This is a genomic window from Pseudoalteromonas sp. SCQQ13 (assembly GCF_015864415.1).
Lineage (GTDB): Bacteria > Pseudomonadota > Gammaproteobacteria > Enterobacterales > Alteromonadaceae > Pseudoalteromonas > Pseudoalteromonas nigrifaciens.
Window position 1 is genome coordinate 1 of record NZ_JADYXG010000018.1, and the last position, 57,671, is coordinate 57,671.

Annotated in this window: 58 protein-coding genes and 1 rRNA gene (1 of these 59 running past the window's edge); 42 read left to right on the plus strand and 17 right to left on the minus strand. The window is 39.3% G+C overall.

The genetic code is table 11. The features are described from left to right. Positions 1-135: 135 nt before the first annotated feature. Both rrf and glsB read left to right on the plus strand, forming a co-directional pair. Positions 136-250: ribosomal RNA gene (gene rrf, locus I6F41_RS13880) — 5S ribosomal RNA — on the plus strand. A gap of 151 nt (positions 251-401) precedes the next feature. Beyond that, positions 402-1,325 carry a glutaminase B gene (glsB, locus tag I6F41_RS13885; RefSeq protein ID WP_011328992.1) on the plus strand — a complete coding sequence of 308 codons (924 nt, stop codon included), beginning with the start codon at positions 402-404 and terminating at the stop codon, positions 1,323-1,325. Positions 1,326-1,347: 22 nt separating this feature from the next. Here glsB and I6F41_RS13890 read toward each other — a convergent pair whose 3' ends face one another. Next, on the minus strand, positions 1,348-2,652 hold the full coding sequence (locus I6F41_RS13890) for an inosine/guanosine kinase (RefSeq protein ID WP_011328991.1): 1,305 nt from the start codon (positions 2,650-2,652) through the stop codon (positions 1,348-1,350). Between the two features lie 178 nt (positions 2,653-2,830). On the opposite strand from I6F41_RS13890, the gene tadA reads away from it, so the two are divergent. After that, the gene (tadA, locus tag I6F41_RS13895) at positions 2,831-3,337 is read left to right on the plus strand and encodes a tRNA adenosine(34) deaminase TadA (RefSeq protein WP_089368672.1); all 507 of its coding nucleotides are present in this window, start codon (positions 2,831-2,833) and stop codon (positions 3,335-3,337) included. Here the strand turns inward: tadA and I6F41_RS13900 are convergent. Continuing rightward, complete coding sequence (locus I6F41_RS13900; RefSeq protein WP_167376939.1) at positions 3,334-3,501, minus strand: hypothetical protein; 168 nt, start codon at positions 3,499-3,501, stop codon at positions 3,334-3,336. The two genes, tadA and I6F41_RS13900, sit on opposite strands and share 4 nt — an antisense overlap. 195 nt (positions 3,502-3,696) lie before the next feature. Continuing rightward, positions 3,697-5,109: a membrane-bound lytic murein transglycosylase MltF gene (mltF, locus tag I6F41_RS13905; RefSeq protein WP_011328988.1), complete on the minus strand. Its 1,413-nt coding sequence runs from the start codon at positions 5,107-5,109 to the stop codon at positions 3,697-3,699. Positions 5,110-5,320: 211 nt separating this feature from the next. On the opposite strand from mltF, the gene purL reads away from it, so the two are divergent. From purL to I6F41_RS13925, 4 genes are all read left to right on the plus strand, one after another. Beyond that, entirely contained in the window at positions 5,321-9,211 is a 3,891-nt protein-coding gene (purL, locus tag I6F41_RS13910; RefSeq protein WP_089368671.1) for a phosphoribosylformylglycinamidine synthase, read from the plus strand. Between the two features lie 155 nt (positions 9,212-9,366). Then, a complete protein-coding gene (locus tag I6F41_RS13915) occupies positions 9,367-11,835 on the plus strand; it encodes a YdbH domain-containing protein (protein WP_182684356.1) in 2,469 nt (822 codons plus the stop codon). A gap of 2 nt (positions 11,836-11,837) precedes the next feature. Then, positions 11,838-12,035, plus strand: a complete 198-nt coding sequence (locus I6F41_RS13920; RefSeq protein ID WP_011328985.1) for a YnbE family lipoprotein — start codon at positions 11,838-11,840, stop codon at positions 12,033-12,035. 11 nt (positions 12,036-12,046) lie between these two features. Further along, positions 12,047-12,376, plus strand: coding sequence for a YdbL family protein (locus I6F41_RS13925; RefSeq protein WP_182684355.1), 330 nt, complete (start codon positions 12,047-12,049; stop codon positions 12,374-12,376). Between the two features lie 50 nt (positions 12,377-12,426). Here the strand turns inward: I6F41_RS13925 and I6F41_RS13930 are convergent, their stop codons facing one another. Both I6F41_RS13930 and waaA read right to left on the minus strand, forming a co-directional pair. Then, entirely contained in the window at positions 12,427-12,975 is a 549-nt protein-coding gene (locus tag I6F41_RS13930; protein WP_182684354.1) for a DUF1415 domain-containing protein, read from the minus strand. Next, the gene (gene waaA, locus I6F41_RS13935) at positions 12,972-14,255 is read right to left on the minus strand and encodes a lipid IV(A) 3-deoxy-D-manno-octulosonic acid transferase (protein WP_089368668.1); all 1,284 of its coding nucleotides are present in this window, start codon (positions 14,253-14,255) and stop codon (positions 12,972-12,974) included. Before waaA ends, I6F41_RS13930 begins: the two co-directional genes overlap by 4 nt. A gap of 238 nt (positions 14,256-14,493) precedes the next feature. Between waaA and I6F41_RS13940 the strand changes: the two genes are divergently transcribed. Beyond that, positions 14,494-15,084: an SIS domain-containing protein gene (locus tag I6F41_RS13940; RefSeq protein ID WP_011328981.1), complete on the plus strand. Its 591-nt coding sequence runs from the start codon at positions 14,494-14,496 to the stop codon at positions 15,082-15,084. Beyond that, positions 15,084-16,523, plus strand: coding sequence for a bifunctional D-glycero-beta-D-manno-heptose-7-phosphate kinase/D-glycero-beta-D-manno-heptose 1-phosphate adenylyltransferase HldE (gene hldE / locus I6F41_RS13945; RefSeq protein WP_011328980.1), 1,440 nt, complete (start codon positions 15,084-15,086; stop codon positions 16,521-16,523). The genes I6F41_RS13940 and hldE overlap by 1 nt, the downstream gene beginning before the upstream one ends. 103 nt (positions 16,524-16,626) lie before the next feature. Here hldE and I6F41_RS13950 read toward each other — a convergent pair whose 3' ends face one another. After that, positions 16,627-18,132: a capsule assembly Wzi family protein gene (locus tag I6F41_RS13950; RefSeq protein ID WP_089368980.1), complete on the minus strand. Its 1,506-nt coding sequence runs from the start codon at positions 18,130-18,132 to the stop codon at positions 16,627-16,629. A 210-nt stretch (positions 18,133-18,342) separates the two neighbouring features. On the opposite strand from I6F41_RS13950, the gene I6F41_RS13955 reads away from it, so the two are divergent. Together I6F41_RS13955 and I6F41_RS13960 are read left to right on the plus strand one after the other, a co-directional pair. Next, positions 18,343-19,413: a glycosyltransferase family 1 protein gene (locus tag I6F41_RS13955; protein WP_182684353.1), complete on the plus strand. Its 1,071-nt coding sequence runs from the start codon at positions 18,343-18,345 to the stop codon at positions 19,411-19,413. Beyond that, positions 19,413-20,498, plus strand: a complete 1,086-nt coding sequence (locus I6F41_RS13960) for a glycosyltransferase (RefSeq protein ID WP_182684352.1) — start codon at positions 19,413-19,415, stop codon at positions 20,496-20,498. The genes I6F41_RS13955 and I6F41_RS13960 overlap by 1 nt, the downstream gene beginning before the upstream one ends. 13 nt (positions 20,499-20,511) lie before the next feature. Here the strand turns inward: I6F41_RS13960 and I6F41_RS13965 are convergent, their stop codons facing one another. Further along, a complete protein-coding gene (locus I6F41_RS13965; protein ID WP_197108654.1) occupies positions 20,512-21,231 on the minus strand; it encodes a 3-deoxy-D-manno-octulosonic acid kinase in 720 nt (239 codons plus the stop codon). Positions 21,232-21,354: 123 nt separating this feature from the next. Here I6F41_RS13965 and I6F41_RS13970 point away from each other — a divergent pair, with 123 nt between their 5' ends. From I6F41_RS13970 to glpG, 6 genes are all read left to right on the plus strand, one after another. Continuing rightward, positions 21,355-22,413, plus strand: coding sequence for a glycosyltransferase family 9 protein (locus I6F41_RS13970; protein WP_011328975.1), 1,059 nt, complete (start codon positions 21,355-21,357; stop codon positions 22,411-22,413). After that, positions 22,413-22,970 carry a D-glycero-beta-D-manno-heptose 1,7-bisphosphate 7-phosphatase gene (gene gmhB, locus I6F41_RS13975; protein ID WP_011328974.1) on the plus strand — a complete coding sequence of 186 codons (558 nt, stop codon included), beginning with the start codon at positions 22,413-22,415 and terminating at the stop codon, positions 22,968-22,970. Before I6F41_RS13970 ends, gmhB begins: the two co-directional genes overlap by 1 nt. 176 nt (positions 22,971-23,146) lie before the next feature. Beyond that, positions 23,147-24,340, plus strand: coding sequence for a glycine C-acetyltransferase (locus I6F41_RS13980; protein ID WP_011328973.1), 1,194 nt, complete (start codon positions 23,147-23,149; stop codon positions 24,338-24,340). Between the two features lie 50 nt (positions 24,341-24,390). Next, a complete protein-coding gene (gene tdh / locus I6F41_RS13985) occupies positions 24,391-25,416 on the plus strand; it encodes an L-threonine 3-dehydrogenase (protein WP_011328972.1) in 1,026 nt (341 codons plus the stop codon). Positions 25,417-25,505: 89 nt separating this feature from the next. Beyond that, positions 25,506-25,823 (plus strand): thiosulfate sulfurtransferase GlpE, encoded by a 318-nt coding sequence (gene glpE, locus I6F41_RS13990; RefSeq protein ID WP_011328971.1) that lies wholly within the window; start codon positions 25,506-25,508, stop codon positions 25,821-25,823. Next, on the plus strand, positions 25,820-26,644 hold the full coding sequence (gene glpG, locus I6F41_RS13995) for a rhomboid family intramembrane serine protease GlpG (RefSeq protein WP_089368665.1): 825 nt from the start codon (positions 25,820-25,822) through the stop codon (positions 26,642-26,644). The genes glpE and glpG overlap by 4 nt, the downstream gene beginning before the upstream one ends. Here glpG and I6F41_RS14000 read toward each other — a convergent pair. Next, complete coding sequence (locus I6F41_RS14000) at positions 26,641-27,039, minus strand: flagellar basal body-associated protein FliL (protein ID WP_011328969.1); 399 nt, start codon at positions 27,037-27,039, stop codon at positions 26,641-26,643. The genes glpG and I6F41_RS14000 overlap by 4 nt on opposite strands. 155 nt (positions 27,040-27,194) lie before the next feature. Between I6F41_RS14000 and I6F41_RS14005 the strand changes: the two genes are divergently transcribed. Then, a complete protein-coding gene (locus tag I6F41_RS14005; RefSeq protein WP_011328968.1) occupies positions 27,195-27,740 on the plus strand; it encodes a chorismate--pyruvate lyase family protein in 546 nt (181 codons plus the stop codon). Next, the gene (gene ubiA / locus I6F41_RS14010; RefSeq protein ID WP_086994012.1) at positions 27,737-28,615 is read left to right on the plus strand and encodes a 4-hydroxybenzoate octaprenyltransferase; all 879 of its coding nucleotides are present in this window, start codon (positions 27,737-27,739) and stop codon (positions 28,613-28,615) included. The genes I6F41_RS14005 and ubiA overlap by 4 nt, the downstream gene beginning before the upstream one ends. 18 nt (positions 28,616-28,633) lie before the next feature. On the opposite strand, the gene I6F41_RS14015 is transcribed toward ubiA, so the two are convergent. From I6F41_RS14015 to I6F41_RS14025, 3 genes are all read right to left on the minus strand, one after another. Then, a complete protein-coding gene (locus I6F41_RS14015; protein WP_041454529.1) occupies positions 28,634-29,254 on the minus strand; it encodes a 2OG-Fe(II) oxygenase in 621 nt (206 codons plus the stop codon). Between the two features lie 92 nt (positions 29,255-29,346). Beyond that, positions 29,347-30,231, minus strand: coding sequence for a LysR family transcriptional regulator (locus tag I6F41_RS14020; protein WP_041454528.1), 885 nt, complete (start codon positions 30,229-30,231; stop codon positions 29,347-29,349). A gap of 304 nt (positions 30,232-30,535) precedes the next feature. After that, on the minus strand, positions 30,536-30,958 hold the full coding sequence (locus I6F41_RS14025) for a DUF2721 domain-containing protein (RefSeq protein ID WP_011328964.1): 423 nt from the start codon (positions 30,956-30,958) through the stop codon (positions 30,536-30,538). Between the two features lie 80 nt (positions 30,959-31,038). On the opposite strand from I6F41_RS14025, the gene I6F41_RS14030 reads away from it, so the two are divergent. From I6F41_RS14030 to tsaD, 3 genes are read left to right on the plus strand one after another with little or no spacing between them, the layout of a single operon-like run. Next, a complete protein-coding gene (locus I6F41_RS14030) occupies positions 31,039-31,401 on the plus strand; it encodes a putative signal transducing protein (protein ID WP_011328963.1) in 363 nt (120 codons plus the stop codon). Next, positions 31,385-31,975 (plus strand): YjaG family protein, encoded by a 591-nt coding sequence (locus I6F41_RS14035; protein ID WP_011328962.1) that lies wholly within the window; start codon positions 31,385-31,387, stop codon positions 31,973-31,975. Before I6F41_RS14030 ends, I6F41_RS14035 begins: the two co-directional genes overlap by 17 nt. 53 nt (positions 31,976-32,028) lie before the next feature. Beyond that, positions 32,029-33,042 (plus strand): tRNA (adenosine(37)-N6)-threonylcarbamoyltransferase complex transferase subunit TsaD, encoded by a 1,014-nt coding sequence (gene tsaD, locus I6F41_RS14040; protein WP_011328961.1) that lies wholly within the window; start codon positions 32,029-32,031, stop codon positions 33,040-33,042. Positions 33,043-33,048: 6 nt separating this feature from the next. Here the strand turns inward: tsaD and plsY are convergent, their stop codons facing one another. After that, positions 33,049-33,660, minus strand: a complete 612-nt coding sequence (gene plsY, locus I6F41_RS14045; RefSeq protein ID WP_182684350.1) for a glycerol-3-phosphate 1-O-acyltransferase PlsY — start codon at positions 33,658-33,660, stop codon at positions 33,049-33,051. Between the two features lie 208 nt (positions 33,661-33,868). Here plsY and folB point away from each other — a divergent pair, with 208 nt between their 5' ends. The 8 genes from folB (at position 33,869) to trmB (ending at position 40,091) form a co-directional block, all read left to right on the plus strand. Beyond that, positions 33,869-34,228: a dihydroneopterin aldolase gene (gene folB, locus I6F41_RS14050; RefSeq protein WP_011328959.1), complete on the plus strand. Its 360-nt coding sequence runs from the start codon at positions 33,869-33,871 to the stop codon at positions 34,226-34,228. Next, positions 34,229-34,717 carry a 2-amino-4-hydroxy-6-hydroxymethyldihydropteridine diphosphokinase gene (gene folK / locus I6F41_RS14055; protein ID WP_041454526.1) on the plus strand — a complete coding sequence of 163 codons (489 nt, stop codon included), beginning with the start codon at positions 34,229-34,231 and terminating at the stop codon, positions 34,715-34,717. It begins immediately after the preceding gene. After that, a complete protein-coding gene (locus tag I6F41_RS14060; RefSeq protein ID WP_011328957.1) occupies positions 34,714-35,514 on the plus strand; it encodes an undecaprenyl-diphosphate phosphatase in 801 nt (266 codons plus the stop codon). The genes folK and I6F41_RS14060 overlap by 4 nt, the downstream gene beginning before the upstream one ends. 228 nt (positions 35,515-35,742) lie before the next feature. Beyond that, positions 35,743-37,098 carry a UDP-N-acetylmuramate:L-alanyl-gamma-D-glutamyl-meso-diaminopimelate ligase gene (gene mpl / locus I6F41_RS14065; protein WP_182684349.1) on the plus strand — a complete coding sequence of 452 codons (1,356 nt, stop codon included), beginning with the start codon at positions 35,743-35,745 and terminating at the stop codon, positions 37,096-37,098. 1 nt (position 37,099) lies between these two features. Beyond that, positions 37,100-37,723, plus strand: coding sequence for a flavin prenyltransferase UbiX (locus I6F41_RS14070; RefSeq protein ID WP_041454762.1), 624 nt, complete (start codon positions 37,100-37,102; stop codon positions 37,721-37,723). After that, a complete protein-coding gene (locus I6F41_RS14075; RefSeq protein ID WP_011328954.1) occupies positions 37,720-38,649 on the plus strand; it encodes an ABC transporter ATP-binding protein in 930 nt (309 codons plus the stop codon). The genes I6F41_RS14070 and I6F41_RS14075 overlap by 4 nt, the downstream gene beginning before the upstream one ends. Next, a complete protein-coding gene (locus I6F41_RS14080; protein WP_011328953.1) occupies positions 38,650-39,417 on the plus strand; it encodes an ABC transporter permease in 768 nt (255 codons plus the stop codon). After that, positions 39,417-40,091, plus strand: coding sequence for a tRNA (guanine(46)-N(7))-methyltransferase TrmB (trmB, locus tag I6F41_RS14085; RefSeq protein ID WP_086993984.1), 675 nt, complete (start codon positions 39,417-39,419; stop codon positions 40,089-40,091). The genes I6F41_RS14080 and trmB overlap by 1 nt, the downstream gene beginning before the upstream one ends. Positions 40,092-40,100: 9 nt before the next feature. Here the strand turns inward: trmB and I6F41_RS14090 are convergent, their stop codons facing one another. After that, positions 40,101-41,966 carry a GGDEF domain-containing protein gene (locus I6F41_RS14090; protein WP_182684348.1) on the minus strand — a complete coding sequence of 622 codons (1,866 nt, stop codon included), beginning with the start codon at positions 41,964-41,966 and terminating at the stop codon, positions 40,101-40,103. 268 nt (positions 41,967-42,234) lie between these two features. Between I6F41_RS14090 and panP the strand changes: the two genes are divergently transcribed. Then, a complete protein-coding gene (gene panP, locus I6F41_RS14095) occupies positions 42,235-43,860 on the plus strand; it encodes a pyridoxal-dependent aspartate 1-decarboxylase PanP (protein ID WP_086993978.1) in 1,626 nt (541 codons plus the stop codon). A 63-nt stretch (positions 43,861-43,923) separates the two neighbouring features. On the opposite strand, the gene argE is transcribed toward panP, so the two are convergent. Next, positions 43,924-45,078, minus strand: coding sequence for an acetylornithine deacetylase (argE, locus tag I6F41_RS14100; RefSeq protein WP_086993975.1), 1,155 nt, complete (start codon positions 45,076-45,078; stop codon positions 43,924-43,926). A 224-nt stretch (positions 45,079-45,302) separates the two neighbouring features. Here argE and argC point away from each other — a divergent pair, with 224 nt between their 5' ends. From argC to I6F41_RS14140, 8 genes are all read left to right on the plus strand, one after another. Further along, on the plus strand, positions 45,303-46,313 hold the full coding sequence (argC, locus tag I6F41_RS14105) for an N-acetyl-gamma-glutamyl-phosphate reductase (protein ID WP_011328948.1): 1,011 nt from the start codon (positions 45,303-45,305) through the stop codon (positions 46,311-46,313). Beyond that, complete coding sequence (gene argB / locus I6F41_RS14110) at positions 46,314-47,081, plus strand: acetylglutamate kinase (protein WP_011328947.1); 768 nt, start codon at positions 46,314-46,316, stop codon at positions 47,079-47,081. Between the two features lie 7 nt (positions 47,082-47,088). After that, complete coding sequence (locus I6F41_RS14115) at positions 47,089-48,021, plus strand: ornithine carbamoyltransferase (RefSeq protein WP_011328946.1); 933 nt, start codon at positions 47,089-47,091, stop codon at positions 48,019-48,021. Further along, positions 48,018-49,220: an argininosuccinate synthase gene (locus tag I6F41_RS14120; protein WP_011328945.1), complete on the plus strand. Its 1,203-nt coding sequence runs from the start codon at positions 48,018-48,020 to the stop codon at positions 49,218-49,220. Before I6F41_RS14115 ends, I6F41_RS14120 begins: the two co-directional genes overlap by 4 nt. A gap of 49 nt (positions 49,221-49,269) precedes the next feature. Then, positions 49,270-51,135: an argininosuccinate lyase gene (gene argH, locus I6F41_RS14125; protein ID WP_182684347.1), complete on the plus strand. Its 1,866-nt coding sequence runs from the start codon at positions 49,270-49,272 to the stop codon at positions 51,133-51,135. 273 nt (positions 51,136-51,408) lie between these two features. Continuing rightward, on the plus strand, positions 51,409-51,612 hold the full coding sequence (locus I6F41_RS14130; RefSeq protein ID WP_182684346.1) for a hypothetical protein: 204 nt from the start codon (positions 51,409-51,411) through the stop codon (positions 51,610-51,612). A gap of 614 nt (positions 51,613-52,226) precedes the next feature. Beyond that, positions 52,227-52,685 carry a hypothetical protein gene (locus I6F41_RS14135; protein WP_089368979.1) on the plus strand — a complete coding sequence of 153 codons (459 nt, stop codon included), beginning with the start codon at positions 52,227-52,229 and terminating at the stop codon, positions 52,683-52,685. Next, positions 52,675-53,187 (plus strand): hypothetical protein, encoded by a 513-nt coding sequence (locus tag I6F41_RS14140; protein WP_231613567.1) that lies wholly within the window; start codon positions 52,675-52,677, stop codon positions 53,185-53,187. Before I6F41_RS14135 ends, I6F41_RS14140 begins: the two co-directional genes overlap by 11 nt. 13 nt (positions 53,188-53,200) lie before the next feature. Here the strand turns inward: I6F41_RS14140 and coaD are convergent, their stop codons facing one another. Then, entirely contained in the window at positions 53,201-53,695 is a 495-nt protein-coding gene (coaD, locus tag I6F41_RS14145) for a pantetheine-phosphate adenylyltransferase (protein WP_011328939.1), read from the minus strand. 186 nt (positions 53,696-53,881) lie between these two features. Between coaD and I6F41_RS14150 the strand changes: the two genes are divergently transcribed. Continuing rightward, positions 53,882-54,550: a TetR/AcrR family transcriptional regulator gene (locus I6F41_RS14150; protein WP_058373949.1), complete on the plus strand. Its 669-nt coding sequence runs from the start codon at positions 53,882-53,884 to the stop codon at positions 54,548-54,550. Positions 54,551-54,622: 72 nt separating this feature from the next. After that, positions 54,623-56,080 (plus strand): tRNA uracil 4-sulfurtransferase ThiI, encoded by a 1,458-nt coding sequence (thiI, locus tag I6F41_RS14155; protein WP_182684345.1) that lies wholly within the window; start codon positions 54,623-54,625, stop codon positions 56,078-56,080. Between the two features lie 25 nt (positions 56,081-56,105). On the opposite strand, the gene I6F41_RS14160 is transcribed toward thiI, so the two are convergent. Beyond that, complete coding sequence (locus I6F41_RS14160; protein WP_086993957.1) at positions 56,106-57,008, minus strand: ketopantoate reductase family protein; 903 nt, start codon at positions 57,006-57,008, stop codon at positions 56,106-56,108. Next, complete coding sequence (locus I6F41_RS14165; RefSeq protein ID WP_011328935.1) at positions 57,001-57,351, minus strand: VanZ family protein; 351 nt, start codon at positions 57,349-57,351, stop codon at positions 57,001-57,003. Before I6F41_RS14165 ends, I6F41_RS14160 begins: the two co-directional genes overlap by 8 nt. Positions 57,352-57,514: 163 nt before the next feature. Here I6F41_RS14165 and I6F41_RS14170 point away from each other — a divergent pair, with 163 nt between their 5' ends. After that, on the plus strand, positions 57,515-57,671 hold the start of the coding sequence (locus tag I6F41_RS14170) for a YajQ family cyclic di-GMP-binding protein (RefSeq protein ID WP_011328934.1). Its footprint extends 326 nt past the window's final position; 157 of the gene's 483 nt are visible here — the first part of the coding sequence; it begins with the start codon at positions 57,515-57,517; its stop codon lies beyond the right edge, outside the window.

Sequence of the window (57,671 nt, forward strand, 5' to 3'; positions counted from 1 at the left end):
CAGTAGTGAAACGAAACAGCGCCGATGATAGTGTAGCATTTGCTATGTGAAAGTAGGACATTGCCAGGCTCCAAATTTAGTCGAGAGACTTTAAATTGAATAAATTATAAAAATAAGAAAATTGAAACGAATTTTCTTGGTAACAATAGCGTTTTGGACCCACCTGACCCCATGCCGAACTCAGTAGTGAAACGAAACAGCGCCGATGATAGTGTAGCATTTGCTATGTGAAAGTAGGACATTGCCAGGATTTAAATTAAAGAAACCCGTTACAGTAATGTAACGGGTTTTTTGCTTTTTAGAATTTATAAAGTAAGCACAAGCTATTTAAAAAGTGAAAGCGTACTTACTGCTTGCATGCTAAAATTCTGCTTTATATAACCGTGTAATTGAGGTTTCTATTGCCTACTACTGATTATCAACAAGTATTGAATGACATAACCCAAGAGGTAGCTCCCTTATTATCACAAGGTAAAGTGGCCGATTATATTCCGGCGTTGGCAGAGGTTGATCCCGAACAATTTTCTATTGCTATTTACACTACCTCAGGCGAAACATTTTGTGCGGGTGATTGTACGCAACAATTTACTATTCAATCTGTATCAAAAGTAATGACATTAACGTTAGCATTACAACGTTATGGTGATGAGCTGTGGCATCGCGTGGGGAAAGAGCCATCAGGAACTGCATTTAATTCGCTTACTCAGTTGGAATTTGAAAAAGGCATACCTCGTAACCCATTTATTAATGCAGGTGCGATTGTAACCTGCGATGCTTTATACAGTCGCTTATCGGCTCCTATGCATACTATGCTTGAAACATTTCGGGCTTTATCGGGGAATAGGTGTATAGCAATAGATAAAAAGGTAGCAAACTCAGAATATGAGTTTAGGCATAGAAATGCGGCTATGGGGCATTTAATGAAGTCATTTGGTAACTTTGAAAATGAAGTGGATGATGTGCTTTGGGCTTACTTTAACTTTTGTGCTATTGAACTAAATTGTATTGAACTGGCAAAAGCGTATAATTTTTTAGCTAATAATGGGATTGATAACACTTCAGGTAAACGGGTGTTACCGAGCCGTCAAACTAAGCAGCTTAACTCTTTACTCTTTACCAGTGGTTTATATGATGCAGCAGGTGACTTTGGTTATAGGGTAGGTATGCCGGGGAAATCTGGGGTGTCTGGTACGGTTTTAGCGGTATTACCTAATAAATTTACTGTTGCGGTATGGTCACCAGGGTTAAACTCTTTTGGCAACTCGGTGGCGGGAATAGCAGCATTAGAGCTGCTATCAAAAAAACTCGACATTTCAATATTTTAAGGAGCTATTGCTCCTTAAAATCTTATTTATCCCAGTAGACTAGTTCGAGGCAATCTTCGCGCTCTGGTAAACCACGAGATAAGCGAGGAGAGTGCTGCACTAATACTTCAAAGCTTGCTCTGTTAGCGTATTTACTTATTTGTGATAATGACGAGTAGGTAATTGCTTTTTGCTGGTGTTTTGCTGAGTTACTGACGTTTATTTTATGATAAACATTGGCAGATAAATCATGTAAAACCGCCGCAAGCGCACAATCACCAGCACCATTGGTGTTTTTGATTGAATCAGGGCCACCCATAAATGGGGCTGTGTGGCTATAGGCTCTAATTGGATCATCACAGTCAGCTTTGCGCATAGCACGTGAGAACTCATAACGATTAAAATCTGGAATTGCACCAGGTAATAATGTGTACTCGGTTTCGCGTTTTAATTGCTCGTCAACGTAACCTGCCATGAATAAGCCTTTTTCACCGGCAGTACAAATTACTAAGTCGACCCAATCAAGCGCTTTATCAGCTGCTAAAAGGGGATCTTCAAAACCAGTAATTGCCAAGCCTTCCTCTTCGTTCATTGCAAGAATATCGACATGCTTTTCAACAAAGTTAGCCCACCAGGTTGGATCTTGTTCAATTAAGAATTTAGTTCCAAGTGTAAGTACCACAGGTACACCAGCATCATTAGCGTATTTAACCGCTTGTATGGTGGCTTCTGTCATGGTTTCTGCGCCTTGAGTGCGCATTAAATAAGCACTGATCACCAACGCGGAAGAATTTTCAATAAGGCTTTTATCGATAGATTCAGGGCGTAAGTGGTTCATTAACCCTGCACTTATAGCAAAGGTTCGCTCACCAGTTTCATCAATTAGTGTAAAGCAGCGACCAATTGGCCCATCTACTGGTTGTAAATAATCTAAATCTACGCGGCTTGAGGTATTACATAAAAAACGATAAGCATAACTGCCTATATTTATGTTTTCACTCATTACGCCCAATAGCACAGATCTGTCATCGGCAAGTACTGAATAGTTGTGCATAGTATTACCAACGGTTCCGCCAGCATACTCGTAGTCAACCATTTCATGTAGCTTTAAACGCTCATATAAGGCGTTAGTGACGTCACTATCTATAACTTGTGACATGCCTCGTTGCAGCTTAAATTCATCAAGGAAAGCTTGATCGACCTTGGCTTCGATATCGACAACAATCTGATCGATTCCGGTAATATAGCTACTGTGTAATCTTTCTGTGGCGTTAAGTTGATTAGTTAGTGGATCTTTGGCTTCCACTGGAAAATAATGTTTATGCCTGCGACGTCCAGGAAATTTCATTTGCTACCCGTATTGTGAGCTAAATAAAAAAAGCGTGAGATTATAGCGCGAATCCCCCCTTAGGAGCCACGATAAACCGTTTTAATTTGTTTTATTTTTGCAATAAATGCCGTAATTACGCACTTTAATTAGCTAACTTGATATAATTCATGCATAAAAAATAATTAAAGTAGCTTCAATGAACGAACGATTTGATGACAACTATTGGATGCAACAAGCGTTAACGTACGCAAAGCAAGCAGAACAACTAGATGAGATCCCTGTTGGTGCCATTCTTGTTAAAGACAATCAGCTTGTTGCTGCAGGGTATAACCGTTCTATTACTGATAATGACCCATCAGCTCATGCTGAAATGATGGCTGTACGTAAAGGCGGTAAAGCACTTAATAATTATCGTTTAATTGATTGCACGCTTTATGTGACCTTAGAGCCATGCTCTATGTGCGCGGGGTTATTAGTGCACAGTAGAATTAAGCGTTTAGTGTTTGGTGCTGCCGATGCTAAAACAGGATCTGCTGGCTCGATTATGAATTTGTTGCAAGAGCCTAAGCTAAATCATCAGGTGGAGGTATTAGGTGGTGTACTAGAGGGGCAGTGCGCTACTATTATATCTGACTTTTTTAAGCGCAGAAGAGCGCAAATTAAGGCAGCCAAAAAGGCTGCTCGTAATAGCAATGAACTTTAACTTGCTGCCATTAAAGCATCTAGCTCTGCCATTTTTTGCATTGCAAACATTCGGCGGCGCCAAATTATTTTTTTATGTAAATTACGCAGCATAACGCGGCGTCGAGTTGCTGTTGAGTTAATTGTTTTTCGTTTGAATCTTTGCGTGCGTTTACGTTTTAGCATGTTTTCTCCTAATGCAATAATGAGAAATGCACAAATTATATCCAAATTACTCAGATGTTTATCATTAATTAATGTGAATATATAATTAACACACATTATTGAACATTTGATGACAAGTAAACAGTTTTTTAATTACCCAGGGCGTATTTACTTAGAGTAATGAATTAGTTGTTATTATTATCGTTTGTCAGTTTACTATTTTGCTTCAACCTCATCCCCAATTTTAGGGGCAACTACAGGTGCTTCTGGTTTTTCTTCTATTGCGTTATTTTCATCAAGCCAAACTAGGGCATCGTAATAACGGCGAATATTATCAACATAGCTCACCGCAACATCACCACGAGAATAGCCATAACGCGTTTTTCGGTAGTAACGTTTTTTAATTAGTAATGGTAAGCGCTTTTTAACATCGGCCCACTTATCAGGGCTTGCGCCTTGTTGTTTAGTAATAATTCGTGCGTCGTTTACATGTCCCCAGCCTACATTATACGCAGCAAGTGCGAGCCAGGTTCTGTCTGGTTGTGGAATACGATCAGGGATACGTTTAATTAGTTTACTTAAGTATTTTGCGCCACCGCGAATATTTTGCTCTGGCTCTAGCCTATTAGTAACCCCAACCTGCTTAGCTGTATTACGGGTTAGCATCATAATTCCTCGCACCCCAGTTGGGGATTTTGCTCGCGGGTTCCACATAGACTCTTGATAGCTTAATGCTGCGAGTAAACGCCAATCAAGTGTTCCTGCATATTGTTCAAACCATGGTTGGTATTTAGGCAGTGTTTCTTTTATTGCTTCAATATAGGCAAGTGTATTTACGTAGTTAAATTGACGAACGTGACCAAAGTATTTTTCTTCAAGTACATAAAGTTGATTATTTTGTTTTGCTTCACCAAAAAAAGGGACTAATAAAGCATAAAGCGAATCGTCATTTGATTTACGCAGCATCCACGCGATCGGGTCGTTATGCGTAATTGAAAAACCAATACTTAAATTAGGGTGATAACGACGAAATAACGATAACGTATGGGTGTCGGCTAAAGTGTAATCTATTTCGCCATCAATAACGGCTTGTAGTAACTCTTCTTCGTCAAATTCTTCGGTTTCGCTCCAGTTAAGTTCTGGATTGCTTTTTTTTACTTTTTGTAAAGTAAGTGAGTGACTACTTTTAGCTATAACCATGAGATTACCAGTTAAATCATCATAGTCGCGTGGTCGCTCTATACCTTGTTTATACACTAGTTTTTGACTAATGGTTCGGTAGGTAGGGCCAAAACGATATTGTTGTGCACGTGTTTTATTATAGGTAAGGCCTGAGGCAATTAAATCAAGATCACCGCTTTGCAGGCGTGCAAACATGTCTGATAAATTAAAAAATGGGACTATTTCAAGCTCTACACCTAAATAGTCTGCAAAGGCCTGAGAAAGCTCGTATTCAAAGCCTTGCTCACCTTGTACTGCCTGATAATAGTTACTGGCACTGGCTAATGTACCCACTCTAATTTTGTTTTGCGCTTTTATTTGGGCAAGTTGAGTCGACTGCTCTTGTATATCGCATGCACACAACAGCATAACTAAAGTAATAATTATGATTAGTTTTTCTTTCAACATTGTTTGCCTCTTTAACGCCCTAATCCCCGTTATAACAAAACTTAGCCATTACGTCACTTAGCGTTTAGTTTTATTCGTTTCGAGTGGCTGTAAATAAAGAAAAAAAGTTAATTTTATGAAAAGCGAAATTATGAGTTAAATCTAAGTGCTACTTAGACTATAATGTTGCCCTAAAATATCGTTCAATCCCTAACCCCGGATGAAATTATCTATGTTGATCCTTCGTGGTGCACCAGCACTTTCAGAGTTCAGAGTTAATAAAATTTTAGCGCGTTGCCAACAATCGCAACTTCCTGTCACCAACGTATATGCTGAATATGCGCACTTTGCCGACTTAACATCGCCATTGAGTAGCGCTGAGCAAACCAAGCTTGAAAAACTATTAACCTACGGTCCAACTATTGCTGAGCATACCCCAGCAGGTAAACTTGTATTAGTAACACCTCGCCCTGGCACTATTTCGCCTTGGGCTTCTAAAGCAACCGACATAGCCCATAACTGTGGCTTAAAGCAGGTTCATCGTGTTGAACGCGGTATTGCTTATTATGTTGAAGGTGAGCTAAACGCAGAGCAACTTTTACAAGTAACGGCGTTATTACATGACCGTATGACCGAAGCAACACATAGCCAGTTTGAGGATGCTGCGCAACTATTTCGCAGTGATGCACCGCGTCAAATGTCATCTGTAGACATTTTAAGTGGTGGGCGAGAAGCGCTTGCAATTGCTAACGTTGAACAAGGTTTTGCCCTTGCAGATGACGAAATAGATTACCTAGTAGAAAACTTTATAAAGTTAGGCCGTAATCCTAACGATATCGAATTGTTTATGTTTGCCCAAGCAAACTCAGAGCATTGTCGTCATAAAATATTTAATGCAGACTGGACAATCGATGGTGAAGAGCAGCCAAAGTCGCTGTTCAAGATGATTAAAAATACTTTTGAGAAAAACCCTGAAAATGTATTGTCGGCATATAAAGACAATGCCGCGGTAATGAAAGGCTCAAAAGCGGGGCGCTTCTTCCCCAATGCGCAAGGTGAATATGCGTATCATCAAGAAGACATCGAAATACTAATGAAAGTTGAAACTCATAATCACCCAACCGCCATAGCGCCATTTTCAGGTGCTGCTACAGGCTCAGGTGGTGAAATACGTGATGAAGGTGCTACTGGCCGTGGTTCTAAGCCTAAAGCTGGTTTAGTTGGCTTTACTGTTTCTAACTTACGTATTCCTGGTTACGAGCAACCGTGGGAAAGTGATTTTGGTAAACCTGGGCGTATTGTTACCGCTTTGGATATTATGACTGAAGGGCCGCTTGGCGGCGCTGCATTTAATAATGAGTTTGGCCGTCCTAACTTGTTAGGTTACTTTCGTACCTATGAAGAGCAAGTGACAAGCCATAATGGCCTTGAGGTACGTGGTTACCACAAACCAATTATGCTTGCCGGTGGTTTAGGTAATATTCGCACAGACCATGTACAAAAAGGTGAAATTCCTGTTGGTGCTAAGCTCATTGCTTTAGGTGGCCCAGCAATGAACATAGGTTTAGGCGGCGGTGCAGCATCAAGCATGGCGTCTGGGCAATCAAATGAAGATTTAGATTTTGCTTCAGTACAACGCGAAAACCCAGAAATGGAACGTCGTTGCCAAGAAGTTATCGACAAATGTTGGCAGCTAGGTGATGAAAACCCAATTGCGTTTATTCACGATGTGGGCGCCGGTGGTTTATCAAACGCATTTCCTGAACTAGTAAATGACGGTGGCCGTGGTGGTAAGTTTCAACTACGCGATATTCCAAATGATGAGCCAGGTATGGCACCACACGAAATTTGGTGTAACGAATCGCAAGAGCGTTATGTACTTGCCGTAGGTGTTGAAGATTTTGACCGTTTTGAAGCTATTTGTAAGCGCGAACGAGCACAGTACGCGGTAATAGGCGAAGCGACTGCTGAGCCACACCTAACGGTTGCCGATAGCCACTTTGATAATAACCCTGTTGATTTACCACTAGACGTATTATTAGGTAAAGCACCTAAAATGCATCGCGATGTAACCTCAAAGCAGGTTGTAGGTAAAGCACTTGATGTTACAAATATTAATGTAGCAGATGCGGCGCAGCGTTTATTGCGCTTACCAACCATTGCAGAAAAAACCTTCCTTATTACAATTGGCGATCGCTCGGTAACAGGCTTAGTAGCGCGCGACCAAATGGTTGGCCCTTGGCAAGTGCCTGTGGCTAACTGTGCTGTAACTGCTGCTACATACGATACTTACCATGGTGAAGCTATGTCGTTGGGCGAGCGCACTCCTGCAGCGCTATTAAATTACGCTGCATCGGCGCGTTTAGCTGTGGCAGAGTCGTTAACAAATATTGCCTGTGCAAATATTGGTAGCCTTGAAAATATTAAGCTTTCGGCTAACTGGATGGCAGCAGCGGGTCACCCTGGTGAAGATGCTGGTTTATATGAAGCAGTAAAAGCCATAGGTGAAGAACTTTGCCCAGCGCTTGGTTTAACAATTCCAGTAGGTAAAGATTCTATGTCGATGAAAACGACATGGAAAGATGAAGGTGATTCACAAGAGAAATCAGTAACATCACCGCTATCGTTAATTATCACTGCCTTTGGCCGTGTTGACGATGTACGTAAAACAGTGACACCGCAGCTACGTACCGACAAAGGCGAAACATCACTTATTTTAGTTGACTTAGGTGCGGGTAAAAACCGCATGGGCGCATCAAGCTTAGCGCAGGTTTATAAGCAATTAGGTGATATAACGCCTGATGTTGATAGCCCAGAGTTATTAAAAGGCTTTTATAACGCCATGCAAGTATTGGTAGCTGATAGTAAGTTACTTGCTTATCATGACCGTTCAGACGGTGGTTTATTTACCACAGTTGCCGAAATGGCATTTGCTGGCCACACAGGTGTAACTGTTGATATTAATGGCTTAACAGGCAACGACATTGAAGCGCTTTACAACGAAGAGCTTGGCGCTGTTATTCAAGTGGCTAATAGTGATTTAGATGCAGTTAATGCGGTACTTAAAGATCATGGCTTAGCGACAATCAGCCATATTATAGGCACGCTTAATAGCGACGATGCGATTGTATTTAACCGTGGTAAAAATACCGTGCTGAGTAACACGCGTACAGAGCTGCGTACTATGTGGGCAGAAACAACGTATCAAATGCAGGCGCGTCGCGATAACCCTGAGTGCGCTAAGCAAGAGTTTGATGCCAAATTTGATGTTAAAGATCCTGGCTTAAACGTTAAGTTAAACTTTGACTTAAACGAAGATATAGCAGCACCGTATATTGCAACGGGCGCTAAACCACCAATGGCTATTTTACGTGAGCAAGGAGTTAACTCTCATCTAGAAATGGCTGCCGCATTTAATCGTGCTGGTTTTGCTGCCATTGATGTACACATGAGCGATATTCTAGAAGGGCGTTTATCGCTTGAGCAGTTTAAAGGCTTAGTGGCATGTGGTGGTTTCTCTTACGGTGACGTATTAGGTGCAGGCGAAGGTTGGGCTAAGTCGATATTGTTTAACGACATGGCGCGTGAACAGTTCCAAAGCTTTTTCCACCGTGAAGATACCTTTAGTTTAGGTGTGTGTAACGGTTGCCAAATGTTATCTACTTTAAAAGAGTTGATCCCAGGTACTGAGCATTGGCCACGTTTTGTAACGAATAAGTCAGAGCGTTTTGAAGCACGTTTTAGCTTAGTAGAAATACAAGAAAATCCATCGGTATTCTTTAATGGTATGGCTGGTTCGCGTATGCCAATTGCAGTATCGCACGGTGAAGGTCATGCTGAATTTGCAAACGATAACGCAGTTAAAGCAGCATTAGACTCGGGTACTGTAGCGGTTAAGTTTGTAGATAACTACGGTAATCCTACAACGCAATACCCAGCAAATCCAAATGGCTCGCCAGAAGGGATTACAGGTATTACCTCAACCGATGGACGTGCAACAGTAATGATGCCGCATCCTGAGCGCGTATTCCGTGCTGTTGCTAACTCTTGGCACCCAGATGAGTGGCGAGAAGATAGCCCGTGGATGCGTATGTTCCGCAACGCGCGTAAAAATGTAGGTTAATAACCTAACTGCTCAATTTAGGTTCATTTAAGTTGAGTATAATAAAAAGGCTGCCTTGTGCAGCCTTTTTTGTTTATGATTACCTAGAACCTAGAACCTAGAACCTAGAACCTAGAACCTAGAACCTAGAACCTAGCACTAATATTAAGGATAATATGTTTAAGCGTGTGAGTTTAATTATTAGCAGTTTATTACTAAGCATAATTTTGCTTGGTTATATATTTCGTTTGCCATTAGTCCAGTGGGCTATAACACCGCAATTAGAAAAAGCGGGTATTACACTCAGTTGCTTAGATTTTTCGGTTACAGCTCAATTAAATGTTCATGCCGACAAAGTATGCTTAACTTATCAAAATCAACAATTAGAGCTAATCGATATTACTGTAAATACAAAGCAAGTGATTGTTGAGCATGCAGTATTAAGTATAAATCCACTTCCCAAAAGTAATCAAAGTAGCTCCGCGGCAAAAAAACTTGCTCTCGCGCTGCCAGAAAAACGTCCATTAATTGCTATAAAACAGCTGGTAATAAAGAGTAATGACTTTAACAAGCCACTAAAAATAAATTTAGCAGAGCCGATTTTAAATCAATTTAATATAACAGGCGATATAAACGCTAAAGCAATTTTAGCTAATAATAAACTAACAGGGCAGTTTTCTGTTGATGACTCTCTGTTAAAGCAGCTTATAAATACCGAAAATACAGCCGTTGCAGGTATTAGCTTTAGTACTCAGCAAGTATTTAGCTTTGATGGTATTGAACTGCAGTTAAATGGCGATGTAAACGCACAGTTTGAATATGCTATGGAGCAGTGCCGGCTTGAAGCATTGGCTAATGGTAGGTTAATTATTGGTTTTAATTTAAATAGTAAATTAGTTGAGCTAGATTCGAGTTTGTTAAACAATAAATTAAATTTAACGCCTACGTGTAGCTCACTCGTTCCGCCGAGTGATTATGCTGATTTTATAGCTGAGCAAACCCCTTTAAATTGGCAGATTAAACTTCCTAAAGTGATTAGTATTACTAATAACCACCTTACTTTGCCAATGCTAAATATAATTAGCGAAGGAGATAATCAATTTGAAATAACTCTAATGGAGTCAGAGCTTAATTTTACCAACCTTTGGGCGGATTTTAAAAGCATGTTAGCGGTTAGTATAAGTACGCCAGATATTAAAAACATTGAGCTTAATGCAGAATTTAAAAATAACACACTTAAAGGTAATTATACTGTTGCGCTTAATTCACTTCCCGATTTTATTGCCAGTACTAGTAGTAATAAAATTAGCGCTAATAAAGTTAACGCCTCAGGGCAATTTAATTTAATAAATATAGTCGATGGAAAACCAAGTGGTAATGCTACAAGTAGATTAACAGCCGCAAAGGTTGATTTTGCACAACTGAGTGTAGAGCAATACGAAGGTCGCTTAACGGCACAGCTAGATGATGCTTTAAACGCACAAATAACACTAAAAACCCTATTTAAAACGTTAAAATATAACGAATTTAAATTAACAGATATAAGCAATACCATAACTGCTAAAGCAAATTTAAGTCATGGTGAATTATTTGCAGACCTTAGTGCTAATACAGTAATAAATAAATTTAATAGCCCTGTTATAAAACTCAATAATATAAAAGTTGCTTCTACAGGATTGCAAAGTCGCGCTCTAAAAGCATCACATCACGTATTTGTAAACGATATTGAATTAGCGGTAAACCATCATATATCGGCAGTGGAACATCCATTTGAAATAGTAGTACCTACACAAAGTATAGTGTTATTAAATACCTTTATTCATCAGTTTGAGCCATTAGCGCAGCTTACACAGGGAACGTTTAATGGCCGAATCAGCGGGGATGTAAATTTACAACATGCCTCGTTTGCAATGGAGTTAAACAACGTAAGTGCGCTTTATAACGATTACCTTGCTAGCGATTTAAGTAGCCAATTTGTTGGCGAATATAATTCAGGGCAGCTTAATGTAAAACCCACTACCTTTAACTTAAATGAACTAAGGGCTGGTGTTGTTATTAAAAACATTAAAGGGAACTGGCAGGTTAAAAACAATAATGCGCGTATGTTTGACATTGCAGGAGCGTTATTTGATGGTGAGTTTAGCCTTGATAAATACTCGCTTAATGACCTGCAGCAAGTTGCTAACGTTAAATTTAAAAACATTGATGCCAGTAAACTTATTACACTTGATGAACAGTCGGGGATTACGCTTTCAGGGCGTTTTGCCGGCACTTTGCCAGTGCACTTTAATAACACAGGTATTGAGGTAGTAAATGGCAGTTTAAGTAATCAAGGAACGGGTAAGTTAATGATTACTAATAACGCCGCATTTGATTCAGTTATGCAGCAGCAACAAGAGTTACAGCCTGTATTGGGATTACTTAAAAATCTTGATATACAAAAGCTTAATAGCAGTGTGGCACTTAAAAGTGATGGTTGGCTAAAGCTTGGCGTAAATTTGCAAGGTTATAATAAGCAAGCAGAGCAGCAAGTTAACTTTAATTATAATCATGAAGAAAATATATTTACTTTATTACGCGCATTGCGCTTAAGTGATGAAATTACACAAAAAGTTGAGCAACAATACTCACAAAAAGGAAACTAATGATGAAACAGTCGTTAAGCATAAAAGTACTTATTGTATTTGCAGCAATAAGTGCCCTTGGTGCGTGTACGCACCGAGTAGAGGTAGCTGCTAAAGAGCCTATTACAATTAATTTAAATGTGAAGGTTGATCACGAAATTCGTGTAAAAGTAGATAAAGAACTCGATAATTTATTTAGTGACGACAGTGAGTTATTTTAAGGAGCTAGGATATGAAAGTTAACAACAAATTAAGCATAATTACATTAGTTAGTGCTGTATGTATGTCTTTTTCGGTATGGGCTATTAGTTTAGATGATGCTAAAAGCCAAGGTTTAGTAGGCGAAGATAGCTCAGGCTATTTGGGTTTAGTGGTACAAAATGCAGAGGCTAAAGTGGTCGTTGATACCATTAATGCTAAGCGTAAAGCACAGTATTTAAAATTAGCGCAAAAAAATAACTTGTCACTGTCGCAAGTAGAGGCGTTAGCGGCGGCAAAAACAATCGAAAAAACTCAAAGAGGTCATTTTGTTGAAGTAAATGGTAATTGGGTTAAAAAATAACGAGTTATTTACTGTTATATGCTATTTACTGTTATATATAACCGAGCGCTTTAAGCGCTCGGTTTTTTACACCCTTCGAGTAACTGTTGCCAAAAATCGATACCCTTGCGCCTTGCTAAATTTATATTATGCTCAGGTATAGATTCGGGTTCGTTATAACTCTCAAGTGCTGCACTCATACTTGCTTCGCGAATTAAATGCAAAGTAGGAAAAGGGGAGCGATTAGTATAGTTTGCCGCATCGCTTGCATCGCTATCGGCAAATACATAATCGGGATGAAAATTAGCAATTTGATACTTACCTTCAAAACCTTGGGCTACTAACAGCGCGTTGGCTAAGTCAACCAAGTCTAAAAAGTCTTCAAAGTCGCAAAAGCCGTTATCAAACATAATAAGTGTGGTTTCGCGTGCAGCCTCTCGGTCAAGCTCAATACATTGCTCAAGCATGTCCATTACTGCATCGTCTATGCTGCTTGCAGGGCTTACAAAATAATGAATACAGTTATTTTCTACTTCTTTGCGGGCAAAGGGACAAAAGTTATATTTTACAATAACATTTGAAACCCATTCGCGGGTTTGGCTTATGGCTATGTAGGTCACGGTTTGGGCTCTAAATATTGATTAATAATGTTAAGTGTTTTTTGTATAGCACCTTGGTTATTGGCCACGCATTGCGCTGCTTTTTTACCTAAAGTTTGGCATGCTTTGCTGTTTTGATTTAATGCTATAAGTTGTTGTGTTAGCTCATCAGCATTATCAACCACAATAGCGCCTTTGAGCTTTATAAGCTCAGGGTAAATATGATCAAAGTTATAGGTATGGACTCCGCTGATAACGCCCACTGAAAATGCAGCTGATTCAAGTGGATTATGGCCACCACGGCGAATTAAACTGCCGCCAATAAAGCTCACATTAGCAGCGCCATATAAGTATTGCAGCTCGCCAAGCGTATCTGCTAACAAGACGTTTTCGTTATTATAATTATTATTGCTGCGACGACTAAAACTCAGTGTACTTTGCGTTAGTAAATCTGCAACCTTATCGAACTGTTCAGGATGACGCGGCGCTATTATGAGTAACGCATTGGGTTGTTTTTCTAATAGATTTTTATGAGCGCTAATTACCTGCTCATGCTCGATAGGGTGAGTGGAGCCTGCAACCCATATAAAGCGCTGCTCTAAATTATAAAGCTGTTTGAGTGCAGTTACCTTAGTTAGTTGCTCTTGGGTAGGTGTAATATCAAATTTTATTGAACCTGTAACTTTACTTTTATGTGGCTCAAGGCCAAGCTCTATAAAGCGTTTGGCGTCAGTTTTATTATGACTGGCTAATACAGTGATAGAGCGCATAATAATATGCGTTAGCTTAGCTACTTTTTGATAACCCTGTTGCGATTTTTCAGACAAGCGAGCGTTTAAAACAAGTACCGGAATATTTCTATTGCGACTACTTGCCATAAGGTTGGGCCACAGTTCAGTTTCTAAAATACACAGGGCTTGTGGCTTTACTCGTTTTAAAAATCGGGCGGTTGCAAATGGAAAGTCCATAGGTAAGTAGCAGCAGGCTACCGTGTTTTTAAACTGCGTAATGATTTGCTCACGACCAGTAGGGGTGTTGCACGTTATAAGTATATTTAATTTAGGGTGCGCTTTTTGTACTGCTTTGATCAGGGGGGTAGCGGCGAGTACCTCACCTACAGATGCACAATGCACTAGCAGCGGCTTATTGTTATTGGCAAATAAAGACTTGTCCACAAAACCAAAGCGCTGTTTAAAGTGCGCTCTATAACCTGGGTTTTTTTTACCGCGTAATACATATAAATAAAATACGATTAGTGGGCTAATAATCATTAATGCGAGTGAATAAAAAATGCGTGCCATACTAAGCTTTTATAAGGGTAAGTCGTCTTAGTTTAACGTGAAAATGATCAATTCTAAACACAGAAAAGATAAAATATGGTTTGTGTTCAGCTGCTACCCGATAAAATAATAATAACGCTATTCAAGTTAGCTCAAAATACCTGTTTCAGTAATATGTATATTGAGGTGATTTGGGTATAGATTTATGGAATAATGAAATTAATTTTTCCTGCCATTTCAATTCCTAGAGGAATTTACCATGTCAATTATCGATTCAGTAGCAACGAGTTACCTTGAGAGTTTAAATCGTCATTTAGCATTATTTGAAACGATGGAGGCTTATCATCAAGAGTCTATGCAATTGTTAGAAGTGTGCCATAGTGCATTACAAGCAGGCGGTAAGGTTGTTTGGCTTGGTAACGGTGGTAGTGCGGCCGATGCACAGCATTTAGCGGCAGAATTTGTAGTGCGTTATAAATTAGAGCGTGGTCCACTTGCATCTATGGCACTTACAACCGATACGTCAATTTTAACTGCGCACAGTAACGACTATCATTTTGACACTGTGTTTGAACGCCAAGTACAAGCCTTATGTAAACCAGAAGATTTAGTTATAGGGTTAACCACATCAGGTACAAGCGCCAATATTAATCTAGCGTTAGCAGCAGCGAATAAAATAGGGGCCTTTACCGTAGCATTAACGGGGCGTGATGGCGGTGAAGTTAAAAATATTGCCAAATTACCTATAATTATTAAAAACGATGAAACAGCGCGAATTCAAGAAGCACACATGTTTATTGGCCATTGGTTATGTGAAGCTATTGATATGGTAGTTGCGGAGCAGCAGTAATGGATTTATCGCTATTAAAAAACTTATCAGCCGCACGTATTTTGGTGGTTGGCGATGTAATGCTTGACCGTTATTGGTATGGTGATTCAGGGCGTATTTCCCCAGAAGCTCCGGTACCGGTAGTAAAAGTAAGTAAATTAGAAGACAAAGCCGGTGGCGCAGCAAACGTGGCTAAAAATATAGCCCGATTAGATGGTAAAGTAGGCCTACTTGGCTTAATAGGCGAAGATGAAGGTGGACAGATACTAGAAGGCATTTTAGAAGGTGAAAAAATAAATTCACAGTTAGTAAGTGTATGCGACTTACCGACAATTTCTAAAATGCGAGTGATTAGCCGTCATCAGCAAGTTGTACGGTTAGATCTAGAAGAGACGTTTACAGAGCAACACAGCCAGCTGTTATTAAACCGTTTAGAGCTAGTACTTGATGAGTACGATTTTATAGTATTTTCTGATTACAATAAAGGTTCATTGAGCCTGATTGAAAACATGATAAGCCTAGCTAAAAAAGCAGGGAAAACGGTACTCGTTGATCCTAAGTCGTCTGATTTACATTTATATAGAGGTGCAGACTACATTACACCAAATTTAAATGAGTTTAAATTAGCGGGTGGGCAAACAGACTCAGAAGAGGGCTTGGCAACAAGTGCGCGTAAGCTCATAAGTGACGCAGGCATAAAAGCAATGTTGCTAACGCGTTCAGAGCAAGGAATGTCGTTAATTAGTGCGACTGAAAAATATGATTTTGCCGCGCAAGAGCTTGAAGTCAGTGATGTAACCGGCGCAGGCGATACAGTTATAGCAACTCTAGCCGTGATGCTAGGGGCGGGAATGACACCTAAAAATGCGGTGGAAATTGCTAACTTAGCAGCGGGCATTGCGGTGAGTAAATTAGGTGCGGCCACAGTGTCGCCAGAAGAACTTAGTCGTAAGCTGGGTCAATATTTACATGCCACTGGTGAGCATTATCAAACTCCGTTTGACGATGTGCTGCAGCATATAGAGTTTGCAAAACAAAATGGCGAAACAATTGTATTTACCAATGGCTGCTTTGATATTTTGCATGCTGGGCACGTACGCTATTTAGCACAAGCAAAAGCGCGTGGCGATAGATTAGTGGTGGGGCTAAATAACGATGCGTCTATATCACGATTAAAAGGCGCCGATAGGCCAATTAATCCGCTAGATGAAAGAGCTATGGTATTAAGTGCACTTTCCTCTGTTGATTGGGTTATTCCATTTGGTAGTGCGGATGAAAATGACACACCGGCTAAATTAATTGAGCAAATTAGCCCAGATATTTTAGTTAAAGGTGGCGACTACACGGTTGAACAAATAGCCGGTGCTGAGCATGTACTGCTTCACGGCGGAAAAGTTGAGGTGCTTGAGTTTTTAGATGGTTGCTCAACTTCAAAAGTGATTAGTAAGATTAAGCAGTAATTACGACGGTTATTAATGAATTAAAAAAGGGATGAAAACAGTGTTTTCATCCCTTTTTATTTGCACTTATTATCCTAGTTTAGGATAGCCAAAAATCCCGAATTTAAAAGTTATATTCATATTTAGCAAATGCAGATGTGTCGTTTTCTGCTGCATCGTTATTTGATGCAAAAGCGCCTAGCGTTAAGCGCCCACCCATAGCAAGTTGCCTGTAACGTATTTCAAGCTGTTTACTGTTATAAGCTGTTTTAGTAATGGTATTGCCTAAATCAGGGTTATTAGGGTAGCGATCGCGGTTATCATTGTTGTAATCAACATCGCGTAATTTAACTTGCCAATCATCTCCATTTGAAAGCTGGCCTAGCACAGTTAGTACTAGTGATTGCGCGTCATTATCAAATGTTGAACCTATGGTACGGCCATGGTAGCGGTAACCAGATTTGTAATCTGAATGCTCGTAATAGCAGTTTTCACTGCTTGATTCAGCAGAGCATGTTACGCCCGTATCTATGTACTCTACATTTACTAATACGTTTTGATCATAAATACGATGAGTAGTTTGTACACCAAATAAATAGGCTCTGTCGACAGGTTTAAACTTTGAGCTGGCATCTTCACCAATGGTACTTGCATAAATTGCGTACGGTTGGCTAAATAAAGTGTCAGACCAGCGAATATCTATACCCGCAAGTTGATTACCAATCTTAGATTTTAATTCATCATCACAAGTAGTAGTGCCATCTATACAAGCTGCTTCACCTGTCACTATATCAATAAAGTCACTCGCTGAACTAGGTTGGCCATCGCCAGCCCATTGCGCTGACCAGCTCAGTGCAATTTCTAATTGCTGTAGTGGTCTAAAGTTAACGCGAGTACTCCACAGTAAAGCATCAGGAATTACACGAGTAGATTCTAACTGAGCCATTTGCGCGGTAAATCCCCATTGGCCTAACCAGCTTAGCCAAGGGGTTTCAAAGGCAGTGCTTTGCTCTCGAGTCACGCTCATTGCAGGCAATGGTTTAGCGTTGCCCGACATTATTAAACTATTATCAACCCCCGGGCCCCAAAACTGCTCTATGGCACCGGCTCTAAAAATCCAGTTACCTAAACGGTAAGCTATATAACTGCCATCAAAGGAGGTGTCATTACAGTCAGTAAGTGCTTGCTCATCTAGCACTATATCGTCTGCAGTTTTCCCAGTAACAAAACACTTTTTGCCATCATTGCGATAATTAACCGCTACTTTAGCGGCAAAACTGTCGCCTAAATAGGCGTAGGCAGCAGATGCTTCTGACTCTTGGGTATTAGTTGCGCCAAAACTGGTGGCAACAATAGTATCTGAACTTGCAAAAGCAGACAGTTGTACACTATGAGAGCCCGTATTTTCAGACTTGTAACGATGTTTTACCCGTAATAAAGCATCTTGCAAGTTTGGCGATAACTGGCCTAGGGGAGTGTTATCTACTTCACTTATAAAGCTCTTCCACATTAGAGGGTAAGTGGTTACCGGGGCTAAAATAACGCCAGCATCGGCTAAAAGTTGAATATCAGCTCTTAACCCATAATCATCTGGTTTTACCCATGGCTCTGCGTTAACCGGCGCGCTCATTGCGCAAAAAAGTGAAGACAATATAAAAATTTTGTTTCGCAAAGTTCAGATCCTTGTGATTTAAATTACCTTAAGTTTAGCAATCAAAGCACTTTATTGCAGTAACTAAATGGGCGCAGTAAGGCTAAAAATAAGATAAAAAGGGTCGCTATCTATCGCTAAAACTATGTGATTGATATACTGAGTGCCAAATCGGAAATTGAGATTGTAATGAGCAAAAAACGACTTTTATTTATTCCTGTATCATCACCAGAGGGTATTGGTGAATATATGCGTTCACTTTTGCTAGCGCAAACGCTAGAAAATGAATGCTCAGGGGATATAAATATCCACTTTATTTTAAATAAACATACGGCTTATGCTAAAAGTTGCCCTTTTGAAACCACACTTTTAGAGAGGTCGGCAACCAAAGAAACTAAAGCAGTTTGTCAATTTATTGAGCAATATAAGCCTGATGTGGTGGTGTTTGATTGTGCTGGTCGTGCTGAGCATATGAAAGCGGCAAAAAAAGTGGGCGCAAAAGTTGTTTTCATCTCGCAACATGAGAAAAAACGAGCCAAAGGATTAAAGCTTAATCGTATTGGTTTAATTGACGTGCACTGGGTAATACAGCCAGATTACTGCATCGAGCCACTTACATGGCTAGAAAAGCTTAAATTAAATACCTTTGCTTTAGCACCTCCGCATAATGTAGGTCCCTATACTGCGTTTGCCTCTGAGCAACAAAAGCAGCAAGTATTAAACGACTATGATTTAACAAAAAATGAATATTTTATAGTGAATGCAGGCTCAGGCGGACACACTTTAAACGGTCAAAATTGTGCTGATATTTATTTTCAAGCTGCACTGGCCATCACTCAACGTACCTCGCTAAAGGGGGTTGTTGTTTTTGGGCCCAATTACACCAAGCCGTTACCGCAAACTGATGAATTAATTTGCATACCAAGTCAGCAGGGTAGTGAGTTTTTGGCATTGTTAAGCCAAGCTAAAGTAGCGCTATTAAGTGCGGGCGATACATTATTACAAGCTATTGCGGTACAAACTCCTACAGTCGCTTGCGCTATATCAAAAGATCAAAGTAACCGTATTGCACGCTGCGTTACTACTGGCGTGGTAATAAAAGCTAAACTCGATATTTTAGACATAACCAATAAAGTAAATGAGATTATCACTGAACCTAATTATCAAAATATACTCAGTAACTACGCGTTATTTGCAAACGTGCATAGTTTTGATGTAATTAACCAAGGTGTAAAAGCATTATTATTTGGAAGTAAATAATGAATATAGTGATAGTAATTGATTCACTGGTTGGCGGTGGTGCTGAAAAAGTAATGCTTACTTTGGCTGAGCAAATAGCGACACTTAAACACAATGTGACTATTTTATCACTCGCTAATAGCGTTGAATACGATATCCCAAGTAACTTACAAGTTGAGAGCTTATTTACGGATAGAGCGTCGAAGGTTGACCGTTTTTGGCTACGAAAAGCAAGTGTCGCTAAACTAGAGTCGTGGTTTGAAAAAAAGAAAAGTGAAGTCGGGTACATTGACTTAGTACTGTCAAATTTAGATCGTAGTAATAACCTGCTTGCGCGTAGTAATGTCGAAAATATCCATTTTGTTATGCATAACTCAGTAAATGCTGAGCTAGCAAGGCAAAAAAAATTAGGGCCTCTTTCTTATTTATACCTTAAAAAAAGTAAACAAAATTTAAATGGTAAATCACTCATTTGTGTATCCAAAGGGGTTGAAAATGAAATTACCCAAGGTAACTTAATTACTCCAAGTGCGATCACTACAATTTATAACCCATTCGATTTAAAAAAAATCAATCAGCAAGCCAGTGAGCTAAACACTAACATTCCTAATGTGCCTTACCTTATTCATGTTGGGCGATTAGCCAAGCAAAAACGTCACGATATTTTATTCGCAGCGTTTGCTAAGTTAGATAAAAAGTACAAACTAGTACTGTTATGTAACAAACCGACAAAGGCATTAAAACTTGCACAGCAATATGGAATTGCAGAGCAACTGATTGTGCCAGGGTTTGAGCAAAATCCGTATAATTGGATAAAACATGCCAAAGCGCTAGTATTAAGCTCAGATTTTGAAGGCTTGCCAACGGTATTAATAGAAGCACTTGCAGTAGGTACACCAGTGGTGAGCACTAACTGTACTTTTGGCCCCAGCGAAATACTAACAGGTGCGCTAAGTAAGTATTTAGTGCCAATACAGCAAAGTGAGCAGTTAGCACGTGTAATTGAACAAGTGCTGGCAGATAAGCCAAACGTTACAAATGCAGCTATTTTACAACAAGTAAACGCAGAGCAAGTGGCTGCCAAGTACTTAGCTTTAGCTAACTAGCAGCTAAAGTAAGTTAGCGCTTAAGCTTTGTGTAACTGGCATACAAGGCTTGCCAGTCGCTGGCTTGCCAGTTAAACACAGGGTTGCGGCCTTGTTCTTTTAAAAACGAGCGCATTAGGCGTTCCATATTACTTTGTTGCCATTGTAAGGCGGGCGGTTTAATTTCGCCGCGATCAAAGTCAATAATATATACTTGGCCAGTGTCATTAAATAAAATATTATTAATGTTTAAATCTGCGTGGTATACGCCTTTACGGTGAAAGAGCGCAATGGTTGTTGCTATACTTGTTAATTCAGATTCAGTTAAAGCACGCTCAACAAGTATATCCAGTACACTTTTGGCACCTGTTACCGCCTCGGTAATAATATCACCGCGGTAAATTAACCCGCTTCGAGTCACTTTTGCAGCAATGGGAGTTGGTACATTTAAGCCAAGCTCAATTAACTGCGCCATTAAGGCAAACTCTTTATATACTCGCGTTTGCTCAAAGCCTAAATACAAGTATTGGTCACTGAGTAATTTACCGACCAAGCCACCGCGCCAATAATGTCTTAGCACAGCGGTTAGTTCATTATTTTTAAAAAACCACGCCATTGCGCGGCCTTTTTTAGCACCCACTATTTTATTTTGTTGCTGCCAGTAGTCGGCATTAAACCAGTTTAAATTAACCTGATTTTCATAACTAGGGTGGCTCAGCAGAGTATGCTTACCTTGGACGTGTTGTTTGAACATAGCTCACGGGTATTACTTAAATATGCGCCTATGTTAGCGCGTTTTAAAGCCGAGGATAAGTACTTGCAATAGCGCGATTATAATTTAAGATCGGGTTTTACTATTTAATGCCCAAGGAAACGCGTGACTTCAGTGCCTAACTACTCCTCTATTTGTATTTTACGACTCTCTGCTATTGGCGATGTATGCCATGCTGTGAGTGCAGTACAAGCGATTCAAAAAGCGCATCCTAATGCAAAAATCACTTGGGTTATTGGCAAAGTAGAAGCTATGTTATTGGCTAACTTACCCGGTGTTGAGCTGGTGGTGTTTGATAAAAAACAAGGCCGCGTAGCACTGAAAAATTTAAAGCAAACTTTTAAAGGGCAAAACTTTGATGTACTGCTTAATATGCAGGTGGCATTAAGGGCCGGGTTTGTTGCACGTTGTATTCCTGCAAAAGTTAAAATAGGCTTTGATTGGGCGCGCTCAAAAGAACTGCATAGCCTATTTATAAATAAACGCATTGCAGCGCAGCCACATGCGCACGTGTTAGAAGGGTTTAAAGGCTTTGCTAAAGCCATTGGCGTAAATGATTATCAGCCAAGTTGGGAAATGCCTTATACACAGCAAGATCAAAACACAGCCGATGAATTACTCACTGCAGAATATTTATCTAATAAGCTGTTTGTTATCTCTCCAGCAGCAAGTAAAGCGCAGCGTAATTGGCTTCCCGAACGTTATGCCGCGCTTGCTGATTATGCCCATCAGCAGGGATTTAAAGTGGCCTTGACCGGCGGCCCTACCGAGCTGGAAATAAACCTTGCCAATAATATTATTAAACACAGCCAACACAGCATTTTAAACCTAGTTGGTAAAACTAAGCTTAAAGAATTGTTGTGCGTGTTAAAACGCGCCAGTGTAGTACTAGCCCCAGATACTGGCCCTGCCCATATGGCAGTAACGGTAGGCACTCCTGTTATTGGGCTATATGCCCATTCAAACCCAGCGCGTACAGGGCCGTATTTATACCAAAACTATGTGGTTGAGGTATATCATCAAAACTTGCTTAAACAAACGGGTAAAACAGCGCAGCAGCTGCCTTGGGGCACACGTATTAAAGGTGACGATTTAATGAGCCAAATTACCATTGATGCGGTAAAAGCTATGTTTGATCATGTTGTGCAAAAAGAGTCGTTATAATGAATCAATCACAAAAAAATAAAGCGCTATTTTTAGATAGAGATGGCGTAGTAAACGTTGATCATGGCTATGTGTATCAAAGTGAGCGGTTTGAATTTATCGAAGGAGTATTTAGCACGTGCAAGGCATTTTATGATGCCGGTTATAAAATTATTATTGTAACTAATCAGTCAGGTATTGGCCGTGGTTATTACACCGAGGCTGACTTTATAGCACTGACCAGCTGGATGAAAGCACAGTTTAGCGCACATCAGATATTGATAAGCGACGTTTATTTTTGCCCTCATCATCCTAAAAATGCATTGCCTGAGTATTTAAAACAGTGCGCTTGCAGAAAACCAGCCCCTGGTATGCTACTACAAGGTATTAGTGAGCATAATATCGATCCGCAGCAAAGTATTATGGTAGGCGATAAAAAAAGTGATATGCAAGCTGCAGAACAAGCTGGCATTGCCACGCGCGTATTGGTGCACTCTGGCCAGCAGTTTGATGACAGCGCCAAACAAACTGCAGATTTTATTTTCAATTCAATTAATGATTTACCAGCACTTTTATAAATTTAAATACGCCCCCCAATTCAGGCACTGTAAACTGGCAGGAATTGCTGCCAAATTTATAATTTGCGATGAACTGCAAACAGTGCATTTTATTCGTTAAACTTTTACAATACCCCACATAATAAACAGTAGCTTTGTTTTGCTGTTTAACCTGTTAAATAAAATGGAGACTAAAGATGAGAGCATCTGCTTTTTTTAGCCAGCTACAACAGCAAATTGAAGACGTAAAAACTGAAGGTTTGTATAAAAGCGAGCGTATTATTTTATCGCAGCAGCAAGCTCAAATTGAAGTTGCATCAGGCAAAGTAATTAACTTTTGTGCTAATAATTACCTAGGCTTAGCAAATAGCCCTGAGCTAATAAAAGCAGCGCAAGATGGCTTAGACGCACATGGTTTTGGTGTGGCCTCAGTACGCTTTATTTGTGGTACGCAAGATATTCACAAAACGTTAGAGAAAAAAATCAGTGAGTTTTTAGAAACTGAAGATACTATTTTATACTCATCGTGCTTTGATGCTAATACAGGTCTGTTTGAGACTATTTTAGGCGCAGAAGACGCGATTATTTCGGATTCACTTAATCATGCTTCAATTATCGATGGCGTACGTTTATGTAAAGCTAAGCGTTTTCGTTATGCTAATAACGATATGGCTGACCTTGAAAAGCAGCTTATTGCCGCGACCGAAGCAGGTGCTAAAACTAAGCTAATTGCTACAGATGGCGTGTTCTCTATGGATGGCGTTATTTGTGATTTAGCCACTGTGTGTGATTTAGCTGATAAATACGATGCATTAGTAATGGTTGACGACTCGCATGCTGTGGGCTTTGTTGGCGAAAATGGTAAAGGCACACCAGAGTATTGTAACGTGCTTGATCGCGTAGATATTATTACCGGTACCTTAGGTAAAGCATTGGGCGGTGCATCAGGTGGTTATACATCAGGTAAAAAAGAAATTGTTGAGTGGTTGCGTCAACGTTCGCGTCCTTACTTATTTTCAAATTCATTAGCTCCGGCAATTGTGACTGCATCGATTAAAGTGCTTGAAATGCTAGAAAGTGGTGGCGAGCTTCGCGCTAAGCTTTGGTCAAACGCTAAATACTTCCGCGAGCAAATGGAAGCAGCTGGCTTTACCTGTGGTGGTAAAGATCATGCCATTATTCCAGTTATGCTAGGCGATGCTAAAGTTGCATCATTAATGGCTGATAAGTTATTAGTTGAAGGTATTTATGTAACCGGTTTTTCATTCCCTGTTGTACCTAAAGGTCAGGCACGTATTCGTACCCAAATCTCAGCTGCACATAGCATTGAACAACTTGATACCGCCATTGCTGCCTTTACCCGTATTGGTAAAGAAATGGGCGTTATTTAATTTTATTGTAAACCGCGCTATAGCCGCGGTTTTTTAGTTGAGTGTGAATTATGAAAGCATTATCTAAATTAAAAGCAGAACCGGGTATTTGGATGACAGATGCGCCAAAACCAGAAGTTGGCCATAACGACCTGCTAATTAAAATTCGTAAAACTGCAATTTGTGGCACCGACGTTCATATTTATAAGTGGGACGAGTGGGCGCAAAAAACTATTCCTACACCTATGGTTGTTGGCCATGAGTATGTTGGCGAAGTGGTCGATATGGGCCAAGAAGTACGTGGTTTTAAGGTTGGCGACCGAGTATCTGGCGAAGGCCATATTACGTGTGGCCATTGTCGTAACTGTCGTGCAGGGCGCGTACATTTATGTCGTAACACCACAGGTGTAGGCGTAAATCGCGAAGGTGCATTTGCTGAATACTTAGTTATACCAGCGTTTAATGCGTTTAAAATTCCTGATAATATTTCAGACGAATTAGCATCAATTTTTGACCCTTTTGGTAATGCCGTACATACCGCGCTGTCGTTTGATTTAGTCGGCGAAGATGTATTAATTACTGGTGCAGGCCCCATTGGTATTATGGCAGCAGCAGTGGCAAAGCACGTAGGCGCACGTCACGTAGTTATTAGCGATGTAAACGAATACCGCTTAGAGCTAGCACGCAAAATGGGTGCAACACGCGCTGTTAACGTAGCCAACGAAAAGCTTGAAGATGTAATAAAAGAGCTAGGTATGACTGAAGGCTTCGATATTGGTCTTGAAATGTCGGGTGTACCAAGTGCTTTTAATTCTATGCTAAATAATATGAACCATGGCGGTAAAGTTGCCATGCTAGGTATTCCACCATCAGATATGGCGGTAGACTGGAACCAAGTGATTTTTAAAGGCTTAGTGATCAAAGGTATTTATGGCCGTGAAATGTTCGAAACCTGGTATAAAATGGCAAGTCTTATTCAATCAGGTTTAGACTTAAACCCAATTATCACTCATCAATATTCAATAGACGACTTTCAAGCTGGTTTTGATATGATGATTTCAGGACAATCAGGCAAAGTGATACTAAACTGGGATTAATTTAGTTTAATACGGTTTTATAAATGGTATTAAAAGGGCGGCTTGAGTCGCCTTTTTTATTGATTTAATTATTTTTAAAAGAGATTTCAATGGCATTTAAACATATATCAATAGCACAAACTCTTGAATTATTAGATAAAGAAGACGTAGTAATTGCAGACATCCGCGATCCAAATTCATATCAAGCGGGGCATATTCCAGGTTCTGAAGCGCTTTCGAACGCTAACATTGCACACTTTATGATGGAAAAAGAGTTTGATCAGCCAATAATTATTGTTTGTTATCACGGTATGAGCTCGCAAGGCGCAGCAAGCTACTTAGTGGAGCAAGGTTTTGAAGATGTGTACAGTATGGATGGTGGTTTTACAGCATGGGAAGCGGCCTACAGCGAGAAAGTTGAACGATGATAGAGCTTGGCAGTTTAAATAATCCGCGTGCTGCACAAGGCTTTATAGACTATTTAAAAAGCCAAGACTTGCAAGGCGAGTTACGCTCAACAGATGGTAGCACAGTAATTATTAGCGTTTTACCTGAGCACTTTCATCAAGTGCAACCGCTTTGGGCTGAGTTTACGCAAAATCCTAATCATGCCCGCTACCAGCAAGCATCTTGGGAAGTTGGAAGCACGCAATCACCGCTTAAGTATCAAGGGCAATCGCTGAATTTAGTGGCGCGATTTAAAGCGCTTAGCTGGCTTAATCAAACGGTTAGCATTTTAAGTATTGTTATTTATATTGCATTTTTATTGGGTGGATTTGAAACAATATATACCACGTTGCAGTTTAATCCTGCCGAGCCATTAACGTGGATTACCCCTGCTATAGTGCACTTTAGCGCCATGCATATTGTATTTAACTTAGTTTGGTGGGTGTCGCTTGGCGATAATATCGAAAAACAATGTGGCAAGCTCAGCTTAATCGGGCTGTTTGTGGTAAGCGCCTTAATCAGCAATTGGGCACAATATTTAATGGTTGGCCCTAACTTTGGTGGCCTAAGTGGCGTGGTATACGCGCTGCTTGGCTTTTGCTGGATCCACAGCGCCTTAAACCCTAAACAACCTGCATTAGTAAGTACTGCAATTATTGGTTTTATGCTAATTTGGTTGGTGCTCGGTTTTGCGGATGTGTTGTTTATAGGGATGGCTAATTGGGCGCATTTAGGCGGGTTAATTAGCGGTATGGCTTATGCCGTTACCACGTCTATATTAAAAACTAAAAGCCACAATTAATGATATAAATACTTGGTGAACAAGACTTCACGGATGATCTCTTGTCCCGTTTCTTCTTTTAATAAGCTTTTAAGTTTTGCTGCACTTTTTACTCTTATTTCTTCACGCCCACTGAGCGATTTTATTTTATCTTCAGGTTCTTTAGATAAAATTTCAACTAAGGCGTCGCGCAGCAATGGCGTATGGTGCTCTACGGTTGCAATATCTGATGCGTTATTTAGCATTAAATCGATAGTAATGCGCACATAGCCCATTTTTTTACTCGATGCGCCAATATAGTTGGTAATAATGTCTGGCTCAAAACCAAAGTAACCCACAGTCGAATCTGCTCGTGCGGTTAAGCTTACTAAACTTGCGATAAGTACAAAAAGGCCGGCGAATACTGTTTTTTTCATGTTAAATGCTGTTTTTTATAAACGTGTTGTAAATAGTCTATACCTTATAGTGCCTAATATACAGCGCAGAGCAACTATTAGTGGCAGTAAATCGTACTTTTTCAAATGCTTTGGCAATGTTATTATTCAACTGATTTTTATTAAGTAGAGCAATTGTGATTACTTTCCCTGTTTCATTATCTGCCGATTGGCAATGTGCCTCACTGTTTAGTGATTTATCGAGTGCAGAGCAAGAGTGGTTATTTGAACCGCATTCATTAACAGCCAAATTAAAAAGTCGCTCACAGTGTTTTAGTGTAAAAGTACTTAGTGAGCAAGAGTTTGAGCTTAGTGCAGAGCAACAACAATTATTAGGCTGTACGCAAACTACTGCGCTTAACCGTGAGGTACTTTTACTTTGCGACAATAAACCGGTTGTATATGCGCAAAGCTGGTTGCCAGCAAGTGTAAACGCCGCAAATAATAAATTACATAATATGGGGGAGCGACCATTAGGCGATGTGATTTTTCAAGATCCACAATTAACCCGCACAGATATAGAAATTGCGCGCTTTAATACCCAGCATTCATTACAACAGCTTGTTGCACAATTAAAGTTACCATCGCAAAGTTTACTTGGCCGTCGCAGTCTATTTTCGCTTAAAGACTATAAATTTTTAGTGTGTGAAGTGTTTTTACCAGGAGCGTATTTGTACTCATGAAATTAGCGCGTTTAACCCCAAGCCATATTCCTTATTATATTGCGCTCATGCGTATAGATAAACCAATAGGTACTTTACTATTACTTTGGCCAACATATTGGGCGCTGTGGTTAGCAAATGCAGGAATGCCAAGTTTAACTAACTTTATAGTATTTACGCTGGGTGTTGTGATAATGCGCAGCGCCGGATGCGTTATTAATGATTTTGCCGACAGAAAAATAGATGGTTCGGTTAAACGTACAATGCAGCGGCCATTAGTTTCAGGACAGGTTAGTAGTGGTGAAGCGATTAGTTTGTTTATATTATTAATAACAGTCGCATTTTTACTGGTGTTAATGCTTAGTGTAAATACAATATTACTCTCTTTTGGTGCACTTGCTTTAGCGTTTTGTTACCCGTTTATGAAGCGTTATACACAATTACCGCAAGTGGTGTTAGGCGCAGCATTTGGTTGGGCTATTCCTATGGCTTTTATGGCGTCAATTAATGCACTTCCTATACAGGCTTGGCTGTTATTTATTGCTAATATTTGCTGGACGGTAGCCTACGACACTATGTATGCCATGGTCGACAGAGATGATGACTTAAAAATAGGGGTTAAATCTACCGCTATTTTATTTGGTAAATACGATCGTCACATTATAGGGTTACTTAATTTAGCCTTTATAGCGTTAATGCTCGCTATAGGAGCACTTAATAATATTGGGCTGAGTTATTGGCTTGGTCTTAGTGTTGCTATTGTATTGTTAGTTTACCAACAAGTGCTTATTCAACAACGCGCACGCACCGATTGTTTTAAAGCGTTTTTAAACAATCATTATGTAGGATTAGCCTTTTTTATCGGCTTATTGTTTTCCTACCCTGTCGCATTTTAATAACAGGGTAGAGTATTGTTAGCGGGGTGGATCAATAATGCCACTGATTGACGTGTTTTTTCTGAACCAACCAGCAATCGAGTAGCGTTCATCAACCGCAGGTAGCACTTCATGAACAAAGCGTTCGCTTTCAAATAATACTAAGGTGCCAGCTGTTGGCCTAATAGTAATTTCAATGTCTTTACTTTTAGGTTTATAAATAACTAACTCGCCGCCTTGCTGTGGCGTGTTTAAGTATAAAACGGTGGTAAAAACACGGTTAGAACGACCTTTAAAAGCATCAACATGCTTTTTATAAAAATCACCTAAAGTATATTTTGCGTAGTGGCATTCATAATCAAATAACCCCATAAAAAAACACCGGTTAAGTGTTGTTCTAATGCCTTCCATCGCAGTTTGATAATTTTTTTGGGCTTGCGAACTGCCATCAAACCAGTATGTTTTGTCTTTGCGAATAGTGCTATCAATTTGCTGATTATTTAAGCGGCCAATTCCAGCTAAGCTAAAGTGCGGGTTTATCCGGTAACAATCGGCCATTAAATCAGACATTAAGCCTTCATCAATGGCGTTTTCAACAATAGCGTAACCATAAGCTTCAATATGATCTAAATATATTTCTGAGGTAATAAAGTTGCCCATTGATACTAATTATTAAAATAAAGAGCTGCTAGTCTAGTGCAAAGCAACTTAATAGCCATCATTTATATGTTTAAAGGCACTTATTTTATTTATTAATTTACCGTCATAGCCATTTTTTTTATCAGTGATAACAGGTGCTCTATATGCTCACCCACTTCAATTTTTTGACTCGTTTGTACTATAAGTTGCTCACGGCTTAGGTCTTTATTGGTTTTTAACTGAATAAGATTACTATTTTCAGCAATAGCATTGGTGTGCTCAATGCCTGCTATTGCAAAATGATCTGACTTTTCAAGACCTGCCATTACTTGCTCTATGCTGCCAACTTTAATGCTAGATGATTTGTTTAATCCATCAATGGCTTCATTAAGCATAAGTTGTACGGGTTTAGATTGTGAAAAACAACCAAACATAGGGTAGTGATCTAGCTCTTGTTTGCTAATGTCGGCTTTATGCGCAAGAGGGTGGTTTTTAGAAACAAATAAAATTAGCTGATCAGGTAAGTGAATATCACTACCAATGCTATTAATGGCTTGCGAATAAACACTAATATCTATTTCGCCCTGTTGCAGTTTACGCGAAAGTTCTTGTTTATCTTGGAGTTGCATTTCAATTTTAATATGCGGATATTGATTTAAAAATTGCCCACACGAAATAGGTACAACACTACTTGCTTTGTTGGTGTAGCCAATAATTAGCTTTTTTTCAATAGTGCCATTAATAGATTGAAAAATACGCTGCTTAGTTAATGCCAACTCACTAAGCGTATTTTTAGCATAATCAAGAAAAAGTTCACCAGCATCGGTAAGGTGTACCGAGCGAGTAGAGCGTTTAACTAACTCGTAGCCTATTTCTTCTTCAAGAGTTTGAATGCTACGTGTAAGCGCCGACGTGCTTATTTTAGTTTGTTCTGCGGCTTGTCTGAAGTGGCGTAACATGCCAAGTGCTATGAATTGTTCCAGTTGTTCAAATCTCACTTTATAGTCCCTTTTTATAAGTAAGTCGCATATACGCGAACATAGTAATATTACTTATTAATCTATTAAAATTAATAAGTAATATTTAAATGCGATTGTAAATTTATAATAAATTTCAATCAGCATATCCCTCTTTTAGTATTAATTAAAGAGTGAAATTGTTAAATAGTATTATCCTTTAGGTTAATAACTAATAGTTTGTTATGTGTTTTAAGCTTTTATTATGCAAGTAACATATAAAGTAGCTTTGCCTTAAGGGTTAATAAACCACTGTGCAAAAATTATTATTTGAAACTATAAGCTTTTATTCAACAAAGTTACGACTAACCCGGTTGCTCAATGGTTTATTTTCAATGCTTTGCAGTTCTATTTCAATTGCATCGCAAGAAATATGAATTTCAAATAACGAGGTTAATAACGATAAACTTAAGCAAGTAAGACTAACGCCAAATAAAATAATTCCAGTAGTATTGAGCTCTATAAATAACGCAAACATGGAAAGTGTGCATAGTAAAAAAGATACAACTCCATATACCTGCATGGTTCTTATAAGTTTTATACGCTTTCTTAAATTGGTTATTTGCGCAACAACAACCGGGCGAATTGATTCACCTTCACGGGCGTTTAATCCTCTAATTAATTGCGCTATTACTAAAAATCGGTTTGTATAGGCAAGTAGTAACAATGAAATAGCCGGAAAAAGTAATCCTGGAGTTGTAAGTGTCATATTTATTCCTGCAAGCTGGCTAGTTTATGAATTAACACATTAATGAAAGGCATTGTAAACACAAATAAATGAGGTGAAAATTGCAAAATACTAATAGTGATAACTTAACCGCTGACCCTTTCACATGGATAACAATATATCGCGCTGAAAATAGTTTAGAAGCGAATATAATTAAAGGCTTAATCTTAAATGATGGCATAGAGTGTCAAATTAAAGGTGAAATGCTGCAAGGAGCTTTAGGAGAAATACCGTTTGATCAGGCTCAAGCCAGTGTGCAGGTTTATGCGATAAAAGAGCGCCATGCGCGACAAATATTGGTAAACTACCAGCAAGTAAAACAATCAGCTCCAGATTGGGTGTGTCCTAATTGTAATGAGCATAATGGATCAACATTTGAATTTTGTTGGTCATGCGAGACGTTAAAAAATGACAAAAGCAAATAACTTTCAGCGTATTAGAGAGCTAAACTACTTACAAAAAGCAGTGTTAGCCAGTGCCTTAATTGAACGTATGCTACCTAACTATGGCCTATTTAGTGAAGCAACAGGGTTTGGTGACGAAACCGTTTTACGCAGTGCTTTAAATGTTTGCTGGGAGAAAATACTGCTACCAAAAAGTAAGATTGATCTTGAAAAGCAAATCGAGAAAATAGAACCCAATGTGCCTGAGCTAGCTGACTTTGATATGTTTGGTACGTATCCGGCAATTGATGCCGCGACCGCATTATTAAGTCTTATGCATGGTTTAATGGCGCAAGATGAGCAAGAGCTCATAAATATAAGTAAAATATCGCAAGCAACGGTTGCCCGCTTTATTGAGTATCAAATGACTGTTGAAGGTGAAGTTGCCGATAACAAAGCAATACGCGAACACCCACTAATGCAATACGAAATGGATGTATTAGGTGAGCTAATTGATTTTGTAGAAGCCATGGGCCGTGTGACCTCTGATAATGTTAAAGAACTTAAAAAACATGTGCTTGCTGATGGGCAAACCAATATTGGTTTAACATTATAAAACGTAAATAATTTAGTTTAAAAAGCACCTAAATAGGTGGCAGGAGAAAAACAGTGCGAATTTTGGGCATTGAATCGTCATGCGATGAAACCGGTATTGCTATATACGATGACGAAAAAGGTTTATTGGCGCATCAATTATATAGCCAAGTAAAAGTACACGCAGACTATGGCGGTGTAGTGCCAGAGCTGGCATCACGGGATCATGTACGTAAAACGCTGCCCCTTATCGACGCTGCATTTGCACAAGCGGGTTGCGGACCTGAAGATTTAGATGGCGTTGCGTATACAGCAGGCCCTGGTTTAGTTGGCGCACTTTTAGTCGGTACCTCAATTGGTCGCTCTCTTGCTTATGGTTGGGATATTCCTGCTGTAGCAGTGCATCATATGGAAGGGCATTTATTGGCGCCCATGCTTGAGGAAAATGTTCCTGAGTTTCCGTTTATTGCTTTGCTAGTATCGGGCGGACACACCATGATGGTTAAGGTAGCCGGTATTGGCCAGTATGAAGTGCTGGGTGAGTCGGTTGATGATGCAGCAGGCGAAGCATTTGATAAAACAGCAAAATTACTAGGACTTGATTACCCCGGTGGCCCACGTTTAGCTAAAATGGCAGAGCAGGGGGTGGCTAAGCGATTTATATTTCCACGTCCGATGACAGACAAGCCTGGTCTAGATTTTAGTTTTAGCGGTTTAAAAACAGCAGCGTCTATCACTATTCGTGAAAACAATGATGACGAGCAAACTAAAGCCGATATAGCACATGCATTTCAAACCGCGGTTATCGATACCTTGGTAATAAAATGCAAACGTGCACTTAAGCAAACCGGTATTAAACGACTAGTAATTGCTGGCGGCGTAAGTGCTAATACGCAGTTACGTTTGCAGTTGGAGCGTGTAATGCAAGGCATGAAAGGGCAAGTGTATTATCCGCGTACCGAATTTTGTACCGACAATGGCGCTATGATTGCGTACGCAGGGATGCAAAGGTTAAAAGCAGGGCAATTTGCTACCCTTGATATGAAAACTAAACCGCGCTGGCCAATTGACAGCCTAGAAGCTATTTAATAGCAGTTAAATATCGCTTTTTTCATCAGTGGGTGCTTTTTTAGCGCCCACTTTTGGCTCGTTACCACTAAATAATCGTGCGATATTAGAGCGATGCCTAAAAATAATTAGTACCGTAATAAAGGTAACGGGTAGCGTATAAAGTGGCTTTATTAACCAAGTGTATAAAGGTGCAAGCGAAACCGCAATTAAGGCAGCAAGAGAAGAGTAGCGTGTTATTGCTACCATAATAAACCAAGTACAAATTAATAAACCCGCCAAAGATAACCCTATAGGTAATAAAGAACCAAAAGCAGTTGCTACCGCTTTGCCCCCTTTAAAACCAAAAAATAATGGGAACATGTGCCCCAAACAGGCGGCCACAGCGACTAAACCAAGCGCAAGCGGCTCAAGATCTAAAAAGTAGGCCCCCCAAACGGGAATAGTGCCTTTTAAAACATCAAATATCAGTACTAAACAAGCGGGTAGTGCGCCCCCCAGCCGGTAAACATTAGTTGCCCCTGGATTATTAGAGCCATTACTACGCGGATCGGGGAGTTTAAATAACCGCGAGACGAGTATGGCCGACGAAATCGACCCAAGTAAATAGGCTAAAATAAACATTAAAGTGGCTAACACGTGCTTCCTTATTTTTTAATTGTACTTTTTCGGCTATTATTGACGTCAAAATTTATAAACTGCTTTAATTACTAACTAGTATAGCTACCTTGTTATTGTAGAAGTAATTTATATGTATTTAAACACTGATTAAAGTATATACAGTATTAATTTAATTGATACATTATGCAGTTAACTCAGTGGCTTGTTACTGTCATTAGGAGCATTAATGGACAAGGTATTTATATCGCAATTACACGTCGACACTATTATTGGAGTGTACGACTTTGAAAAAGAAAGTAAACAAAGCCTTTACTTTGACGTTGAAATGTTAAGTGATATTAAACCTGCAGCTGCAAACGATGATATTAACTTAGCACTCGATTATGCAAAAGTAAGTGAGCGGATCATTGAGCACAGTACGGCAAAACCGGTAGAGCTGCTCGAAACCTTAGTTGAGCAATTAGCGCATATAATTTTGACTGAGTTTAATACCCCACAAGTTACTATTCGAGTAAGTAAACCTGCAGCCGTTGCTCAGGCGCAAACTGTGGGTGTTGAAATTACGCGTACTAAGGCAAGCATTTAAATGGCGCAAATTTATATCAGTTTAGGGTCAAATATTAATAAGGCGCATTATATGCGCTGTGCGCTTATAGCGCTCAAGCCGCACTTTAACGACTTAGTGCATTCCTCAGTATTTGAAAGCGAAGCGGTTGGATTTGCTGGTAATAACTTTTATAACTCGGTGGTTGGTGCTACAACCGATATGCCATTAGCAGATGTATGTAGCTTACTAAAGCAAATTGAGCGCAATAATGGCCGTACTGCAAACGATAAAAAGTTTAGCCCGCGGACTCTCGATTTAGATTTACTATTTTATGATGATGTAATTTGCGACTCTCCCGCACAATTACCACGTGACGAAATTACAAAAAACGCCTTTGTATTACAGCCCCTAGCTGAAGTGGCCCCGCATTTTTATCACCCTGTTGCACAGCAAACCATTGCCGATCTTTGGCGCGAGTACAACAACCCTCAACAAAAACTATGGAAGGTGGAGTTTTCTAACCCATGAGTATTATTGAAATTATTGTTTTAGCTCTTATTCAGGGGTTTACTGAATTTTTGCCTATTTCTAGCTCTGCGCACTTAATTTTACCATCGCAAATATTAGGCTGGGAAGATCAAGGGTTAGCATTTGATGTTGCAGTACACGTAGGTACTTTAATTGCAGTAGTGATTTATTTTCGTAAAGAAGTAAGCAGCATACTTAGTGCGTGGTTTAAGTCGTTTGGTGCGCAAGGTAGCACAGATGACAGTAAATTAGGCTGGTGGATAATTTTAGGCACAATTCCGGCCGCTATTTTAGGTTTGCTTTTAAAAGACATGATTGAGCTTTATTTGCGTAGCGCATGGGTGATCGCGGTTACCACCATTATATTTGGTTTATTGCTTTGGTATGCGGATGCAAAAGGTAAGCAAATTAAAACGATTTATCAGCTAAATTGGAAAACCGCGCTTATTATAGGCCTAGCACAAGCCGTTGCGATGATCCCAGGTACATCACGTTCAGGTATTACTATGACCGCGGGTTTAATGCTTGGCATGAATAAACAAAGCGCTGCACGCTTTTCGTTTTTACTGGCAATACCTATCATTTCAATGATGGGACTTTACTATACCGTTGAGCTTGCACTAGGGGATCATCTAGTTGACTGGAGCACCTTATTATTAGGTGTTGTGTTGTCATTTTTATCGGCTTATGTCTGTATTTATATGTTTTTAAAAGTAATAGAACGCATGGGAATGTTGCCATTTGTTATCTACCGATTATTGCTAGGGGTCGGGTTAATTGTATTTTTAACGCTGTAATTAATATTTTTTACTCGTTTAGTTTAAGCGTTTAAAAGCCTTCCTAGTGTGGAAGGCTTTTTTGTCAGTGATACTTTTAACGTTAGTGGCTTAATTATTAAGTTACTTAGGCGTTTTTGGCAACAGTGAAATGCGCATGCGCAATGGTAACGAAGCACGAATTTTGGCATTATAGCGCCATTAAACTTTGCTGTTGTGCAAAGTAAGCACACGATTAAAGGAAAGTAGATGCATATTCATATTTTAGGTATTTGTGGCACCTTTATGGGTGGAATAGCTGCGATTGCTAAATCGCTTGGCCATAAAGTAACTGGGTCTGATCAAAACGTTTATCCACCTATGAGCACGCAGCTTGAAGATCTCGGAATTGAGTTAACCCAAGGCTACGAGGTAACCCAATTAGAGCCAGCGCCAGACATGGTGGTTATTGGCAATGCTATGAGCCGAGGCAATCCATGTGTTGAATATGTACTTGATAAAGGTCTGCCTTATACATCTGGGCCTGAATGGCTAAAACATAACTTATTACAAAATTCATGGGTACTTGCTGTTGCTGGTACACATGGTAAAACCACCACAGCGAGTATGCTTGCATGGATTTTAGAGTATGCGGGTTTAAAACCGGGCTTTTTAATTGGCGGCATAGTACAAAATTTTGGCGTGTCGGCCAAAGTAGGCGAAACCCCCTTTTTTGTTATTGAAGCAGACGAATACGACACTGCATTTTTTGATAAGCGCAGTAAGTTTGTGCATTATTTACCGCGAACACTTATTTTAAATAATCTTGAGTTTGATCATGCCGATATTTTTGAAGATTTAAACGCGATTAAAAAACAATTTCATCATTTAATACGTACAGTACCACAAAGTGGCAAAGTTATTTGGCCAAAGGATGATCAAGCACTTAGTGATGTAATAACTCAAGGGCTATGGAGCGAAAGTGAAACCTTGGGTATTGATTGGAATTATGAACTAATAAAAGCCGATGGCAGTGAGTTTAAAGTGCTTTTAAATAATGAAAAACAAGGCACCGTTAATTGGCAGGCAATGGGTGAGCACAACGTTAAAAATGCTATTATGGCAATCGCAGCTGCGCGCCATGTGGGCATTGCCGTTGAGCATAGTATAGCGGCACTTGGCGAGTTTATTAGCCCTAAACGACGCATGGAGCTCAAAGCCGATATTAATAATATAAAAGTGTATGACGATTTTGCACATCATCCAACGGCTATTCAAACCACATTAGCAGGGCTGCGCGCTAAAGTAGGCAGTGATAAAATAATTGCTATTTTAGAGCCGCGATCAAACACCATGAAAATGGGCGTGCATCAACATACATTGCTTGCCTCGTTGAGTGATGCTGATGAGGTACTGCTTTTTGAGCCAGAAAACCTAAGCTGGTCGCTGAGCGAACAAGCGGCTACAGCCGGTATGCAGTGTTTTACCAGTACCCAGGTAATTATTGATACCGTACTTGATAATATAGCAGCTAATCAACATATTTTAATAATGAGCAATGGTAGTTTTAATGGCCTGCATCAGCAACTAGTCGATGCACTGGCTAATAAATACAGCGGAGAATAATTTGCAATTTAAAGACACAATTACCTTAGCATTTAGTGGCGCGTCGGGTGCGCCTTATGGCTTGAGATTATTAGAGGTATTAATAGAGCAGCAATTTCAGGTGTATGTGCTTATTTCAAGTGCAGCGCGAGTGGTATTTGATATTGAATCTGGTATTAAGCTCTCAGGTAATGAAACCAAAGCCAGTGAGCAATTAAGTGCGCTATATAACGCCAAGCCAGAACAGCTAAAAGTATATGGTAAAGACAACTGGTTTAGCCCGGTAGCCTCAGGATCAGCTGCCCCTAAAAAAATGATAGTGTGCCCTTGTAGCGCGGGCACGGTTTCGGCTATTGCTGTAGGTGCATCTGACAACTTACTAGAGCGCGCCGCTGATGTGGTAATTAAAGAGCGTGGCCATCTTATTTTAGTGCCACGCGAAACACCATTTAATCAAATTCATCTGGAAAACATGCTTAAGCTTTCACGCTTAGGGGTCACCATTATGCCCGCGTCGCCGGGTTTTTATCATCAGCCACAAAGTATTGCCGATTTAGTTGATTTTATGGTGGCGCGAATTTTAGATCATTTAAACATTGAACATAACCTAACAAAGCGTTGGGGTTATGGTGAGGGCAAGTCATGAGTAAGCAACAAATTGCTTTAAATATAGCAGGCCTTACTAAGGTTTATACTAATGGGGTTGAAGCTGTAAAGGGTATTGATTTACAAGTGCGTGAGGGCGATTTTTTTGCCTTACTTGGCCCTAATGGAGCGGGTAAGTCGACCACAATTGGTGTTATTTCATCACTGGTAAATAAAACTAAAGGTAAGGTAGAGGTGTTTGGTTGCGACATAGACACCGACCTAGAGGCTGCTAAAGCGCATTTAGGCTTAGTGCCGCAAGAGTTTAATTTTAGCCAATTTGAAACCCTAACCCAAATATTAGTAACTCAAGCGGGTTATTATGGTGTACCACGCGGCGAAGCACATAAACGCGCCGAAAAATATTTAACCCAATTGGGGTTACTAGATAAAAAAGATAAACAAGCGCGTACGCTTTCAGGTGGCATGAAACGCCGTTTAATGATTGCTCGCGCACTTATGCATGAGCCTAAATTACTGATTTTAGATGAGCCAACGGCTGGTGTTGATATAGAGCTGCGTCGTTCAATGTGGGATTTTTTACGCCAAATTAATGAGCAGGGCGTCACCATTATTTTAACCACTCATTACTTAGAAGAAGCAGAGTTATTGTGTAAAAACATAGCCATAATAGACAATGGCTTGATTGTTGAAAACACCACAATTAAAGCACTGTTATCTAAGCTTGATAAAGAAACCTTTATTTTAGATTTAAAAACACCGGCTAAGCCAGTTACGCTTGAGGGTTATAAATTTACTATGGACGACGAGCATACTATTGAAGTTGAAGTGGCTAAATCGCAAGGCTTAAACGCTGTATTTAGTGCGCTAACTGAGCAAGGTAATACCGTATTGAGTATGCGTAACAAAGCAAATAGATTAGAAGAGTTATTTGTTGGATTATTAGAACAAGGTCGAGGCAAGTAAATGTTTAAATATGGCGTAGCCTTAAAAAGTATTTGGATTAAAGAGTGTATTCGTTTTTTACGTATTTGGGTGCAAACCTTAGTACCTCCAGCAATTACCATGAGTTTATATTTTGTTATTTTTGGTAACTTAATAGGCTCACGTATTGGAGATATGGGCGGCTTTAGTTATATGGAGTTTATAGTACCTGGACTGATAATGATGTCGGTTATTACTAACTCTTATTCTAATGTAGCCTCAAGTTTTTACTCGACTAAATTTCAAAAAAGTATTGAAGAGCTACTTGTAGCCCCAGTGCCAAACTATATTATTGTGCTTGGCTATATGGGCGGTGGTATGACGCGCGGAATAATGGTGGGCTTTATTGTTACCTGCGTATCGTTATTGTTTGTTGATATTCAAATTCATAATATTTTTATCATTATGGCTACCGTTATTTTAACCTCTGCAGTATTTGCACTCGGTGGCTTAATAAATGCTATATATGCAAATAGCTTTGACGATATTAGTATTATTCCTACCTTTATTTTAACGCCGCTAACTTATTTAGGTGGGGTGTTTTATTCAATTACATTACTGCCAGAGTTTTGGCAAAATGTATCACAAGTAAATCCTATTATTTATATGGTTAACGCGTTTAGGTATGGGTTTTTAGGCGTGTCGGATGTTGATTTAAGCTTGGCACTTGGTGTTATTTTAGTATTTATTATCGCGTTATTTACCTTAGCGCTGACATTAATTAAAAAAGGTGTGGGGCTAAGACACTAATGACTGATGCAAATTCGCGTAGTATTGTATCTAATCAAGCGGGTATTCACGAAAAGCTGGATGACATAGTTAGCAAGCATTTAAACGCAGAGTTTAAAAAGCCAATAGCAGCGCATACACAAACAGCGTTTGATGAGGTGAATGCTAAAGTACAGGCGTTTAAAGGCCCACTTATTTTAGATTCGTGTTGTGGTGTAGGAGAAAGTACCGCTAATTTAGCTAAGCGCCATCCCGATGCGCTGGTAATTGGTATTGATAAGTCGTCGCACCGGTTAGATAAGCACGATGTAGAGTATAAACAAACCGACAGTGGGCAATATATTTTGGTGCAAGCAGATTTAAACGACTTTTGGCGTTTAGCCGTGGCTGCAAACTGGCAACCTAGTCACCATTATTTGCTTTACCCCAATCCGTGGCCTAAATCTAAACATATTCGTAGGCGTTGGCACGGCGCGGCTATTTTTCCGTTTATTGTAAAGTTAGGCGGTAAATTAGAGGTTCGCAGTAACTGGGATATTTACGTTAAAGAGTTTGCCAGAGCACTTGAACTAACCGGTAATGCTTGTCAGGTTTCTGCTTATGGGGCAGATGAAGCAATCACCCCATTTGAGCGGAAATACTGGGCCAGTGGCCAACAAAGCCACCGCTTAGTTATTAATTTAACTCAGGGTTGATTAACTTTACTACTCAAATAATGGATTAACATGTGGCGCTGGGTGGGCAATGAAATTACCCTGCATTAGCGTCACATTTACTTTTTTGAGTGCCGTAGCAATAGCTTTGTTTTCTACCATAGAGGCAATTAGTTGAATATTTTGCTGCTTTGCAAAATTGGCCGTGTAATTAACAAATAGCGCCGTGTTCTCATCATTAACTATTTGCTTTATTAGCATGCCATCTAACTTTATTGCGTCAATTTCCAATTTTAAAATATTGAGTGTATTTGCAAAGTCATTGCCAAAACTGTTAATCATCACCTTGATCCCCTTACTTTTAACCATAGTTATAAATGCCCTTACGCTTGAATAATTGGCGATAACTTGTGGTTCAAATAAAACTAAAGTGATATTTGCAGGGTACGGATAGCGCTGTAACTCGTAAGCAATGTATTCATTTATGCTAGGGTCTAATATATCTTCAATAGTAATATTTAAACTCCAGCTAATTTGTGTTTTACGAAAGCGGCTAAGGCACTGTGAAAATAATGTACGGGTTAATAAGCCATCCATACGCAAGCGTATTACGGTATTTGAAAATGCATCGGGTTTTAAAATTTCGCCCTGTGAAGTCACTATTCGTGGTGTGCACTCGTAGTGTAGTGTTTGTTTAGACTCTATATCAATAACAGCCTGAAAATAGGGCACAACGCGCTTTTGCTCAAACGCTTCACGTACTTCTTTTGCTATTTCTAAATTATATAAATACAGCGACTTTGAGTCATTTATAGCCTCAGAGTAATTAACAACACTAAGGTTACCTTGTTTTGCCTGTAAAGCCGCAATATGGGCATTTTTTAGCAGTAACGACTTGTTTCCTCGGGCAATACCTGCACATAACGTAATGTAAATAAAGGGGTTGGTTAAAAATGGCGTATTAAAATTATATGATTGGATTAAATTACTTAGCTCTTCGTATGGGGTTTCTTTGGGGGTTAGTAACACCAGTTTATTGGTTGCTACACGATAAATACGATAATTTACATTGCTGTGCTTTTTAAAGTGTATTAGTAATTTTTTCATTACTTTGTCACCCACTTTAGTACCGTAAAAGCGGTTTATATTTTCAATTTCGTTCACCCAAATTATGGCCATTTGCATATGGTGAACAGGGGTATTTAAAAAATATTTTTCAAGCGCAATATGATTAGCAAAACCACTACCAGAGTCTCTCATGGCAGCGCGTTTAGTCGCGTAGTTATACATAATCAGCAACAATATAATAATAACTAAAAAAAAGCCGCCTAAAACAGCCGATGTTGAGGCGCTTTGCGCTAACTTATTATTAATAGTTTTAAGGCTTATATCGGCAGCAGTTAAATATGTAATGCCATTTTTATCAATATGCGGGATAAAAATAGTTTTAAAGTCGCCCCATTGATCACTCGATATTTCAAAAACAGGCTCAGTAGATAAAAAGGCACCAATATTAGCTTTAGTTGCCTCTGGGTATAAATCTAAAAACTGGGTTACCTTGCCACTATTTTGATCCTCTTGGGTGTAGCTAGAGGCGCTAAAATGAACCTTGCCATTAATTAACACCATAGAATACACGTAAGCAATATCGAGTGCTTGTGCAAGCTCAGAAAGCTGCTTACTTTTACTTTCGTAAGTTGCAAAGCTAATAGTTTGGGTTTTATTTATTTTACTGTGATAGTCATCGCCCAAAATATATTTAACGCTGGTGGCTGCATTAATAAGGCGATTATCGAGAGTGTTAATTACATCACTGCGAATGGTGCTATAAGTATAATAAACACAGATAATTAAACTGATTAAAAACAGCATAAAAGCGCTTATTAACCCATTTATTCTTAGTTTTCCTTGTAGCATATAATTCCCTTTTTATTGTTAAATTAATTATACGCAAAAAAAACAAATGCCCAATGACTTAATTGATTTTGAATTAAAAAGATAAAAAACAGCCAAAATTAGTATTATTTGTCATGTCATTTAGCGTTTTTATGGCTTTAAGCGAGACATTTTCTTAATATTGCAGTAAAGTTAGCGCAATTATTAAAAACCCTGTTACTAAAATAGCACCTTAATTTAGTGTGTTTAATAGAGTAGCAGGCGTTTTAGCCACACACTAGGTATTAAGATGGATCAAAAGCGTTTTGCCGTCGCCTCTAAAGAAAGCCTTAAGCGTATATTTACTGTACCTGAAGCGCCAGACTCAACTTTAAGCAAAATAGAGCTTGAAATATCGAGTAATTTAGCAGGTTTTTTAAACGAAAACATTGCGGCAATTGAAAAACCATTACACGAAATTGAAAAAGACTTTCAGTCGGCGATGATCCCAGAGGATCCAACGTTTGTATCTGCTTATGCGCAAGATATAATGGAGCAGCTGGTTGCACACTCTGTGCACACCGCAGCGCCTAGCTTTATTGGCCATATGACTTCTGCTTTACCTCATTTTTTACTACCACTGTCAAAGCTAATGGTAGGGCTAAATCAAAACCTAGTAAAAATAGAAACCTCTAAAGCTTTTACCCCACTTGAGCGCCAAGTGCTTGGAATGATGCATCATTTAGCGTACGGGCAACAACACGAGTTTTATGCTAAATGGATGCACAGTGCAAAAACATCATTAGGTGCATTTTGCTCAGGCGGTACTGTAGCCAATATTACGGCGTTGTGGATTGCGCGAAATCGCTTATTAAAACCTGATGGCGATTTTAGGGGAATAGGCGCACAAGGCTTAATTGCTGGTATGCTGCATTACGGCTATAAAGGCTTAGCTATTTTAATTTCTGAGCGAGGCCATTATTCGTTAGGTAAAGCGGCTGATTTATTAGGAATTGGTCGTGAAAACTTAGTGGGTATTAAAACATGCGAAAACAATAAAGTAGATGTTAATGCCATGCGCGAAAAAGCCTTAGAGCTTGAAGCGCAAGGTATTAAAGTAATGGCCATTATTGGAGTAGCGGGTACCACAGAAACCGGTAATATCGATCCCCTTGAAGCGATGGCAGATTTAGCACAAGACATTAATTGCCACTTTCATGTTGACGCTGCATGGGGCGGGGCAACTTTGTTATCTAATACCCATCGCCATTTACTCAAAGGTGTTGAGCGCGCAGACTCAATTACCATTGATGCACACAAACAAATGTATGTTCCTATGGGAGCTGGGCTGGTGTTGTTTAAAGATCCAACCGCTACCGATGCAATTGAACATCATGCAGAGTATATTTTACGTAAAGGCTCAAAAGATTTAGGTAGCCATACACTTGAGGGAAGTCGCCCGGGTATGGCAATGTTAGTACATGCTTGCTTACGTGTAATTGGCCGTAAAGGCTACGAAATGCTAATCGATCGTAGTATTAAAAAAGCCCATTACTTTGCTAATTTAATTAAAGCAGATGAAGATTTTGAGCTGATCTCAGAGCCAGAGCTGTGCTTATTAACGTATCGTTATGTGCCTAAGCAAATAAAGCAGGCAATTGCAGATGCTGATCCACAAACACGGATTGATATTTTTGCCTCACTTAATCGCTTTACTGCAAGTATGCAAAAACGGCAACGTGAATCAGGGCGATCATTTGTATCACGTACGCGTTTAACGCCTACTCAATACGATAATCAGCCCACCGTGGTATTTAGGGTAGTACTTGCTAACCCACTTACATCAGGCGTTATTTTAAAAGAAATTTTAGCAGAACAAAAAGAGTTGGCTAAAACAGATCCGGTATTTAAAAAGTATTTAAGCAAGTATATGTAATTAAAATATTAGCTTAAATAAAAAAGACGCTATTTAGCGTCTTTTTTATTTTTATAATCGCAATTAAGAAAAGCTAAAACAACTCGCTTTAATTATATTAGTGATAATTTGCTGTGAAGGCTTAATTTTTTCCATTGCTAAAAATTCATCAGGTTGGTGCGCTTGGTTTATAGAGCCGGGGCCCATTACTATGGTTTCACAACCAAGCTGTTGAATAAATGGCGCTTCTGTACAGTAGTTTACTGCCACCGCTTTTTGCCCCGCTATTTTTTCGGCTAGTTTAACCAAAGCGCTATCGGTGCTACCAGTAAATGCAGGAATTGGTTCGTGTAAATCAATTACGCTTACGGCATTAGGGTATTGCTGGTTTATTTCGTGAGTTGCATCAAGTACTAACATTTGCAGCTCTTGCACGCTTAAGCCCGGTAATGGGCGCATATCTATATGCATTTCGCAGCAACCACAAATTCTGTTCGCGTTGTCGCCGCCATGAATATTACCAAAATTTAAGGTTGGATAGGGTATTTCAAAGTGTTCTATTGAATATTTATGCTTTAACTGTTCTTTTAAGATCAGTAGTTTTGTAATCACTTTGTGCATTACTTCGATGGCGTTAACACCACGTTCGGGATCTGAGCTATGGCCTGAGCGTCCGACTACTCTAATTGCGGTACTCATATGCCCTTTATGTGTAAATACTGGAGTCATATCAGTGGGTTCGCCAATTATACAGCGATCTGGTTTTAAATTTGGATGTTTACAAATTTGTTGAGCACCGGCCATTGTTGTTTCTTCATCGGCGGTGGCTAAGATCAAAATAGGCTGAGTTTGCTGTTTTTCATCAAGTTCACTAATAGCTTGCAGTACAAAAGCAAAAAAGCCTTTCATATCAATACTGCCTAAGCCATATAGTTTATTGTTGTGCTCGGTTAATTTAAATGGATTATGATTCCAGCGGCTATCGTCAAATGGCACTGTATCGGTATGGCCTGCGAGCATTAATCCACCATCGCCTTTACCGCGTTTAGCTAATAAATTATAGCGACCTTTGCCGCCTTCTAATTCAATTATTTCACAGCTAAAGCCTAAGCTTTCACACCATTGTGCCAGTAATTCAATAACATTTTTATTACTCATACACAGGCTATCTTCAATGGCACTAATAGAAGGCGCTGCAATTAATTGTTGGTACATAGAAATAAATGAAGGCAAAGACATAAAAAATCCAAAATAAGTAATCAATTTAATTGCATAACAATATAAAAGTATTTATGATGAATATCAATTCACTTTTTAAGCATAAATATTTTAAAAGTAGCGACATGAAAATAATACGACGATAATCAACATTCATTAATTAATTAAAGTCTTAATTAGCCCCAGAGCTAGTTTAAGCGAACAACATGGATAAGTAGTAACTAATTTTAAATAACGAGTAAACAATGAATGTAGTGATTATTGGCGCAAGCGGTTATAGCGGCGCAGAACTAGCAAGTTTAGTTGCTAAGCACCCTAAACTAATTTTAACTGGCTGTTATGTATCTCAAGGTAGCTTAGATAAAAATAAACTGCTGAGTGATTTATACCCCGAACACTTAGGGCTACTCGATCAGCCTTTACTGCCTCTTAGTGAATCTGCTTTTAGCGATATAGAAAACAGTGCCGATTACGTGTGCTTATGTACCGATCATAAAGTAAGCGTAGATTTAGCGCCGCGTTTTTTAGCCATGGGTAAAAAGGTATTTGATTTATCTGGCGGGTATCGCCTTGCGAGCAATGACGACTACGTTACTTATTATGGCTTTGAGCACCAACATCCAGAGTTATTAAATCAAGCTGCTTATGGTTTGGCTGAGTGGAATAGCGATGCTATTGCCGCGGCGCAATTAGTAGCCGTAGCGGGTTGTTATCCTACGGCTGCGCTTAATGCACTTAAGCCTTTGCAGCAGGCCGATTTATTAACAGAGCAAACAATTATAATTAATGCGGTATCGGGTGTAACCGGCGCAGGGCGTAAAGCTAGTATTGGTACCCATTTTTGCGAAGTGTCGCTTGCCCCCTATGGTTTATTTAATCATCGTCATGGCCCTGAAATAGAGCAACACCTTGGTCACAATGTTTTATTTACACCCCATTTAGGTAATTTCCCGCGTGGTATTTTAGAAACTATTTATGTGCAATTAAAGCCTAATGTCACCATTGAGCAAGTAACACAAGCGTACCAAGTACTTGCCGATGAGCCGTTAATTCGTTTACTGGGCGATAAAATCCCCTCAATTAAAGGCGTAGCTAAACAGCCATATGTAGATATTGGCTGGCAGCAACAAGGCACACAGTTAATTGTTATAGCTGCCATTGATAATTTATTAAAAGGCGCTGCAGGACAAGCTTTGCAGTGTATTAATTTATCAATGGGATTGGCGCATACCACAGGCTTAAAAGGATCGTTTTAAATGAGTAAAAAAACCTGGGTAATTAAACTTGGCGGCGCTGTACTTAATACAGAAAACGCGGCTAAAGCATTATTTTCAGTACTTAATGAGCAGCACAACGCGCAGTTTGTCATTGTGCATGGCGGAGGCGCGCTTGTAGATACTTGGCTTAAAGACGCTGGTTTTGCCAGTGCAAAGCATCAAGGTTTACGTATTAGCCCTAAAGAGCAAATGCCGTACATAGTGGGTGCGCTTGCAGGTTGTGCTAATAAACAATTAATGAGTGCGGCAATTAATGCTGGCCATAAACCAGTTGGTTTAAGTTTGTATGAAGCTGGTGTTACTGCCACGCAAAAACTAAAAGCATTATGTTTAGTGGGTAAATGTACCAGTAACGATGATTCGATTATTAACGATTTACTAAAAATTGGCCGTATGCCAATTGTCAGCTCAATTGGTTTTGACTTGCAAGGGCTTTGGTACAACGTTAATGCTGACGAAGCCGCCGCTGCAATTGCCAACAACTTAAACGCAGAACTAATATTTATGACCGATGTTGAAGCAGTGCTTGATGCAAATAAGCAGCCTTTACATCAACTAGATACAAAACACATTGATACTTTAATAAATGAAGGAGTAATTGTGGGCGGGATGGAGGTCAAAGTTAAGACCAGTCTTCACGCTGCCCAACACTTACGACGCGGTGTGTATATTTCCAGCTGGCAAAAGCCAGAAAACTTAACAGCTTTGCTGCAAGGCAAGCATGTCGGAACTAAAATTACACCATAGGTTTATTATGTTTGAGAATTTTTTAACGGGTTTAGAATTAGACCAACAAGGCGCACTTAACTTATTAAAGCTAGCGCAAGATATTAAAGCAAACCCTAAAAAATACAGCCAAGTATTGGCTGGTAAGTCAGTGGTTACTTTATTTGAAAAACAAAGCTTACGTACACGTTTATCGTTTGATATTGGTATAAATCGCTTAGGCGGCCATGCCGTGTATTTAGATCAACAAAATGGCGCGATGGGTGCACGTGAGTCAGTAAAAGATTTTGCTCTTAATATTTCTACCTGGGCAGATGGTATTGTAGCGCGCGTAAATCAGCACAGTACATTAACCACATTAGCGCAGTATTCATCGGTGCCAGTAGTTAATAGCTTGTGTGATTTATATCATCCTTGCCAAGCACTTGCTGATTTTTTAACACTACAAGAAGTGCATGGCGATGTGAGTCAATTAAAGTTAGCTTATTTAGGTGAGGGCAACAACGTAACGCATTCATTAATGTTGCTTGCTGCAACATTAGGTACAGACTTTGTTGCCGTTACGCCTAAAGGATGTTCTCCAGATTCACAAGTTCTGAAAAAAGCGGAACAAATAGCAGCAATGAATGGTGCGTCAGTAATGGTGAGCGACAGAGTAGAAGCTGCTGTTGGTGCAAACGCAGTATACGCCGACACTTGGGTATCAATGGGCGACACCACACCACTTGAGTTAGTAAAAGAAAAATACATGCCTTATCAATTAAATAAAGCATTATTAGAGCAAACCGGTGCAACAACAGTGTTACATTGCCAACCGGCACACCGTGAGTTCGAAATTACCTCTGAGGTAATGGACGGTCCAGCGTCAAAAATTATACAACAAGCCGAGAATCGTATGCATGCGCAAAACGCTCTGCTAGTTACATTATTAAATCCAAATTTTGTTAAGGAACACCTATGAGTTCATTTAAAAAAGTCGTTTTAGCCTATTCAGGTGGACTTGATACGTCGGCCATTGTGCCATGGTTAAAAGAGAATTACGGCTGTGAAGTTATTGCCTTTGTGGCCGATGTTGGCCAAGGTGCAGAGGAGCTTGAAGGCGTAGAAGCTAAAGCTATCGCATCGGGTGCTTCTGAGTGTTATGTAGTTGACTTAAAAGACGAAATGGTAAGTGATTACATTTACCCTACGCTTAAAACAGGCTCAATTTACGAAGGTACTTATTTATTAGGTACGTCTATGGCGCGCCCAATTATTGCTAAAGCACAGGTAGAAATTGCGCGTAAAGTGGGTGCCGATGCACTTTCTCATGGTTGTACAGGTAAAGGTAACGACCAAGTACGTTTTGAATCGTGTTTTGCAGCGCTTGCGCCTGATTTACAAGTAATTGCGCCATGGCGTGAATGGGATTTATCAAGCCGTGAGTCATTACTAGATTACTTAGCTGAGCGCGATATTCCATGCTCGGCATCGGCTACAAAAATTTATAGCCGTGATGCAAACGCATGGCATATTTCGCACGAAGGCGGCGAACTTGAAGATCCATGGTGCCAACCAAGTGAAAAAGTGTGGACCTGGACAAACTCTCCAGAGCAAGCGCCAGATAAAGCTGAACTAGTAACACTAAATGTAGTTGAAGGTGAAGTTGTTGCAGTAAATGGTGAGCAGCTTAAACCTTATGATTGTTTAGTTAAATTAAACGATATTGCATCGCCTCATGGTGTTGGTCGTGTTGATATTGTAGAAAACCGATTAGTGGGTATGAAATCGCGCGGTTGTTACGAAACCCCAGGTGGCACCGTAATGATGGCGGCACTGCAAGCCATTGACGAACTGGTGCTTGATAAAGCAAGCCGTAAGTGGAAAGAAGTACTAGGCGGCGAATTTGCACATTTAGTGTATGACGGTCGTTGGTTTACACCACTTAAAGACTCTATTTTAGCTGGTGCTGAAGCACTTTCTAAAGATGCAACAGGTGAAGTTGTGCTTAAGCTATATAAAGGCCAAGTTACAGCAGTGCAAAAGCAGTCGCCACACAGTTTATACAGCGAAGCGTTTGCTACCTTTGGTGAAGATGATGTGTACGACCAATCACACGCAGAGGGCTTTATTCGTTTATTCTCGCTTTCAAGCAGAATAAAAGCATTAGCTAAAAAGTAATTTTTACGCCCCTTGTTAAAAGGGGCAATATCGGGTTTGGAGAGATTTCATGGCATTATGGGGCGGGCGTTTTTCTACGGGTCCAGACGAGGCGTTTAAGCAATTTAACGACTCTCTTCCTTTCGATTATCAATTAGCAGAGCAAGATATAATAGGCTCTGTTGCATGGGCTGGTGCACTTGAGCAAGTTAATGTGTTATCAAGTGACGAGCACCAAGAGTTAGTTGCAGCATTGTACCAATTGCTTGAAGAAGTAAAAGCAGATCCACAAGCGGTAGCAACTTCAGGCGCAGAAGATATTCATTCTCATGTTGAAGCTGCGTTAATCGAAAAAGTAGGTGATTTAGCTAAAAAATTACATACAGGGCGCAGCCGTAATGACCAAGTAGCCACCGATTTTAGATTGTGGTGTCGCGATATTGCTGATCATATTTTAAAAGCCATTGCCCAGTTAAAGGGTGAGTTTGTTGCATTAGCAGAGCGTGAGCTTGGGACTATTTTACCAGGTTATACGCATTTACAACGTGCACAACCGGTATTGTTTAGTCACTGGTGTATGGCTTACGTAGAAATGCTAGAGCGTGATGAAAGCCGCCTGCAAGATGCTAAAGCGCGGATGAACTTTTGCCCACTGGGCAGTGGTGCATTAGCGGGTACGGCTTATCCAATTGATCGTCAAGCATTAGCACAGGGTTTAGGCTTTACAGGAGCGACTAAAAATAGCCTTGATGGCGTATCTGATCGTGATTTTGTAGTAGAGCTATTAAGTTGTGCGTCTATTTCGATGATTCACTTATCGCGTATGTCAGAAGATCTTATTTTTTATAACTCAGGCGAAGCCGGATTTATAGAGCTTGCGGATAATGTGACATCGGGCTCATCGCTGATGCCACAAAAAAAGAATCCAGATGCACTGGAACTAATTCGCGGTAAAACCGGACGCGTTTTTGGTGCATTTAGTGCCATGATGATGACCCTAAAAGCACTGCCACTTGCTTATAATAAAGATATGCAAGAAGACAAAGAAGGCATATTTGACGCTATGCCAACGTGGCTTGCCTGTATTCATATGGCACAAGCGTGTATTAAAGGTATTAAAGTAAAAGGCGAACGTACACTTGCAGCGGCAAAAGGTGGCCATGCAAATGCAACTGAGCTTGCAGATTACTTGGTAGCTAAGGGCGTACCTTTTAGAGAAGGGCACCATATTGTGGGTGTACTGGTACAATTGGCCATTAGTGAAGGTAAAACGCTTGAAGACTTATCGCTTGAGCAATATAAATCGGTAAGTGACGTATTTGCAGATGATGTTTATCCGGTACTAGAAATTGACGCCTGCATTAAAGCGCGTCAAGCACTTGGCGGAACATCAATTGAGCAAGTAACCAGCGCTATTAAAGCTGCGAAAAAAAAACAGCAAATAACGGTTCGTGATGCTAATTTAGACGATGTTGAATCGATTGCTAAGCTAGTTCAACATTGGGCTACGGTAGGCGAAAACCTACCACGGGCTAAAAGTGATATGGTGCACTCGATTAACGAATTTGCTGTAACCGAAATTAACGGCAAAGTATCGGGGTGTGCCTCACTGTACATTTACGATACAGGTTTGGCGGAAATACGTTCTTTGGGTATAGACCCACAAAGCGCAGTGTCAGGACAAGGGCGGCAGTTAGTTGAACATTTATTAGCGAAAGCCAAAAAATTGGCGTTAAATAGAGTAATAGTGCTAACCCGAGTCCCAGATTTTTTTGAAAAACAGCGTTTTAGCTTTTGTACCAAAGAAAGCTTGCCAGAAAAAGTAATGAAAGATTGTGAGCTTTGTTTACGTAAAGAAAACTGCGATGAAGTCGCAATGGAATATATTTTAAAGCTAAGTAATAAAGCGGAGATCCCGTGTAAATTCGTGGCTTAAACTCCCTAGATGTAAAAAACGTACGGGTTACCCTCGTGCGTTTTTTTATGGGTAAAAAACACTAATTTAAGTTATAAATATAAAGTTTTATGATTATTTCAAGGTGTTAATTAAAAGTTGGCACAGTGGTTGCTTTTGTTGTAAGTGTAAAATGTAGTAACAGCTTAGATAAAAACGTTGCTGCTAAATATAAGGTAAATTTAATTACCCTCTTTAAAAGGTGTAATACAAGATTTCGCCAACAATACAAAAACACTTACAAGGAATAATCACATGCAAGTTTCAGCTAACAGCCAACTACAAATGCAAGCATACAATAAAACGCAACAATTAAAGCCAGCAATGGAACAAACTGCTAGCCCTAAAACCCTGCAATCTGATACAGTAAGCTTCTCTCAAGAAGCTATGGCGGCCGCTGGTGCAGACCTTCAGCGTGGTGGGATTATACTTCCAGGTGGAAATCCTAAACCTAAGTGATTCATAAAGGTATTTGATGTTTATAACTGAGTTTTTTGGTTTTTTTTCGCTCTCAGCCCTGGTTATGTGGGGGTTTTTGATGGCCTTTTTTTTTAATCTCTTTGTATATAGCTTAGACGTTAAACGAAATACTACCTTATTACTCAGTTCACTTATTATGGTTGTTTCTTATTCTTCATCAGATTATTTTCTTACTTGGTTGTCAATTTACAATATTACCTATTTAGATTGGGCTTTATACGATTTTGCTACTTTAATATCTCTTTTCTTAGCTTATAAGTTTATTAAAATAACAACCCCTTCTTTCTTGTATTTAGTATGTGGCCTTTTCATTAATATGTTTTTACTGTTAATAATGCATATTGATGTATTTATCAACAAAAATGATCACCCTTGGTTTTTTTGGGACATATATACATTTGGTGTTACAACTATTGATTTCCTCATGATCATATCTCTAATTGTTGATCGAGACTTCCTTGGCTTACACAAGATAAAAAACAAAATTTTGTCTTTATTCAAAAAACCTAAAATAAACTATACCCCTTAACTATATGTATGTAGACTTTATTCTAGCCGATTATATAAGTGCATTTATTCAATGGGGCTTTTTAATGGCTTTTTTGTATTGCTTAGCTTCGAGTATAAATAACACAAATAAATCACTTTTATATATTGCAAGCATTATGCTTTTCTCGTATTCGATGAGTGAAGTACTTTATATGTTAAGTAATGTATACCTCAATTTTACCCTTTATGATTTATTAACAATTACAGTATTATTAGTTGTTTACTTTAAAACCTCTTCAATAAAAAATTGCCCCGCTATTAATTATATTGTAATCGGTTTAGCGTTCAATTCTTTGTTAATGTTAGTGATGTACTATGACTTATATATACTTGAAAACATTGACGAGTGGTGGCTTTGGAGTGTTTATTCAATTGGCGTTAACGTTATCGATTTACTTATGATTGCAGTGCTTTTTATAAATAAAGACTTTTTGGGTTTGATTGAGCTCAAACGCTTTATTTTTAATCGTAGTGTATTACAGCAGAATCAAATTGACCATTAGTGAAGCAATAGGCCAATCAATAGGCGCTTTTATTTTATGGGGCTTTTTAATGGCGTTTTTGTACACGTTAGTATCAAAAATTAATAAAAAAGACAAAGGTACTATCCAGCTCGCTTTTATTATGATGACTTCATATTTTTTAAGTGCATTCCTCGATTATGAAACAGTGACACTTATAGATTGGGCAACATACGATGTGCTGACAATTGGTGTAATTATTGTGTGGGGTGTATTGATTAAAAAGCCTAAACCAATTGCATTTATGTATTTAATCGTAGGACTAAGTATCAATGCTTGTTTGTTTTTTGCTATGTATTACGATATTTATGTTTTAGAACAAACCGAAGTTTGGTGGTTGTGGACTTTGTACGCAATAGGGATAAACGTTGTTGACTTATTGATGGTGCTAGTATTAATTATAAATAAAGATTTTTTAGGCCTAGTATGGGTATGTAACCAAGTTAAAGCGCGCTATATGCATAGAGCTAGCGCACTTAAGTAATGCGCTCGTTAGCTTATTTACTGTAGCTGCAACCTAGCTTTTTATTAAGTGCAGCCATTACAATAGGGTCTACAAATTCGCTTACATCACCATTATGGCGTGCCACTTCTTTTACTAAGGTTGACGAAATAAACGAATTTCGCTCTGACGGAGTTAAAAATACACTTTCTAAATCTGGGTTTAGGCGTCGATTCATATTCGCTAGCTGAAATTCATAATCAAAATCAGAAACCGCTCTTATGCCTCTAATTAATACATTAGCATTGTGATCGCGTGCCAAATCAGCAAGTAACCCTGAAAATCCTATCACTTTTACATTATCTATATGGGTTAAAAGAGTATTAGCTAGAGCTACACGCTCATCAAGGCTAAAGCAAGGCTGTTTACTGGGGTTATGAGCAATAGCAACGATAACAGTATCAAACATTTTTGAGGCACGTTGAATTAGATCTGTGTGTCCGTTAGTTAGCGGATCAAAAGTACCTGGATAAATTGCAGTGATTTTCATAAAGTATCGCTATGTATTATTTTTAGCATTAGTGTAACAGTGTTTTTTATACAAATCAGCCTAGTAAGTGGCTTTAATTGTCACGACTAAGCTATTACACAGAGTGTTTAATTATGCTGTTTTTGTTTATACTAGACAACTTATTGTACGAATTGTAACTTGTTGAATAAAATAGAGTGTTAGTATATGAATACCAAGGATAAAATAATACACACCAGTATTTCATTGTTTAATGAGCATGGTGAGCGAGCGATATCAACTAATCATATAGCCTCGCATTTAAACATGAGCCCGGGTAATCTTTACTACCATTTTAAAAATAAAGAAGACATTATTCGCCATATTTTTGCGCTGTATAGTGAGCACTTGAGCACTCACTTTAAACCTATAAACAAAAATGATGATGCATTTAGTCAGTTAACGGTATATCTAGATTCGCTATTTGAACTGATGTGGCGCTACCACTTTTTTTACGACAATTTAGGCGATATTTTGGCGCGAGATACGCAGCTTAAGCAGGCTTATATTGATTTTCAACTAGAGCTGTTAGAGCAGGTGCGTAAAATAATACTTGGTTTACGTGATAGTGAAATGATTGCGATTAATGAGCAAGATGCGCTCGAACTTGCACATACGCTTAAATTAACAGTTAGTTTTTGGACCCCTTATATTAAAGCCCGCAGGCTCAGTGGCGCACTTGCCGAGCAAGATATTTATCATGGTATTTTAAAAGTATTAACTTTATTTAGAGCCTACAGCACAGATAAAAGTAGCGATAAAATGAACCAGTTACGCGAAAAATACACGCAACTTGCTCACTCAGCCCCAAGTATTCCGGCTGCTCTTAGTTCCTAGGCGTTAATTTTTTTGCTATAATCGCGCGCCCAATGCCTGGGAGCGCGAATTCCCGCAGTCTAAGAGTGAACTATGCTTAAATTTATCGTCAAACTACATCCTGAAATTGCCATCAAAAGCCGCTCGGTTCGTAAACGCTTTACCAAAGTGTTAGAAAATAACATTAAGATTGTACTGCGCCGTATTGACGAAAAAGTACAAGTTAGAAACAACTGGGACAATATCTCAGTAGTTACCCTACTTGAAGGTGAGCAAACACGTGCCACTTTTATTGATAGCCTAGCGCGAATTCCGGGTATTGTGCAGTTTATAGAAGTAACCGAAACGAGCTTTGAAACGCTTGACGATATTTTTAAAAAAACCATTGAATTAGTTGGTCACACCATTGAAGGTAAAACGTTTTGTGTACGCGCTAAACGTATTGGTAAGCATGACTTTACTTCAACGGAGTTAGAGCGTTATGTGGGCGGTGGACTAAATCAGCATGTTGCCGGTGCAAGCGTAAAGCTAAGCCACCCAGAAGTAACGATACGCCTTGAAATAAAAGACGAGAAAGCTTACATAGTATCGCATACTCACCTTGGCATGGCAGGCTTCCCGCTGCCAACACAAGAAGATGTACTATCGCTTATGTCTGGCGGTTTTGATTCGGGTGTAGCCAGTTATCAAATGATCCGCAAAGGCGCTCGTACGCACTTTTTGTTTTTCAATTTAGGCGGTGCGGCGCACGAAATTGGTGTTAAACAAGCGAGCTACTACTTATGGAATAAATACAGCTCAACTCATAAAGTTAAATTTATTACCGTTGATTTTGAACCAGTAGTAGCAGAAATATTAGAGAATATTGAAAACAGCCAAATGGGTGTGGTGCTTAAACGCATGATGATGCGCGCAGGCAGTAAAGTGGCCGAAAAATTAAATATTCAAGCTTTGGTAACCGGTGAAAGTATTGGTCAGGTTTCTAGCCAAACATTAGCAAATTTAAGTGTCATTGACCGCGTAACCGAAACCCTTATTTTACGCCCGTTAATTCAACACGATAAACAAGAAATTATTAATATTGCACGTCAAATTGGTACGGCCGAAATGGCCGAAACGATGCCGGAATACTGTGGTGTTATTTCTAAAAAGCCAACTGTTAAAGCTAAAATAGAAGTAATAAAAGCAGAAGAAGAGAAGTTCGACTTTGATATTCTTAATACCGTAATAGAAAACGCACGAGTAATGGATGTGCGCGATATTGATGTAGAAGCTAAGCAGGAACTAAAAGAAGCTGAGTCGGTTGCCGATTTACCAGCTGGTGCAGTGGTAATTGATATTCGCTCTCCAGAGGAAGAAGAAGCAGCACCACTGGAAATTGATTCTATAGAAGTGGTGCATTTGCCGTTTTTTCGCTTAGCAACTAAGTTTGGTGATTTACCAAAAGATCAAGACTATTACTTGTATTGCGATAGAGGTGTAATGAGCCAGTTACAAGCGCTTATTCTACACGAACAAGGCTTTACTACGGTAAAGGTATATCGCCCGTAAAAGTTAACTATTTAAAAAGCGTGGTTTATACCGCGCTTTTTTTTGCTGCAATTTTAGCTAAAAGTTCATCGTTAAAAGGGGTTTTTATATTATAAAGCTTGCCTTGCTCGCTAATGTACCCACAAATTGCCATTATTTCAGTTGCTCTATTGTGAGCAACATCTTGTTGCATAGATGAGAAGTTCTCTGCGGTACGTGCCATCACATCATACGCACTGCTCAGTGCATTGATTAACGTTACATCAAGGTTTTTTGCCTTAGCAATATTACATGCTTCGGTTAGCAGGTTAATTATAATTGAGCAATATTGAGGCTCGCGCAACTGACCATTTTTAATGTTATGTAGCGCACTTAGCGGATTTATTGCTATGTTAACTAATAACTTATTAAAACGTAGCTGCTCAATATTCATAGACGCATTTAAAAGGGGGATCGCGGTTAATTGATCCGCCATAATTTTGCTATTTTTAACACCTAAGTTGTTACATCCGCCAATTATACTTTGCCCATTACCAGTGTGCTGTACTATATATTGGTTTGATTTAAACCCAGCCATACTCGTTGTTAAAAAATAAAGCGCTTGGTGTTCATTGAGCTCACATTTTAACTGCTCTACATTACCCATACCGTTATGCGAAAGCACAACAGAGCAATGCTGAGGCAAAAACTGTTTTACTTGTGCAAATGCGCTTTGCACTTGAAAGGCTTTTACCGTAAATAAAAACACATCAAATTTAGGTAAACTATTAAGCTCATTTAATGAAATAAAAGAGGCATTTATTTTTTGTGAAGCACTGTTGTCACTACTGTAAAAGCGAGTGTTACTCGTACTTTTTCGGGTTAACACGCTTACACTATGCTGCGCACTTAAAAAGTGGGCTAATAATAAGCCTATTGCGCCGTCGCCAATAATAAGAATTTTAGCCATGAGAGTTCTTTTTACGTGGGGTTAAAATTGCTTTGATTATAAAGTAGCTTGCTGCGCCGGCAAAATCTGCAATAAAATCTGCGATTGATGCTTGCCTATATGGAAGTGCGTCTTGCATTATTTCTATTGCAGCACCGTAACCGGCTAATAAAAGTATTTGTGCGTATAAAGGGAGTTTAAACGCTTTATCCATTATTATGGCAAGGATGAAAAATATCCCAAAGTGGGCTACTTTATCAACATGAGGAAACAGGTTGCCAACCCCTTTTATTTCTTTCGCAAATAAAAAGGTAAACACCACAATACTAATTAAAAAAATTGCTTGATAAACACGCCTTGTCACAACAAATCCTAAAATCGCTTAAAAAAGAAACCGTAGTATATCAAACTAATTTAGTATCGCACCTGAACAAGATGCATAAAAGTGTAAAGATTTATAGTTTTAGCGTTATAATCGCTTTAATAAATTAAGTATAAAATTAAGATAAAATAGTTAGGAGAAATCAATGCCTTCATTTGATATTGTATCTGAAGTAGAAATGAACGAAGCTAAAAACGCAGTTGATAATGCAAACCGTGAACTAGAAACTCGCTTTGACTTTAGGGGAGTTGATGCATCGATTGAGCTAAATGATAAAGTAATTAAGCTTAAAGCCGAAGCTG

Bases quoted from the DNA above. Each gene is read 5' to 3' on its own strand.
- I6F41_RS13890 (WP_011328991.1), bottom strand. From the start codon at position 2,652: ATGAAATTTCCTGGACGTCGCAGGCATAAACATTATTTTCCAGTGGAA.
- tadA (WP_089368672.1), top strand. From the start codon at position 2,831: ATGAACGAACGATTTGATGACAACTATTGGATGCAACAAGCGTTAACG.
- I6F41_RS13900 (WP_167376939.1), bottom strand. From the start codon at position 3,501: ATGCTAAAACGTAAACGCACGCAAAGATTCAAACGAAAAACAATTAAC.
- mltF (WP_011328988.1), bottom strand. From the start codon at position 5,109: ATGTTGAAAGAAAAACTAATCATAATTATTACTTTAGTTATGCTGTTG.
- purL (WP_089368671.1), top strand. From the start codon at position 5,321: ATGTTGATCCTTCGTGGTGCACCAGCACTTTCAGAGTTCAGAGTTAAT.
- I6F41_RS13915 (WP_182684356.1), top strand. From the start codon at position 9,367: ATGTTTAAGCGTGTGAGTTTAATTATTAGCAGTTTATTACTAAGCATA.
- I6F41_RS13920 (WP_011328985.1), top strand. From the start codon at position 11,838: ATGAAACAGTCGTTAAGCATAAAAGTACTTATTGTATTTGCAGCAATA.
- I6F41_RS13925 (WP_182684355.1), top strand. From the start codon at position 12,047: ATGAAAGTTAACAACAAATTAAGCATAATTACATTAGTTAGTGCTGTA.
- waaA (WP_089368668.1), bottom strand. From the start codon at position 14,255: ATGGCACGCATTTTTTATTCACTCGCATTAATGATTATTAGCCCACTA.
- I6F41_RS13940 (WP_011328981.1), top strand. From the start codon at position 14,494: ATGTCAATTATCGATTCAGTAGCAACGAGTTACCTTGAGAGTTTAAAT.
- hldE (WP_011328980.1), top strand. From the start codon at position 15,084: ATGGATTTATCGCTATTAAAAAACTTATCAGCCGCACGTATTTTGGTG.
- I6F41_RS13950 (WP_089368980.1), bottom strand. From the start codon at position 18,132: ATGAGCGCGCCGGTTAACGCAGAGCCATGGGTAAAACCAGATGATTAT.
- I6F41_RS13955 (WP_182684353.1), top strand. From the start codon at position 18,343: ATGAGCAAAAAACGACTTTTATTTATTCCTGTATCATCACCAGAGGGT.
- I6F41_RS13960 (WP_182684352.1), top strand. From the start codon at position 19,413: ATGAATATAGTGATAGTAATTGATTCACTGGTTGGCGGTGGTGCTGAA.
- I6F41_RS13965 (WP_197108654.1), bottom strand. From the start codon at position 21,231: ATGTTCAAACAACACGTCCAAGGTAAGCATACTCTGCTGAGCCACCCT.
- gmhB (WP_011328974.1), top strand. From the start codon at position 22,413: ATGAATCAATCACAAAAAAATAAAGCGCTATTTTTAGATAGAGATGGC.
- I6F41_RS13980 (WP_011328973.1), top strand. From the start codon at position 23,147: ATGAGAGCATCTGCTTTTTTTAGCCAGCTACAACAGCAAATTGAAGAC.
- tdh (WP_011328972.1), top strand. From the start codon at position 24,391: ATGAAAGCATTATCTAAATTAAAAGCAGAACCGGGTATTTGGATGACA.
- glpE (WP_011328971.1), top strand. From the start codon at position 25,506: ATGGCATTTAAACATATATCAATAGCACAAACTCTTGAATTATTAGAT.
- glpG (WP_089368665.1), top strand. From the start codon at position 25,820: ATGATAGAGCTTGGCAGTTTAAATAATCCGCGTGCTGCACAAGGCTTT.
- I6F41_RS14000 (WP_011328969.1), bottom strand. From the start codon at position 27,039: ATGAAAAAAACAGTATTCGCCGGCCTTTTTGTACTTATCGCAAGTTTA.
- ubiA (WP_086994012.1), top strand. From the start codon at position 27,737: ATGAAATTAGCGCGTTTAACCCCAAGCCATATTCCTTATTATATTGCG.
- I6F41_RS14015 (WP_041454529.1), bottom strand. From the start codon at position 29,254: ATGGGCAACTTTATTACCTCAGAAATATATTTAGATCATATTGAAGCT.
- I6F41_RS14025 (WP_011328964.1), bottom strand. From the start codon at position 30,958: ATGACACTTACAACTCCAGGATTACTTTTTCCGGCTATTTCATTGTTA.
- I6F41_RS14035 (WP_011328962.1), top strand. From the start codon at position 31,385: ATGACAAAAGCAAATAACTTTCAGCGTATTAGAGAGCTAAACTACTTA.
- folB (WP_011328959.1), top strand. From the start codon at position 33,869: ATGGACAAGGTATTTATATCGCAATTACACGTCGACACTATTATTGGA.
- folK (WP_041454526.1), top strand. From the start codon at position 34,229: ATGGCGCAAATTTATATCAGTTTAGGGTCAAATATTAATAAGGCGCAT.
- I6F41_RS14060 (WP_011328957.1), top strand. From the start codon at position 34,714: ATGAGTATTATTGAAATTATTGTTTTAGCTCTTATTCAGGGGTTTACT.
- mpl (WP_182684349.1), top strand. From the start codon at position 35,743: ATGCATATTCATATTTTAGGTATTTGTGGCACCTTTATGGGTGGAATA.
- I6F41_RS14075 (WP_011328954.1), top strand. From the start codon at position 37,720: ATGAGTAAGCAACAAATTGCTTTAAATATAGCAGGCCTTACTAAGGTT.
- I6F41_RS14080 (WP_011328953.1), top strand. From the start codon at position 38,650: ATGTTTAAATATGGCGTAGCCTTAAAAAGTATTTGGATTAAAGAGTGT.
- trmB (WP_086993984.1), top strand. From the start codon at position 39,417: ATGACTGATGCAAATTCGCGTAGTATTGTATCTAATCAAGCGGGTATT.
- I6F41_RS14090 (WP_182684348.1), bottom strand. From the start codon at position 41,966: ATGCTACAAGGAAAACTAAGAATAAATGGGTTAATAAGCGCTTTTATG.
- panP (WP_086993978.1), top strand. From the start codon at position 42,235: ATGGATCAAAAGCGTTTTGCCGTCGCCTCTAAAGAAAGCCTTAAGCGT.
- argE (WP_086993975.1), bottom strand. From the start codon at position 45,078: ATGTCTTTGCCTTCATTTATTTCTATGTACCAACAATTAATTGCAGCG.
- argC (WP_011328948.1), top strand. From the start codon at position 45,303: ATGAATGTAGTGATTATTGGCGCAAGCGGTTATAGCGGCGCAGAACTA.
- argB (WP_011328947.1), top strand. From the start codon at position 46,314: ATGAGTAAAAAAACCTGGGTAATTAAACTTGGCGGCGCTGTACTTAAT.
- I6F41_RS14115 (WP_011328946.1), top strand. From the start codon at position 47,089: ATGTTTGAGAATTTTTTAACGGGTTTAGAATTAGACCAACAAGGCGCA.
- I6F41_RS14120 (WP_011328945.1), top strand. From the start codon at position 48,018: ATGAGTTCATTTAAAAAAGTCGTTTTAGCCTATTCAGGTGGACTTGAT.
- argH (WP_182684347.1), top strand. From the start codon at position 49,270: ATGGCATTATGGGGCGGGCGTTTTTCTACGGGTCCAGACGAGGCGTTT.
- I6F41_RS14130 (WP_182684346.1), top strand. From the start codon at position 51,409: ATGCAAGTTTCAGCTAACAGCCAACTACAAATGCAAGCATACAATAAA.
- I6F41_RS14135 (WP_089368979.1), top strand. From the start codon at position 52,227: ATGGCTTTTTTGTATTGCTTAGCTTCGAGTATAAATAACACAAATAAA.
- coaD (WP_011328939.1), bottom strand. From the start codon at position 53,695: ATGAAAATCACTGCAATTTATCCAGGTACTTTTGATCCGCTAACTAAC.
- I6F41_RS14150 (WP_058373949.1), top strand. From the start codon at position 53,882: ATGAATACCAAGGATAAAATAATACACACCAGTATTTCATTGTTTAAT.
- thiI (WP_182684345.1), top strand. From the start codon at position 54,623: ATGCTTAAATTTATCGTCAAACTACATCCTGAAATTGCCATCAAAAGC.
- I6F41_RS14160 (WP_086993957.1), bottom strand. From the start codon at position 57,008: ATGGCTAAAATTCTTATTATTGGCGACGGCGCAATAGGCTTATTATTA.